Annotated in this window: 51 protein-coding genes, 1 tRNA gene and 1 pseudogene (2 of these 53 only partly in view); 36 read left to right on the top strand and 17 right to left on the bottom strand. The window is 61.3% G+C overall.

The genetic code is table 11. The features are described from left to right. Positions 1–239 (top strand): annotated as a pseudogene (locus EFB14_RS08335) (TadA family conjugal transfer-associated ATPase); it begins 1,073 nt to the left of the window's first position. An 85-nt stretch (positions 240–324) separates the two neighbouring features. Here EFB14_RS08335 and EFB14_RS08330 read toward each other — a convergent pair. From EFB14_RS08330 to EFB14_RS08325, 3 genes are all read right to left on the bottom strand, one after another. Beyond that, on the bottom strand, positions 325–1,731 hold the full coding sequence (locus tag EFB14_RS08330; RefSeq protein WP_126823591.1) for an RtcB family protein: 1,407 nt from the start codon (positions 1,729–1,731) through the stop codon (positions 325–327). Between the two features lie 654 nt (positions 1,732–2,385). Further along, positions 2,386–2,511, bottom strand: a tRNA-OTHER gene (locus tag EFB14_RS32825). A gap of 129 nt (positions 2,512–2,640) precedes the next feature. Beyond that, positions 2,641–4,197: an RNA-binding protein gene (locus EFB14_RS08325; RefSeq protein WP_126823588.1), complete on the bottom strand. Its 1,557-nt coding sequence runs from the start codon at positions 4,195–4,197 to the stop codon at positions 2,641–2,643. 210 nt (positions 4,198–4,407) lie between these two features. On the opposite strand from EFB14_RS08325, the gene rtcR reads away from it, so the two are divergent. Then, positions 4,408–6,015, top strand: a complete 1,608-nt coding sequence (rtcR, locus tag EFB14_RS08320) for an RNA repair transcriptional activator RtcR (RefSeq protein ID WP_126823586.1) — start codon at positions 4,408–4,410, stop codon at positions 6,013–6,015. Positions 6,016–6,198: 183 nt separating this feature from the next. Beyond that, a complete protein-coding gene (locus EFB14_RS08315) occupies positions 6,199–6,816 on the top strand; it encodes a DUF4304 domain-containing protein (protein ID WP_126823584.1) in 618 nt (205 codons plus the stop codon). Between the two features lie 120 nt (positions 6,817–6,936). Here EFB14_RS08315 and EFB14_RS08310 read toward each other — a convergent pair whose 3' ends face one another. Genes EFB14_RS08310 through EFB14_RS08295 form a run of 4 tightly spaced genes read right to left on the bottom strand, consistent with a single transcriptional unit; the run spans position 6,937 to position 11,970 of the window. Next, complete coding sequence (locus EFB14_RS08310) at positions 6,937–7,482, bottom strand: sarcosine oxidase subunit gamma family protein (protein ID WP_126823582.1); 546 nt, start codon at positions 7,480–7,482, stop codon at positions 6,937–6,939. Next, positions 7,475–10,429, bottom strand: coding sequence for a sarcosine oxidase subunit alpha family protein (locus tag EFB14_RS08305; protein WP_126823580.1), 2,955 nt, complete (start codon positions 10,427–10,429; stop codon positions 7,475–7,477). The genes EFB14_RS08310 and EFB14_RS08305 overlap by 8 nt, the downstream gene beginning before the upstream one ends. Continuing rightward, complete coding sequence (locus EFB14_RS08300) at positions 10,426–10,707, bottom strand: sarcosine oxidase subunit delta (RefSeq protein ID WP_126823578.1); 282 nt, start codon at positions 10,705–10,707, stop codon at positions 10,426–10,428. Before EFB14_RS08300 ends, EFB14_RS08305 begins: the two co-directional genes overlap by 4 nt. A gap of 12 nt (positions 10,708–10,719) precedes the next feature. Continuing rightward, complete coding sequence (locus EFB14_RS08295; RefSeq protein WP_126823576.1) at positions 10,720–11,970, bottom strand: sarcosine oxidase subunit beta family protein; 1,251 nt, start codon at positions 11,968–11,970, stop codon at positions 10,720–10,722. A gap of 86 nt (positions 11,971–12,056) precedes the next feature. Between EFB14_RS08295 and EFB14_RS08290 the strand changes: the two genes are divergently transcribed. The 17 genes from EFB14_RS08290 to minE all read left to right on the top strand — a co-directional run bounded on the left by EFB14_RS08290 (position 12,057) and on the right by minE (position 28,186). Next, positions 12,057–13,016, top strand: a complete 960-nt coding sequence (locus tag EFB14_RS08290) for a GlxA family transcriptional regulator (RefSeq protein ID WP_126823574.1) — start codon at positions 12,057–12,059, stop codon at positions 13,014–13,016. Positions 13,017–13,092: 76 nt separating this feature from the next. Further along, positions 13,093–13,776, top strand: a complete 684-nt coding sequence (locus EFB14_RS08285; RefSeq protein WP_126823572.1) for a helix-turn-helix domain-containing protein — start codon at positions 13,093–13,095, stop codon at positions 13,774–13,776. Positions 13,777–13,863: 87 nt separating this feature from the next. After that, the gene (locus tag EFB14_RS08280; protein WP_126823570.1) at positions 13,864–14,769 is read left to right on the top strand and encodes a class II glutamine amidotransferase; all 906 of its coding nucleotides are present in this window, start codon (positions 13,864–13,866) and stop codon (positions 14,767–14,769) included. A gap of 55 nt (positions 14,770–14,824) precedes the next feature. Beyond that, positions 14,825–15,511: a GltB/FmdC/FwdC-like GXGXG domain-containing protein gene (locus EFB14_RS08275; RefSeq protein ID WP_126823568.1), complete on the top strand. Its 687-nt coding sequence runs from the start codon at positions 14,825–14,827 to the stop codon at positions 15,509–15,511. Positions 15,512–15,525: 14 nt separating this feature from the next. Further along, positions 15,526–16,854, top strand: coding sequence for an FMN-binding glutamate synthase family protein (locus EFB14_RS08270; protein ID WP_088683612.1), 1,329 nt, complete (start codon positions 15,526–15,528; stop codon positions 16,852–16,854). 80 nt (positions 16,855–16,934) lie between these two features. Continuing rightward, a complete protein-coding gene (gene glnT / locus EFB14_RS08265) occupies positions 16,935–18,242 on the top strand; it encodes a type III glutamate--ammonia ligase (protein WP_126823566.1) in 1,308 nt (435 codons plus the stop codon). A 101-nt stretch (positions 18,243–18,343) separates the two neighbouring features. Continuing rightward, a complete protein-coding gene (gene purU, locus EFB14_RS08260; RefSeq protein ID WP_126824423.1) occupies positions 18,344–19,228 on the top strand; it encodes a formyltetrahydrofolate deformylase in 885 nt (294 codons plus the stop codon). Between the two features lie 3 nt (positions 19,229–19,231). Then, complete coding sequence (gene folD / locus EFB14_RS08255) at positions 19,232–20,131, top strand: bifunctional methylenetetrahydrofolate dehydrogenase/methenyltetrahydrofolate cyclohydrolase FolD (protein ID WP_126824420.1); 900 nt, start codon at positions 19,232–19,234, stop codon at positions 20,129–20,131. A gap of 91 nt (positions 20,132–20,222) precedes the next feature. Beyond that, a complete protein-coding gene (locus tag EFB14_RS08250) occupies positions 20,223–21,356 on the top strand; it encodes an aminomethyl transferase family protein (RefSeq protein WP_126824416.1) in 1,134 nt (377 codons plus the stop codon). Between the two features lie 11 nt (positions 21,357–21,367). Further along, positions 21,368–21,973: a dimethylamine monooxygenase subunit DmmA family protein gene (locus EFB14_RS08245; RefSeq protein WP_126824413.1), complete on the top strand. Its 606-nt coding sequence runs from the start codon at positions 21,368–21,370 to the stop codon at positions 21,971–21,973. Continuing rightward, the gene (locus EFB14_RS08240) at positions 21,970–22,935 is read left to right on the top strand and encodes a PDR/VanB family oxidoreductase (protein WP_126824410.1); all 966 of its coding nucleotides are present in this window, start codon (positions 21,970–21,972) and stop codon (positions 22,933–22,935) included. Before EFB14_RS08245 ends, EFB14_RS08240 begins: the two co-directional genes overlap by 4 nt. Before the next feature lie 20 nt (positions 22,936–22,955). Then, entirely contained in the window at positions 22,956–23,996 is a 1,041-nt protein-coding gene (locus EFB14_RS08235; RefSeq protein WP_126824407.1) for a heme-dependent oxidative N-demethylase family protein, read from the top strand. 50 nt (positions 23,997–24,046) lie between these two features. Further along, complete coding sequence (locus EFB14_RS08230; RefSeq protein ID WP_126824404.1) at positions 24,047–25,384, top strand: NAD(P)-binding domain-containing protein; 1,338 nt, start codon at positions 24,047–24,049, stop codon at positions 25,382–25,384. Positions 25,385–25,498: 114 nt separating this feature from the next. Beyond that, positions 25,499–26,101: a methyl-accepting chemotaxis protein gene (locus EFB14_RS08225; protein WP_126824400.1), complete on the top strand. Its 603-nt coding sequence runs from the start codon at positions 25,499–25,501 to the stop codon at positions 26,099–26,101. Positions 26,102–26,310: 209 nt separating this feature from the next. Beyond that, positions 26,311–27,030 carry a septum site-determining protein MinC gene (gene minC, locus EFB14_RS08220; protein ID WP_125845525.1) on the top strand — a complete coding sequence of 240 codons (720 nt, stop codon included), beginning with the start codon at positions 26,311–26,313 and terminating at the stop codon, positions 27,028–27,030. A gap of 83 nt (positions 27,031–27,113) precedes the next feature. Next, positions 27,114–27,929 (top strand): septum site-determining protein MinD, encoded by an 816-nt coding sequence (gene minD, locus EFB14_RS08215; protein WP_125845526.1) that lies wholly within the window; start codon positions 27,114–27,116, stop codon positions 27,927–27,929. Continuing rightward, positions 27,926–28,186, top strand: a complete 261-nt coding sequence (gene minE, locus EFB14_RS08210) for a cell division topological specificity factor MinE (RefSeq protein ID WP_003574994.1) — start codon at positions 27,926–27,928, stop codon at positions 28,184–28,186. Before minD ends, minE begins: the two co-directional genes overlap by 4 nt. A gap of 41 nt (positions 28,187–28,227) precedes the next feature. Here minE and EFB14_RS08205 read toward each other — a convergent pair whose 3' ends face one another. The 4 genes from EFB14_RS08205 to EFB14_RS08190 form a co-directional block, all read right to left on the bottom strand. Continuing rightward, the gene (locus tag EFB14_RS08205) at positions 28,228–28,608 is read right to left on the bottom strand and encodes a DUF6481 family protein (RefSeq protein ID WP_126824397.1); all 381 of its coding nucleotides are present in this window, start codon (positions 28,606–28,608) and stop codon (positions 28,228–28,230) included. Between the two features lie 32 nt (positions 28,609–28,640). After that, positions 28,641–28,865, bottom strand: a complete 225-nt coding sequence (locus EFB14_RS08200) for a hypothetical protein (protein ID WP_125845528.1) — start codon at positions 28,863–28,865, stop codon at positions 28,641–28,643. A gap of 126 nt (positions 28,866–28,991) precedes the next feature. Next, a complete protein-coding gene (locus tag EFB14_RS08195; RefSeq protein ID WP_125845529.1) occupies positions 28,992–29,201 on the bottom strand; it encodes a cold-shock protein in 210 nt (69 codons plus the stop codon). Between the two features lie 281 nt (positions 29,202–29,482). Further along, positions 29,483–31,852, bottom strand: coding sequence for a trimethylamine N-oxide demethylase (locus EFB14_RS08190; protein WP_126824394.1), 2,370 nt, complete (start codon positions 31,850–31,852; stop codon positions 29,483–29,485). A gap of 249 nt (positions 31,853–32,101) precedes the next feature. On the opposite strand from EFB14_RS08190, the gene EFB14_RS08185 reads away from it, so the two are divergent. Continuing rightward, entirely contained in the window at positions 32,102–33,886 is a 1,785-nt protein-coding gene (locus EFB14_RS08185) for a trimethylamine N-oxide permease (RefSeq protein ID WP_126824391.1), read from the top strand. A gap of 105 nt (positions 33,887–33,991) precedes the next feature. Here the strand turns inward: EFB14_RS08185 and EFB14_RS08180 are convergent, their stop codons facing one another. The 4 genes from EFB14_RS08180 to EFB14_RS08165 form a co-directional block, all read right to left on the bottom strand. After that, on the bottom strand, positions 33,992–35,023 hold the full coding sequence (locus EFB14_RS08180) for an aldo/keto reductase (RefSeq protein ID WP_126824388.1): 1,032 nt from the start codon (positions 35,021–35,023) through the stop codon (positions 33,992–33,994). A 226-nt stretch (positions 35,024–35,249) separates the two neighbouring features. Further along, positions 35,250–36,515: a flavin monoamine oxidase family protein gene (locus EFB14_RS08175; RefSeq protein WP_126824386.1), complete on the bottom strand. Its 1,266-nt coding sequence runs from the start codon at positions 36,513–36,515 to the stop codon at positions 35,250–35,252. Positions 36,516–36,554: 39 nt separating this feature from the next. Next, positions 36,555–37,526: a glycosyltransferase family 92 protein gene (locus EFB14_RS08170; protein ID WP_126824383.1), complete on the bottom strand. Its 972-nt coding sequence runs from the start codon at positions 37,524–37,526 to the stop codon at positions 36,555–36,557. Between the two features lie 145 nt (positions 37,527–37,671). Beyond that, a complete protein-coding gene (locus EFB14_RS08165) occupies positions 37,672–38,184 on the bottom strand; it encodes a MarR family winged helix-turn-helix transcriptional regulator (protein ID WP_126824379.1) in 513 nt (170 codons plus the stop codon). On the opposite strand from EFB14_RS08165, the gene EFB14_RS08160 reads away from it, so the two are divergent. From EFB14_RS08160 to EFB14_RS08115, 10 genes are all read left to right on the top strand, one after another. Beyond that, a complete protein-coding gene (locus EFB14_RS08160) occupies positions 38,185–39,075 on the top strand; it encodes a haloalkane dehalogenase (RefSeq protein ID WP_126824377.1) in 891 nt (296 codons plus the stop codon). 85 nt (positions 39,076–39,160) lie between these two features. Beyond that, positions 39,161–39,760 carry a class I SAM-dependent methyltransferase gene (locus EFB14_RS08155; protein ID WP_126824374.1) on the top strand — a complete coding sequence of 200 codons (600 nt, stop codon included), beginning with the start codon at positions 39,161–39,163 and terminating at the stop codon, positions 39,758–39,760. Further along, entirely contained in the window at positions 39,757–40,359 is a 603-nt protein-coding gene (locus EFB14_RS08150; protein ID WP_126824371.1) for a DedA family protein, read from the top strand. The genes EFB14_RS08155 and EFB14_RS08150 overlap by 4 nt, the downstream gene beginning before the upstream one ends. A gap of 61 nt (positions 40,360–40,420) precedes the next feature. Then, positions 40,421–41,095 (top strand): response regulator transcription factor, encoded by a 675-nt coding sequence (locus tag EFB14_RS08145; RefSeq protein ID WP_126824368.1) that lies wholly within the window; start codon positions 40,421–40,423, stop codon positions 41,093–41,095. Beyond that, positions 41,092–42,480 (top strand): sensor histidine kinase, encoded by a 1,389-nt coding sequence (locus EFB14_RS08140; RefSeq protein WP_126824364.1) that lies wholly within the window; start codon positions 41,092–41,094, stop codon positions 42,478–42,480. The genes EFB14_RS08145 and EFB14_RS08140 overlap by 4 nt, the downstream gene beginning before the upstream one ends. Positions 42,481–42,507: 27 nt before the next feature. Next, positions 42,508–43,485 (top strand): 3'-5' exonuclease, encoded by a 978-nt coding sequence (locus tag EFB14_RS08135; RefSeq protein ID WP_126824361.1) that lies wholly within the window; start codon positions 42,508–42,510, stop codon positions 43,483–43,485. A gap of 154 nt (positions 43,486–43,639) precedes the next feature. Continuing rightward, the gene (locus tag EFB14_RS08130; protein WP_125845548.1) at positions 43,640–43,786 is read left to right on the top strand and encodes a DUF1127 domain-containing protein; all 147 of its coding nucleotides are present in this window, start codon (positions 43,640–43,642) and stop codon (positions 43,784–43,786) included. Positions 43,787–44,409: 623 nt separating this feature from the next. Beyond that, positions 44,410–45,246, top strand: coding sequence for a 5-dehydro-4-deoxy-D-glucuronate isomerase (kduI, locus tag EFB14_RS08125; RefSeq protein ID WP_126824358.1), 837 nt, complete (start codon positions 44,410–44,412; stop codon positions 45,244–45,246). Continuing rightward, the gene (kduD, locus tag EFB14_RS08120) at positions 45,243–46,007 is read left to right on the top strand and encodes a 2-dehydro-3-deoxy-D-gluconate 5-dehydrogenase KduD (protein WP_281015388.1); all 765 of its coding nucleotides are present in this window, start codon (positions 45,243–45,245) and stop codon (positions 46,005–46,007) included. The genes kduI and kduD overlap by 4 nt, the downstream gene beginning before the upstream one ends. 127 nt (positions 46,008–46,134) lie before the next feature. After that, complete coding sequence (locus EFB14_RS08115) at positions 46,135–46,881, top strand: FadR/GntR family transcriptional regulator (protein WP_126824355.1); 747 nt, start codon at positions 46,135–46,137, stop codon at positions 46,879–46,881. Between the two features lie 12 nt (positions 46,882–46,893). Here the strand turns inward: EFB14_RS08115 and EFB14_RS08110 are convergent, their stop codons facing one another. Beyond that, the gene (locus EFB14_RS08110) at positions 46,894–50,172 is read right to left on the bottom strand and encodes a GH36-type glycosyl hydrolase domain-containing protein (protein WP_126824352.1); all 3,279 of its coding nucleotides are present in this window, start codon (positions 50,170–50,172) and stop codon (positions 46,894–46,896) included. 459 nt (positions 50,173–50,631) lie between these two features. Between EFB14_RS08110 and EFB14_RS08105 the strand changes: the two genes are divergently transcribed. Then, the gene (locus EFB14_RS08105) at positions 50,632–51,042 is read left to right on the top strand and encodes a hypothetical protein (protein ID WP_125845607.1); all 411 of its coding nucleotides are present in this window, start codon (positions 50,632–50,634) and stop codon (positions 51,040–51,042) included. Between the two features lie 197 nt (positions 51,043–51,239). On the opposite strand, the gene EFB14_RS08100 is transcribed toward EFB14_RS08105, so the two are convergent. After that, positions 51,240–52,781 (bottom strand): DHA2 family efflux MFS transporter permease subunit, encoded by a 1,542-nt coding sequence (locus EFB14_RS08100; protein WP_126824348.1) that lies wholly within the window; start codon positions 52,779–52,781, stop codon positions 51,240–51,242. A gap of 315 nt (positions 52,782–53,096) precedes the next feature. On the opposite strand from EFB14_RS08100, the gene EFB14_RS08095 reads away from it, so the two are divergent. The 4 genes in view from EFB14_RS08095 to EFB14_RS08080 are tightly spaced (at most 19 nt apart) and all read left to right on the top strand, a layout consistent with a single transcriptional unit that may run on beyond the window. Continuing rightward, complete coding sequence (locus EFB14_RS08095) at positions 53,097–54,788, top strand: ABC transporter substrate-binding protein (protein WP_126824345.1); 1,692 nt, start codon at positions 53,097–53,099, stop codon at positions 54,786–54,788. A gap of 19 nt (positions 54,789–54,807) precedes the next feature. Continuing rightward, the gene (locus EFB14_RS08090) at positions 54,808–55,788 is read left to right on the top strand and encodes an ABC transporter permease (protein WP_126824342.1); all 981 of its coding nucleotides are present in this window, start codon (positions 54,808–54,810) and stop codon (positions 55,786–55,788) included. Further along, entirely contained in the window at positions 55,788–56,690 is a 903-nt protein-coding gene (locus tag EFB14_RS08085; RefSeq protein ID WP_126824339.1) for an ABC transporter permease, read from the top strand. The genes EFB14_RS08090 and EFB14_RS08085 overlap by 1 nt, the downstream gene beginning before the upstream one ends. Next, on the top strand, positions 56,687–57,347 hold the 5' portion of the coding sequence (locus EFB14_RS08080; RefSeq protein ID WP_126824336.1) for an ABC transporter ATP-binding protein. The gene runs 155 nt beyond the window's last position; only the first 661 of its 816 coding nucleotides appear in the window; the start codon lies at positions 56,687–56,689; the stop codon falls past the right edge of the window. The genes EFB14_RS08085 and EFB14_RS08080 overlap by 4 nt, the downstream gene beginning before the upstream one ends.

Here is a 57,347-nt window from a genome sequence, read left to right as displayed (position 1 = left end):
AGCGCACCGGCCGGCGCCGGGTGATCGAGATTTCCGAGATCAAGGGCCTGAACAACGACGGCCAGTACATCGTCGAAAGCATCTACCGGCTGGAAGGCGACGGCCATTCCAATTCCGATGGCGCACTGCTCTGGACGGGCGTCGTCCCGAGCTTCGCCACCGATGCGATGGAAGAACTGCAAGGCGCCGAGCGCGCGGAGTGGATGAAGGCGGAAACCGGCGTGCAGGCAACGGCTTGAAACCTGTTGGCGAACGCTAGCTGGGGACTATCTGCCCCGCATGGTGCATTCGAGGGAAGGCAAGCCTAGTTGCCTTCCCCGGTGTTTACTGGCGCTTCTTGCGCCAGGGCGCGCTCTTCTGCCAGTCGCCTGCCATGATGCTCCCGTAGGGGATCACCTCGTCGACCACTTCGGCGAGACCGTAGTGCTCGATCTGCGCCCGCACGTTCGCAGCGCTCTTGTAGGCACTCGGCAGTTCCGACACATCGGCGAAACCAGAGAAGAACCGCGCGTCGAGACCGCTTATTTCCTTCTCCAGAATAGCTGCGATGTTGTTCGGGCTCAGACCTCGCGAATCCGCTCCATAGTCCGCAGACAGCTGCCTCATATGCGCGCTGCGCGAAAAGTTGCGGCCAGCGCCATGCGGCGAGAAGCCGAGGCCATGGGCAGCGTTCGAGCCACGAACGATCAGGATCGGTTCCGCCATATTGAGCGGAATGATGGTCAGATCGGTCGCGTCATGCGCCCAGTTGTCGAAGGCAGGGGTGGCACCCTTTCCGTGGTAGAACAGCCCGTCAGACTTCCGGAAGACGAAATTATGCTCGTTCCAGAAGCGGTCCGCGACCTTGGCCGAGAGTTTTTCCGCCGCCATGTCGTGAAGGACATAGTGGTTTTCCCTGGTCCACTGCCGGATCGTCTGCAGCGCCGACCAGTAGACGTCACCTTCCTCGGTATCCGCCGGAATCCAGGCATTTTCCCTATGCGTCTCAGGCGAGATGCGTTCCCGAAACTGGTTGGCGACCTTCATACCCTTGTCGTAGAGCCGCGCCCCCGGTGCCCGCGATCCATGATGGGTCACAAGCGCGGTTTCGCCGGTCGACTTCATCGTCCCGACATAGGCGAAATGATTGCCGTCGCCCTGGGTCGCGAAGTGCTCGATGCCAGCGCTCAACGCACCGTCGCGCAGATAAGGGTTCTGCTCGAAGGCCGAAAGCGTCGCCACGGAAGGCTTCAACTGCGCGCCGCGCGGACGACCGCCGGGACCGAAATGCGTTACGGCATGCACGGCATCCAGAAGCGACTTCGGATCCACGCCAGGAAAGATCGAGATCGCCATCGAGCAGCAGATATCGGCCGAATGCATACCGGGATGAATCGCTTCGGACGCCACTACGCCGCCGACCGGGATCGTTCCCACAGGACCCGCCGGGCAAGCGTCAGGCATGATCGCCGCGGAGCGAACAACCGGCGTACGCACCAGCGCCCGCATCGTCGCGTTGACCTTCTCGACATTGTCCTGCTCGAAGGCGTTCTCGGCACGGATGTTGGAATAGATCTCGATATCGTTATCGGCCCTCAAGGCAAGCGTCGGACCCGGCTGGAAGCGCCTTGCCGCCTCCAGGGCATCCGCCACCGAGCCACCCTTGCTCAAAACCGCATTGGCCGCGTCGAGAGCCGGGCGAAACCACTTCCCCTGGCTCATGCCGGCATCGATCAAATCCTGTCCGCTCATTACCGCTATCATTGTCTTTTCTGCGTCTGCAGTCCTTCTTGTTCAGTTGCTTTTCTTCACACCACCTGAGCGACGAGCATTGCCGGAGATCTATCTCACCGCACGCATTCCATGGTCATGGCGCTATGCGGCCCCTGTAGTCACCGGCGGCATTCGCCCAGGGCCTTACCATCGTCCCGGCGACGAGATTTGGCAGGACAGTTTACTGAGCTACGCGCTCCTTTCGGAAGCGCGGGATGATTTGAACACCCGACCTGCCCGCCGGAAATCCGATGGGCCGCTCTACCTGTAGTCGTGCCGGCATTCGCCGAGTTATTCCGCCCCTGTGGAACAGGGATAGTGCATGCCATGCAGCGGCGACGAGGGTGGACGAAACCGGATGGCCCCGCTCGTGCCAGAGAGCGTATGCCCAGGAGGAGTCGAACCTGCCAGACCATCCAACGTTGGCGGCTGTAGTTCCATCCGGCATTCGCCGCTGCATTTGGCTATGGCGACAAGTGTTTAAGAAACTTCCCGCTACCAAGGGGACGTTTAATCCCTCGCAGGGTTCGAACCTGCCGCGGCAATGTAGTTCCTTTTGCATTCGCCGTTCATTTCAGCCATGGCGACAAGTGTCCGGGAAACAGCTTGCTCTACCAACTGAGCTACAGGACCAGGCCCTGGCGAGAATCGAACTCGCGACACAGATGTAGTTCCCCATGCATTCGCCATGTCATTCCATTCGTCCGTGACGACGAGGTGTGGTGAAACATCCTGCTCTATCCGCTGAGCTACGGGTCCATAAACTGGAAGACCCGACGGGATTCGAACCCGCGACCTGGAGGGTAACAGCCTGTAGTTTCATCCGGCATTCGTCACGGCCCTCGCGCCGTTCACGACGGCGCGAGGGGATTGCCTCCTGTGAGCCCGTCAGAGCTCGATCGCCTCGATGGCGTTCACCCAGCCATCCGCTCCTTTGCTATTGGCCGCGAAAGCCGTGATCACTCCATAGACGGCATCCGAGAAGCCACCGATGTTGAGCACGTCTTCACGCGTCGGCGCCTGTGTCGTGGCATGGGGCTGGATGTCGAGGCAGACCAGCTTCGCAGCCGGGTTGACCCGCTTGATCCTTGCCCATTCCGTCATCACCGCCGTCGGCTGGCCGCTCCCGCGCACATCCACCCAGGACTCATTGTCCGAGATGAACACCACGAGATCGACTTTGGCCTTCTCGTTTGCCAGCCTCTTCAGCGGCGCGGAGCAGTTGGTTCCACCGCCGCCGATTTTCGCCAGCTTACCGGCATTGGTCATCACCGAATCCCGCTTGTTGAGGCTGACGTGCACCACGTCATTCTCGAACGGCAGCACCCGCGCCTTCGGATTGCGCCGCAGGAACGCCGCGGTCATCAGACCGGCAACGTCGATGCAACGAACCGAGGACGTTGCGCCCTTCCGGTAACCGGTCACGGGCGAACCCATGGAACCCGACACGTCGGGGCAGAGCACAACATTGCCCATCAGGGACGGCACGTTGGCGATGGCGATATCCATCGCGTCCTGAAGCGCATCCCGAACGACATCCGGAACCTGGCCATCGACCATCTTCCACGCCATCATCAGCTGATAGGGGAAGACCTTTGCCTTGCGGATTTCCTCCGGATCGGCAAGCCGCGCCGCCAGCGCCTCGGCAAAACCCTCGACCTCGAACACGCCATTGCGTGCAAAGGTGTTAAGGTTCTGCCGCACCATCTGCCAGCCGCCCTTGCGGGCGATCTCGACCCAATGCTCCCGCGTCAGCGGCAGCGAGGTCAGCATCTGGAACGGGACGTCCGGCACCGGTGCCGTCTGGTCGCGTCGGAACGCTTCCAATGCCTTGATGAGCTCAGGCAGTGCCGCGTAGTCGTGCGGCTTGCCGATCGCCCAGGCATAAAGCGCCTTGCGCTCCTCCGTAGCCGGCTTCGGATGCACCATGCGGATGACGTCGGCGAGCGAAGGATCGTTTCCGACCATCGCCCGCAGGATCTGCGCGGTGCTGGCCCGTTCGAGCCACGCCTGCACCGCCTTCTTCGGACGTGTACCGAGCGACTTGCGACCCGTGGCGCCAGAGCGCATGACCTGCACGAAGCCGCGCAGCATCTTGCCACTCTTAATCACCCGCGGGAATGCACGGGCGAAGGCATCACTCTGAAGGCTGGAGAGCATGGCGAGCAACGTCACCGGCATATCCTTCATGTGACCCTTTTCAGCGGCGTAAACAGCCACCTTCGCGAGAAATTCCGGCTCGACCTGAAGGGCAAGCGTCTTTACCGCTTCGAGCTGCTCGGCCCCATCCGCATAGAAGGTGCCGTTGAACGTGCCTGTGACGGCATATTGCGCGAGCGCCTCGCGCGGCGTCAGCTGATAGGCCGGGGCGGCTTCATGATTTTTTGTGTCCGTTCCCGGAAGCAGTTTCCCGAGGTAGGTTTTGAAGATTGCCTTGTTGACCATGACAGCACCTCTTGGTTGGTTCGTGCCAGATACATTTCAAGACGCGTGCCAGTTTGGAGAAAAGTGCCCACCCCGTGTGTGTTTTTCTCTTATCTATATGTTTTTAAATATGAAATTTTTCCGCGCCTTCACGGGCAATCATGAATTGCGAAAATCCGCATCCCGATTATATTATCGCAGATTATAGTGCCTTATAATTTTGGATAAGACATGAAGCGCCGCGTCGCCATCAGCATATTGGGAACCACCCTGGATGCAGGGAAATGGGAAAATCGCTGGAGCCGCTGGCGGCCCAATGTTGCGCTCTGCCAGCAACCGGGCCTATTTATCGACCGGCTGGAACTGATCCACGACAACCACTCGCAAGCTCTCTGTCACCGCATCGTTGCCGACATCGAGACCGTGGCGCCGGCAACGGAGGTGCGGAGCAATGTCATCAACTTTCGAGATCCCTGGGATTTTTCGGAGGTCTATACGAGCCTCAGGGACTTTGCCCGCAACTACAACTTCGACCCCGACACGGAAGACTATCTCGTCAACATCACGACCGGCACTCATGTGGCACAGATCTGCTGGTTCTTGCTGACCGAAGCCCGCATCATTCCCGGCCAATTGTTGCAGCTCTCGCCGCCGCGCGACCGGGAACCGGAGCAGGATTTCGCCGGCACGCATCGGATTATCGACCTCGACCTTTCCCGCTATGACGAGATCGCCAAGCGCTTCGCCTCCGAGCGTGAAGACGCCGCTTCCTTCCTGAAGTCGGGGATTTCGACCCGCAGCGCCACCTTCAACAGAATGATCGGCGAGATCGAGAGGGTGGTGATCCGCTCAACGGCGCCTGTTCTCCTGACCGGGCCGACCGGTGCCGGCAAATCGCAACTCGCCCGCAGGATCTACGAGTTGAAGAAGAGCCAACGCAAGGTCAGTGGTCCGTTCATCGAGGTCAACTGCGCGACCCTGCGCGGCGACCAGGCCATGTCCACCCTGTTCGGCCATGTGAAAGGAGCCTTTACCGGTGCTGCCGGCGAGCGTGCCGGCTTGCTCAAGTCCGCCGACAAAGGCGTGCTGTTCCTCGACGAGATTGGCGAACTCGGCCTTGACGAACAGGCCATGTGCCTGCGCGCGATCGAGGAAAAGAAGTTCCTGCCCGTGGGCGCTGATCGGGAGGCGTCCGCGGACTTTCAGCTGCTTGCAGGCACCAATCGCGATCTTGGCGAGGATGTCCGAAAAGGAAGGTTCCGCGAGGATCTCTATGCCCGCCTGAACCTCTGGACTTTCCAGCTGCCGGCCCTGCGCGAGCGCAAGGAGGACATAGAGCCCAATCTCGACTTTGAGTTCAGGCGCTATCTCGAACGCGAAGGCGAAAATGTTACGTTCAACAAGGAAGCACGCGAACGCTATCTTACTTTCGCAACTGGTCCGCAAGCCGTCTGGAGCGCCAACTTTCGCGACCTGTCGGCTTCGGTTACCCGCATGGCAACCCTCGCGCCGCATGGGCGCATCACGACCGACGTCGTTGATGATGAAGTCCGACGGCTGAATGCATTTTGGCGCAGCTCGAGTGACGACGGCAGGGTAGATCTGATCATCGAAGAAATGCTGGGTGCAGAGACTGCTGCTAGCCTCGATCGCTTTGACGCAGCGCAGCTTGCCACTGTTCTTCATACCTGCCGTCAACATGCCACGGCAAGCGCGGCAGGCAGAGCCTTGTTTGCGATCTCGCGACTAGGGAAAAAGAGCAGCAACGACGCCGATCGCCTGAGTAAATATCTGGCGCGCTTCAGTCTCAGATTCGAAGACATCAAGAGACCCGGATAGGTGGTGGGAAATGGTTCACAAGCCGACCTAGATAGTCTTACAATGCCGACGCGAACATTCCAGTCGCGAAGAGACCGTTGCCTCGTTGGCCCGGCAGCAAAAGCAAGTTCCGCAATAAGGTAGTTGACATAATGAAATCGGCATTTTTCATATCTGGAAAAGTGTCTTCGGGAACCATTTTTAATGAATAAGAGTGCATTTTTAAAGCTTCTGGCCACGCATCTGTATCCGGTTCTACGTGCAGAGGGGTTCAAAGGAAGCGGCCAGACGCTGCGGCGAATTCAAGCGCCAGTCGTTCACGTCTTCAATGTGCAAAGCTCGCGCGATGGTAGTCACTGCTATCTAAATCTTGGAGCACATTTGACATTTTTGCCATGGGAAGGTGGGAGTTCTGGCGAACCCAACTTGATCTCTGAGGCGCATTGCGTGTTCAGGGATAGAATGCAACCTCCTCCTGGGCCAGGCCATGGCTGGTCTTATTGCTCGTCGCCGCAAGAAGCAGAAGAAAATGTCAGGTTCATAGTCAGTGAGTGGGAAAGAACCGGGCGGGCGTTTTTTCAACGCTATACCCACTATCCGGACTGCTTTAAACGATTGCTAGAGTCTGAATCTCCAGAAAGGATCAGTCCTCGCGCTGCACTTCATCTGGCTCGCATTGCAGTCGAGCTCTCGGATCAAGATCGAGCACGCACCTTTATCAAAAGTGGCCTTGCACAGGCCTCCGAACGTGCCACCATTCTGAAAAGCGAATTGATGTCTCTTGCTCAGAAAATGAGCTTGGATTTGGGAAGGCAAAACTGACCGCTTTTGGACAGGAGAGATGGGGCTGGGTCACATACTAGGTCATCGGTTATTTTGACGAGGGAGCGCGGTCATTCCGTCCCGTTACCGTCGTTCCCGATGTTGCCAGTACGGTCGCCTTTATGCGCCGTCCTTTTCGGCGCTCGCCGCCATATGGGCGAGATCGTCCCAGAGACTTTCGGCGAAGCTGCGCAGAACGGTGAGCTCGAAGCTGTCATCGCCTGTGCGGACGATCTGCACGGAGAGATGACCGACCATCGTCATGGCCGAATGGCCTTCCGGGAAGACGGACGGATCGAGATCGACGGCGGTGCCTTTCGAGAGAAGCACCCGCGAGGATCGGCCGGAAACGCCGATGCGCACACGCCCGTGGCTCTGGTCCATGACGTAGGCCTTTCCCGCCAGCGCCGCTGCGAGAGCGTCGAGGCTGGCCGGGACGAGCCGCTCGTCGCCGGCGACGAACCATTGGCGGAAGCCCGCCTTGCGGATCGAGCTCTTCGCAAAGCCTGCCTTTGCCAATTCCGCAGCGAGCGCGGATGGCTCGATCGCGCCGAGCACATGCAGGAGATGGCCCTCCGGCAGGGCTTCCAGCCGGATGCCTGCCTCCGAGATGCCGGTATATCTAGTCCCGGCCAGAACCGGCTTGTGTTGCGGAAGATCACGCATGGAGCTTCTCGTTTTCAGGATCGATGAAGACGGGATGGCAGAGCACCGCATCGGTGAATTCGTTGCGCAGGCCGTTCCAGACCGTCACCTTTTCGCCGATACGCTCCGGCCCGCGCCTGACAAGCGCCAAGCCGATCGTATGGCCGAGCCCCGGCGAAAAGGCGCTTGATGTCACGTAGCCCTGGTCGTTTTCGAGCGTCGCGGCAACGCCGTCGGCAAGAATATGCGAGCCGGTGCGGAAGCCTCTTGCCGGATCGAGCGGTTTGACGCCGACGAGACGCGGGCGTTCGGAATCCTGCAGGCCTTCACGGGCGAGCATTGCCTTGCCGATGAAATCCGGCTTGATTGATGAAACCATGCGGCCGAAACCGAGATCGCCTGGTGTCACCGTGCCGTTGATTTCGGCGTGGGTGACATGGCCCTTCTCGATGCGCATGACGCCGAGCGCTTCGGCGCCATAGGCGCAGATGCCATGTTTTTCGCCCGCCGCCATGATGGCGTCGGCAACGCCTTCGCCGTAGCCGGCCGGCACAGCCAGCTCGTAGGCGAGTTCGCCGGAGAAGGAGATGCGGAAGAGCCGGCCTTCGAGCCTGCCGCCGAAGAGAGAGACCTTGCGGGCGCTCATAAAGGGGAAGGCGGCATCCGATATATCTTCATCAACGATCTCAGAGAGGATGGCGCGCGATTTCGGCCCCGCAACGGCCATCTGGGCCCATTGATCGGTCGAGGAGGCGAAGCAGACATCGAGTTCAGGCCAGAGCGTCTGGGCGCAGAATTCGAGATGGGTGAGCACGCCGGCGGCGAGTGCTGTCGTCGTCGTCATGAAGAAATGATCGTCACTGAACCGGCTGGTGGTGCCGTCATCATAGATGAAGCCGTCCTCACGCAGCATGATGCCGTAACGCGCCTTGCCGACTGCAAGCTTGGCGAACCCATTGCAATAGATGCGATCGAGGAAGGTCGCGGCATCCCTGCCGAAGATTTCGATCTTGCCGAGCGTCGAGACATCGCAGAGGCCGGCATTCTTCCGGATGTTCAGCACCTCGCGGTCGACACTTTCGCGCCATGTCGTCTCGCCGGCGCGCGGGAACCAGGAGGAGCGGTACCAGAGGCCGGTTTCGACGAAGACCGCGCCGTTCTTCTGAGCCCAGCCATGCAGCGGCGATTTGCGTGCCGGCTGGAAATGTTTGCCGCGCGATGCCCCGGACAAAGCGCCGAAGGAAACCGGCGTATAGAAGGGCCGGAAGGTCGTCGTTCCCACTTCGGCGGGCGACACGCCGCGCGCTTCTGCGAGAATGCCGATAGCGTTGATGTTGGAAAGTTTGCCTTGGTCAGTCGCCATGCCGGATGTGGTGTAACGCTTGGCGAGTTCGACATGGCCGTAGCCTTCGCGTACGGCAAGGCCCAGATCCTTGAGGTGCACATCGTTCTGATAATCGACGAAAGCCTTGCCCTTCGAGCCCTTGACGGACCAGAGCGGCTTTGCGCGCTGAGCCGTCTCGACGGCAGATGCAAAGGCTGGTTCCGCTGCGAAGCCGATCGCCTTCAATGCGGCTGATGCCTTTGCGGCACCATCGCCGAGGCAAGCGTCGGCTTGTGCAAGGCCAGCAGCCGAGCCGGCAACGATAAGGCCTTCCTGCTGGACGGGCGCCAGAAATGCCGAGGCCTCGTCCGACCATTGCGGCTTCGCGCCACGATGGCAGGCAAGATGAATGATCGGGCTCCAGCCGCCCGACATGGCAAGCGCATCCGCCTCGATCCGACGGGTGCCGCCTGCGATTTCCACGCTGATGCCGCGCAGGCGCTTGCCGCCAAGCGCATCGATAATGCGGGCGCCCTTCAGCACTTCGGCGCGGCCCTGCCAGCTCCCAGCCGCATCCGCGCGGCTGTCGACGATCGCAGCGACTTCGAGGCCTGCGGCTTCGAGATCGGCGGCGGTGCGGTAACCGGCATCGTTGGTGGTGAAGACCACCGTGCGAGCGCCGGGCGCGACCGCTTGCCGGTTGAGATAGCTGCGCATGGCGCCTGCCATCATCACGCCGGGAACATCGTTGCCGCCGAAGACGAGCGGCCGCTCTTCGGCGCCCGTCGCAAGGATCGCCTGGCGGGCGACGATGCGCCACAGCCGTTCGACCGGGCGATCGGGATCGGGCATCGCCACATGCTTCTGCACGCGTTCGACCGCGCCTAAGACATTGTCGTCGTACCAGCCGAACACCGTCATACGCGGCAGGCGACGCACATTCTCCAACCCCTCCAGCCCGGCAAGCAGCTCGCTGAGAAGAGCGCTCGCTGGTTTGCCGTCGATAGTGCCGGTCTCGGACAGCAGGCTACCGCCGAGTTCGGGGCCTTCATCGGCGAGGATGACGCGGGCGCCGGCGCGGCCGGCGGTCAGCGCTGCTGCCAGACCGGCAGGGCCGGCGCCGATGACAAGCAGATCGCAATGCGCCCAGCACTTCTCATAGGTATCGGGATCAGCCTCATAGGAGGCCCTGCCGAGGCCCGCCGCCTTGCGGATGATCGGCTCATAGAGTTTTTCCCAGAGGCCGGCCGGCCACATGAAAGTCTTGTAGTAGAAGCCTGCGCTGAGGAAGGGCGAAAGTAACCCGTTGACCGCACCGACATCGAAGCCTAGCGAGGGCCAGCGGTTCTGGCTTTTTGCCGTCAGCCCCTGGTAAAGCTCGATCATCGTCGCGCGTGTGTTCGGTTCGGTGCGCCCGCCACTGCCCGTCGTCACCAGCGCATTCGGTTCGGCAGCGCCTGCCGTCAGGATGCCGCGCGGACGGTGATATTTGAAGCTGCGGCCGACGAGCTGGACGCCGTTGGCAAGCAGCGCCGAAGCGAGTGTGTCGCCCGGATGGCCTTCGAGCGCCCTGCCGTCAAAGGTAAAGCCGAGCATCGTGGCACGGTCGATGCGGCCGCCGGAGGAAAGACGGAAGCTCGTCATGCCGGTTCTCCGCCGAGCTTGGAAAGGGCGGCATCCCTGACGCCATGGATTGCATGGGTGACGGTGTCGCGTTCGACGATCAGCCAGCGACGGCATCCCGAGGAGTGGTGCCAGTATTCTCTATGCCGACCGCGCGGATTGTCGCGCAGATAGACATAATCGAACCAGGCATCCGCACCGGCATCCGGCGCCGGCCGGGTAAGACTCGCATCACCGCGGATCGAGAATTCTTCTTTGGGCCGGGCGCCGCAATGGGGACATGAAATCAGGCTTGCCATCGATAAATGTCCTCAGTGCAGATTGGGCTGGGCGCCGACGCCCTTTTCGTCGATCGGATAGCCGCGCGCGAAGCGGTCGAGCCGGAAGGCGCGGGCAGTCTGATGCGGCGTGTTGCGGGCGATCAGATGGGCGTAGCAGAAGCCGGAGGCAGGCGTCGCCTTGAAGCCGCCGTAGCACCAGCCAGTATTAAGATAGAGATTGTCGATATGGGTTCGGTCGATGATCGGCGAGCCGTCCATGCTCATGTCCATGACGCCGCCCCAGGAGCGCAGATAACGAACGCGCGACAATGATGGGATCATCGCGAGCCCGGCTTCGGCCACATGCTCGACCGAGGCGAGATTGCCGCGCTGGGCATAGGAATTGTAGCCATCGATATCGCCGCCAAAGACGAGGCCGCCCTTGTCCGACTGGGACACGTAGAAATGCCCGGCGCCGAAAGTGACGACCGTGTCGATGAACGGCTTCAGCCCTTCGGAGACGAAGGCCTGCAGCACATGGCTTTCGATCGGCAGCCGCAGGCCGGCCATATCGGCGACGACGGTGGAGTTGCCGGCCGCCGCAAGCGCCAGTTTGCCGCAGCCGATGAAGCCCCTGCTGGTCTCGACCCCGGTGACCTCGCCGTTTTCGGTGCGGATGCCGGTGACTTCGCAATTGGTGATGATATCGACGCCGCGGCTGTCTGCGCCGCGGGCATATCCCCAGGCGACCGCATCGTGGCGCACCGTGCCGCCGCGCGGGTGGAGCAGGCCGCCCATCACGGGGAAACGGGCATTGTCGAAATCGAGGAAGGGCAATTTCCGGCGCACCGCCTGCCGATCGAGAAGCTCGGCATCAACGCCGTGCAGCCGCATGGCGTTGCCGCGGCGCGTATAGGCGTCACGTTGCGCGTCGGAATGGAAGAGGTTGAGCACGCCGCGCTGCGAGACCATGGCGTTGAAATTGAAATCCTGCTCCAGCCCCTCCCAGAGCTTCATCGACAGCTCGTAGAAGGGATTGTTGCCAGGCAGCAGGTAATTCGAGCGGATGATCGTCGTGTTCCGGCCGATATTGCCGGAACCGAGATAACCCTTTTCGAGGACGGCGACATTGGTGATGCCGAATTCCTTGGCAAGATAATAGGCCGTGGCAAGACCGTGACCGCCGCCGCCGACAATGATGACGTCGTAGTGTGGCTTCGGCGCCGGATCGCGCCAGGCAGGCGCCCAATCTTTATTGCCGCGAAGGCCGTTCAAAAAAATCGAAAGAGCGGAATAGCGCATGGGTCACCCGGAATGAACAGGGCCATGATGCCAGAATGACGCGAGCGGACTTGCACAACAGGGACTAAAATAGCTAAGAAAGAGACATGTCATCGATTGACAGCAAAAATGTGCAGACGATCGGCTTCATCCTTATCCCGGGATTTGCGCTGATGTCCTATGCCTCGGCGACGGAGCCGCTGCGGGCTGCAAATCTTCTGGCCGGCCGCGAGATCTATCGGCTGCAGATCTTCTCGCCGGATGGCGCGCCGGCGCTCTCCTCCTCGGGCGTCAGCGTCCCCGCCGAACCTCTCCCCGTCAGGGGCTCAGGGCTCGGAACGGCGTTCGTCTGCGCCGGCGGTTCACCGCGCGACTGGCGATATCCCGGCGTGCTCGCCTGCTTGCGGCAGCTGTCGCGCGAAGGTGTCAGGATCGGCGGCATCTCGGGCGGTCCCTATCTGATGGCCGCCGCCGGACTGCTTGGCGGCCGCGACTTCACCATCCACTGGGAACATGCGGCGACCCTTCTCGAAGCCTTTCCAGAGCTCACGCCGCGCCAGGCGCGCTTCATGATCGATGGCAACCGGATCACCTGCGGCGGCGGCATCGCCCCGCTCGACATGATGCATGTGCTGATCGCCGAGCGCCTGGGACCGGACTTCGCCCGCCGGGTCAGCGATTGGTACCTTCATACCGAGGTCAACGAGCCTGCAGCGCCGCAGCGCGCCTCGCTGGCCGAGCGTTATGGCGTCCACCATCCCGGCCTGCTCAACGTTCTCGAACGCATGGAGGAAACGATCGAGATGCCGCTCGAGCGCGCCGCCATGGCGCGCATCGCGGGCGTCACCACCCGGCATCTCGACCGGCTCTTCTCGGTGCATCTCGGTACCACCTATCTCGATCAGTACCGCAGGATCAGGCTGCAGCACGCCCATCGCCTGCTGAAGCAGAGCCCGCTTTCCGTCTCGGAAATCTCGGTCGCTACCGGTTTTTCCAGCCTCAGCCACTTTTCCCGCATGTTCCGCAGCATCTACGGCATCGCTCCGCGTGACGCGCGGCGGGATTAGGTTTTCTTCACGGTTGAGGAAATTTCACTATCACGATAGGATTGCCGCTGGGCAAGACAAGGCGGCAGGGGAATCGATGAAATCAAAGCTTCAAGCGGCAGAGCAAGCCGAACAGCCACATGGCGGACGCTCGCCCTTTTCCCAGGATCCGCACGCCGTCCGGGAGCCGAAGGAAAACAACCTCGAAATGGCGATCGGCCATGAGGTGCGCGCCTACCGGAAGAAGCTCGGCATCACGGTGACCGATCTGGCGGCCGCGACCGGCATTTCGCTCGGCATGCTGTCGAAGATCGAGAACGGCAATATTTCGCCGTCGCTGACGACGCTGCAATCGCTGTCGCGGGCGCTCGGCGTGCCGCTGACGGCCTTCTTCCGCCGCTTTGAGGAAGCGCGCAATGCCGTCTTCGTCAAGGCGGGGCAGGGGGTCGAACTCGAACGGCGCGGCACGCGCGCCGGCCATCAATATAATCTGCTCGGTCATATCGACAACAATACCAGCGGCGTCATCGTCGAGCCCTATCTCATCACGCTGACGGCCGATTCCGACATCTTCCCCACCTTCCAGCACGAGGGAATGGAGTTTCTCTACATGCTCGAGGGCGAGGTTATTTACCGCCACGGCGACCAGCTTTTCCAGATGCAGCCCGGCGACAGCCTGTTCTTCGACGCCGATGCGCCACATGGGCCGGAGCAGCTGATGAAGCTGCCGAGCAAGTACCTCTCGATCATCAGTTATCCCCAGCAGAGCTCCAAGGGCTGACTTGCCTTAGAAGAAAAGTTTATTCCTCCCAGTTGATGTCGACAAACAGACCTGCTAGTCCTTTCTCAACACGAAAGGAGCGCGGCTATGTGCGGCATTGTTGGACTGTTCCTCAAGGACAAGAGCCTTGAGCCCCAGCTGGGAAACCTGCTCTCGGATATGCTGATAACCATGACGGATCGCGGACCGGACTCGGCCGGCATCGCAATCTATGGGGGGTCTGCCGAGGGCAAGGCAAAGATCACTATCCAGTCCGCCAATCCGGGCGTGGATTTCGAAGGCCTCGCGGCTGACCTCGAGAAGGCCGGCATCAGAGCCCACGTATGGGCCAAGAGCACGCACGCGGTCATCGAGCTGGAAGCCTCCAAGCTTGAAAATGTGCGCAAGGCGCTCGAAGAGATCCGTCCGGCAGTCCGCCTGATGGGATCGGGCGAAAGCGTCGAAATCTACAAGGAAATCGGCCTTCCAAAGGATGTCGTGGCACGGTTCGGCGTCCGCTCGATGAGCGGCACCCACGGCATCGGCCATACCCGCATGGCAACCGAATCCGCCGTCACCACGCTCGGCGCCCACCCGTTTTCGACCGGCGCCGACCAGTGCCTCGTGCACAATGGCTCGCTGTCCAACCACAACAACCTGCGCCGCGAGCTGATACGCGAAGGCATGACCTTCGAAACGCAGAACGATTCCGAAGTCGCGGCCGCCTATCTCACGGCCGAAATGGCCAAAGGCAAGGATCTCGGCCAGGCGCTGACGGGCGCCCTCGACGATCTCGACGGTTTCTTCACCTTCGTTGTCGGTACCAAGTCCGGCTTCGGGGTGGTGCGCGACCCGATCGCTTGCAAGCCTGCCGTCATGGCCGAGACGGACCAGTATGTCGCCTTCGGTTCGGAATACCGCGCGCTGGTCAACCTTCCCGGCATCGAGAATGCCCGCGTCTGGGAGCCGGAGCCGGCGACCGTCTACTTCTGGGATCACGACAAGGCCGCCTGAGCGATGCCGGAAAAGCAGGAGGCGGCTCAGCCGTCTCCCGACCAACGAGGATTAAATGCCCACATTCGATCTTTCCAACACCCCTCTTCGCGAACTGAACAGCGCGCTGCATGCCCTTTCCAAAGGCGCCAACGACACTGAATTCGAAGTCATCAACCCGCGCGGCAGCCATGCCGTTGCCGTTGGTATCAACAGCCCCGTTACGGTCGCCGTCAGAGGATCGGTCGGCTATTACTGCGCCGGCATGAATGACGGCGGCAGGGTGACGGTTCATGGTTCGGCCGGTCCGGGTGTTGCCGAAAACATGATGTCCGGTACCGTCGTCATCGAGGGCGACGCCAGCCAGTATGCCGGCGCCACCGGCCGAGGCGGCCTGCTCGTCATCAAGGGCAATGCGGCGTCGCGCTGCGGCATTTCGATGAAGGGCATCGACATCGTCGTTCATGGCAGCATCGGCCACATGTCGGCCTTCATGGGCCAGTCCGGCCATCTCGTCGTGCTGGGTGACGCTGGCGATGCGCTGGGGGATTCGCTCTACGAGGCCAAGCTGTTCGTCCGCGGCGAGGTGAAGAGCCTCGGCTCCGACTGCATCGAGAAAGAGATGCGGCCGGAACATCTGGACAAGCTTGCCGAGCTGCTCGAGCGCGCTGGGGTCACGGGCGTCAGGCCCGAAGAGTTCAAGCGTTACGGCTCTGCTCGCAAGCTCTACAATTTCAACATCGACAACGCCGACGCGTATTGAGGCGAGGGACACCCATGAGCTATCACAACCCTTACACCCCGCCACGCAAGTCCGCGACGTTCGATGACTATACGCTCGCCGAAATCCGCCGCGCGGCCGCGACCGGTATCTATGACATCCGCGGCGCCGGCACCAAGCGCAAGGTTCCGCATTTCGACGATCTGCTGTTTCTCGGCGCCTCGATCTCGCGTTATCCGCTCGAAGGCTACCGCGAGAAGTGCGACACGACAGTGGTGCTCGGCTCACGTTTTGCCAAGAAACCGATCACGCTGAAGACGCCGATCACCATCGCCGGCATGAGCTTCGGCGCGCTTTCCGGCAATGCCAAGGAAGCGCTCGGCCGGGGTGCGACGATCGCGGGCACGTCGACCACGACAGGCGATGGCGGCATGACGGATGAGGAACGCGGCCATTCGCAAACGCTGGTCTACCAATATCTGCCTTCCCGCTACGGCATGAATCCGAAAGACCTGCGCCGTGCCGATGCAATCGAAGTCGTGGTCGGCCAGGGCGCCAAGCCCGGCGGCGGCGGCATGCTGCTCGGCCAGAAGATCTCCGACCGCGTTGCCAATATGCGCAACCTGCCAAAGGGCATCGACCAACGCTCAGCCTGCCGCCATCCTGATTGGACCGGCCCCGACGATCTGGAAATCAAGATCATGGAACTGCGCGAGATCACCGACTGGGAAAAGCCGATCTACGTCAAGGTCGGCGGTGCGCGTCCATATTACGACACCGCTCTTGCGGTGAAAGCAGGTGCTGACGTCGTCGTTCTCGACGGCATGCAGGGCGGCACGGCGGCGACGCAGGACGTCTTCATCGAAAATGTCGGCATGCCGACGCTCGCCTGCATTCGTCCGGCCGTCCAGGCGCTGCAGGATCTCGGCATGCATCGAAAGGTGCAGCTCATCGTTTCGGGCGGCATCCGCTCGGGCGCCGACGTTGCCAAGGCGCTTGCGCTCGGCGCCGACGCGGTCGCGATCGGCACGGCGGCGCTCGTCGCGATCGGCGACAACGATCCGCACTGGGAAGAGGAATATCAGAAGCTCGGCACCACCGCCGGCGCTTATGACGATTGGCATGAAGGCAAGGATCCGGCCGGCATCACTACCCAGGATCCGGAGCTTGCAAAACGTCTTGATCCGGTTGCGGCCGGCCGCCGCCTCGCCAACTACCTCAAGGTCATGACGCTCGAGGCACAGACGATCGCGCGTGCCTGCGGCAAGAACCACCTGCACAACCTTGAGCCGGAAGACCTCGTCGCACTGACGATCGAGGCATCGGCCATGGCGCAGGTGCCGCTCGCCGGCACCAACTGGATTCCCGGCAAGGGAGGCTTCTGATTTCTACCGGCCGGGCAAAAGTCCCGGCCGTTTCATATCCATAACCAAAGTGTCTCCAAGAAATCCAAAGGGGAACGAAAATGACACTGGACCTTGCTGCTTTTGCCAGAGACAAAGGCATCAAATATTTCATGATCAGCTATACCGACCTGTTCGGCGGCCAACGCGCCAAGCTGGTCCCGGCAGAAGCCATCGCGGACATGCAGAAAGATGGCGCAGGCTTTGCGGGCTTCGCGACCTGGCTCGATCTGACGCCCGCCCATCCGGACCTGTTTGCGGTTCCCGATGCTTCCTCCGTCATCCAGCTACCCTGGAAGAAAGACGTCGCATGGGTCGCGGCCGACTGCGTCATGGACGACCGGCCTGTCGAACAGGCGCCGCGCGTGGTGCTGAAACGACTGGTCGCCGAAGCTGCGAAAGAAGGGCTGCGGGTAAAAACCGGCGTCGAGCCCGAGTTCTTTCTCATCTCTGCTGACGGTTCGGTGATTTCGGACCAGTTCGATACGGCCGAGAAGCCCTGCTACGATCAGCAGGCGGTGATGCGGCGGTACGACGTGATCGCCGAGATTTGCGACTACATGCTTGAGCTCGGCTGGAAGCCCTATCAGAACGACCATGAGGATGCGAACGGCCAGTTCGAGATGAACTGGGAATATGACGACGTTCTGAAGACGGCGGACAAGCACTCCTTCTTCAAATTCATGGTCAAGTCGGTCGCCGAAAAGCACGGCCTTCGCGCCACTTTCATGCCGAAGCCCTTCAAGGGCCTGACCGGAAACGGTTGCCATGCCCACATCTCGGTCTGGGACATCGAAGGCAAGGTAAACGCCTTCGCGGACAAGGAAATGCCCTTCGGGCTCTCCGCTCAGGGTAAGACCTTCCTCGGCGGCATCATGAAGCATGCCTCCGCGCTTGCCGCGATCACCAATCCGACGGTCAACTCCTACAAGCGCATCAACGCGCCGCGCACGACATCGGGCGCGACCTGGTCGCCGAACACCGTCACCTGGACGGGCAACAACCGCACCCACATGGTGCGTGTGCCGGGACCGGGCCGTTTCGAGCTGCGCCTGCCGGATGGTGCGGTCAACCCCTACCTGCTGCAGGCGATCATCATTGCGGCCGGCCTCGACGGCATCCACAGCCAGGCGGACCCCGGCCGGCACTACGATATCGACATGTATGCCGAGGGGCATCTGGTGAAGGATGCACCGCGCCTGCCGCTCAATCTGCTCGACGCGCTGCGCGCCTATGATGCCGACGAAGGCTTGAAAGAGGCGATCGGGGCTGAGTTTTCCGCCGCCTATCTCAAGCTCAAGCATCGGGAATGGAACGCCTACTGCTCGCATTTCACCCAATGGGAACGCGACAGCACGCTCGATATCTGAGCAGCCGGGCCGATGGCTTCGACAACAACCGACATGCCGGGGCGGAAAGCTCCCGGCGTGACCGGGTTTTCCACATCAGAATCGGCGAAAGAAGAGACAGCATGAAGAGCTTCGTACTGACCGTATCCTGCACATCGACGCGCGGCATCGTGGCGGCGATTTCGAGCTATCTGGCCGAGAAGGGCTGCAACATCATCGACAGCTCGCAGTTCGACGATCTCGATACCGGCAAGTTCTTCATGCGTGTCAGCTTCATTTCGGAAGAGGGGCTTTCGGGCGCCGAGATCGGCGCCGATTTTGCCGCCGTCGCCGCGCCCTTCGCGATGGAGTACGAATTCCACGACAGCGAGAAGCGCATGAAGGTGCTGCTGATGGTGTCGCGCTTCGGCCATTGCCTCAACGACCTGCTCTATCGCTGGAAGATCGGCGCCCTGCCGATCGATATCGTCGGCGTCGTCTCCAACCATTTCGACTACCAGAAGGTCGTCGTCAACCACGACATCCCCTTCCACCATATTCCCGTCACCAAGGCCAACAAGGTACAGGCCGAGGCCCGGATCATGGAGGTGGCCGAGCAGACCGGCACCGAGTTGATCGTGCTTGCCCGCTACATGCAGATCCTGTCGGACGAGATGTGCCAGAAAATGTCGGGCAAGATCATCAACATCCACCATTCCTTCCTGCCGAGCTTCAAGGGCGCCAATCCCTACAAGCAGGCCTACGGCCGCGGCGTGAAGCTGATCGGGGCGACGGCGCATTACGTCACCGCCGATCTCGACGAAGGCCCGATCATCGAGCAGGACACGGCGCGCATCACCCATGCGCAGTCGCCCGACGACTATGTCTCGATCGGCCGCGACGTCGAAAGCCAGGTGCTGGCTCGCGCCATCCACGCCCATATCCACCACCGCACCTTCATCAACGGCAATCGCACCGTCGTCTTTCCGGCAAGCCCGGGAAGCTACGCATCCGAACGCATGGGTTGAGAGATGGTTGAGGTCATCGACGGCAAGCTTGTTGCCGCATCCGTAATCGAGACGGTGAAGGCTGCGACGGCGGCACTGGAGAAAAGCAGCGGCGTCACCACCGGTCTTGCGGTCATCATCGTCGGCGATGATCCGGCAAGCCATGCCTATGTCGGCTCCAAGAGCCGGATGGCCAAGGAATGTGGCTTCAAATCGGTCCAGCACACGCTGCCGGCCGAGACGAAGCAGGAGGAACTGGCAGCCCTCGTCGCCAGCCTCAACGCCGATCCGTCGATCCACGGCATCCTGGTGCAGCTGCCGCTGCCGAAGCCGCTCGACAGCGAGCCGATCATCCAGTCGATCCTGCCGGAAAAGGATGTCGATGGCCTGAGCGTCGTCAATGCCGGCAAGCTTGCCACCGGCGATCTGAAGACCGGGCTGGTGTCCTGCACCCCGGCCGGCGCCATGGTCTTTGTCCGCCACACCCATGGCGAGGATCTCTCCGGGCTCAACGCCGTCGTCATCGGCCGCTCCAACCTGTTTGGCAAGCCGATGGCGCAGCTGCTGCTCAATGCCAATGCGACGGTGACAATCGCTCACTCCAGGACCAAGAACCTCGCCGAGGTCTGCCGCAATGCCGATATTCTGGTGGCTGCCGTCGGCCGGCCGGAGATGGTGAAAGCCGATTGGGTCAAGCCGGGTGCGACGGTCATTGATGTCGGCATCAACCGTGTGGCGGCACCCGAGCGGGGCGAGGGCAAGACCCGGCTGGTCGGCGACGTCGCCTTCGCCGAGGTCTCTGAGGTCGCCAGCACCATCACCCCGGTTCCCGGCGGTGTCGGGCCGATGACCATCGCCATGCTGATGGCCAACACCGTCATTGCCGCCCACCGCACCGCAGGTGAGGTGCCGCCGAAGTTTTGATTGGAATGCCGCCGGACGGGCTTGCCACGGCGCGAAAGACTTATATAGTCAGGAAATAAATATTCCGTAGAAGAAATAAGAGGGAACGGAAATGGCTCTATCATGGCGTTTCTCCGCCTTGGCGGATCGGCATCGCGCTCTGGGATCGAAGCTTGAGGACTGGAGCGGCATGGGAACCGCCTGGACCTACGACAAGGACATGTCGGAAGAACATGTCGCGGTCCGCACCAAGGCCGGCATCATGGATGTCTCGGGCCTGAAGAAGGTGCATCTGGTCGGCCCGCACGCCATTGCCGTGCTCGACTATATCACCACCCGCGACATGTCGAAGATCTATCCCGGCCGCTCGGTTTATGCGGCCATGTTGAACGATCGCGGCCACTTCACCGACGACTGCATCGTCTATCGCACAGGCCCGAACTCCTGGATGCTGGTACACGGCTCCGGCTCCGGCCACGAGGAACTCGTCAAGCAGGCGGCGGGCCGAAACTGCGCCGTGCTCTTCGACGACGACCTGCACGACCTGTCGCTGCAAGGCCCGATCGCGGTCGATTACCTCGCCAAATATGTGCCCGGCATCCGCGACCTCAAATATTTCCATCACATGCAGACGACGCTGTTCGGCGCGCCGGTGATGATCTCGCGCACCGGCTATACCGGCGAGCGCGGCTACGAAATCTTCGTGCGCGGCCAGGACGCCGCCATGGTCTGGGACCGGATCGTCTTGGAAGGCAAGGAGATGGGCATCATCCCCTGCTGCTTCTCCGTTCTCGACATGCTGCGCGTCGAAAGCTACCTGCTGTTCTATCCCTACGACAATTCGCAGATGTACCCCTTCGCCGACCAGCCGCCCGGCGACAGCCTCTGGGAACTCGGCCTCGACTTCACCGTCAGCCCGGGCAAGACGGGTTTCCGTGGCGCCGAAGAGCATGCCCGCCTGAAGGGCAAGGAACGCTTCAAGATCTTCGGCATGCTGATCGATGCCGACGGCCCGACCGATCTCGGCGATGAGGTCTTTGCCAACGGCAAGAAAGTCGGTGTCATCACCTGCCCGAGCTATTCGTCGCTGACGAAGAAATCCATGGCGATCGCCCGTCTCGATGTTGACAAGGCGGTGCACGGGGCGAAACTCGAAGTGCGCGGCAAGACCGTCAAGGCGACCGCCACCGCCCATACGCTCCCGTTCGACGATCCGGAGAAGAAGAAGAGGACTGCCGTAGGTTAAGGAGCACGCGAATGCTCGTTGCAGGCATCAAGAGCCGACCAGTCTACAAGGGCCTGACCATCCAGCCGCACGCCCGGCGGCACATTTTCGCGCTCGAAGGGGAGGGCGCCAAGGCTCTCCTCGACCAGCGGGCAGCACTTGACGAGGCAGCCCTTTCCCGCAGCGAGATCCTCTATGTCGCTCGCGGCTCCCAAGGGTCCGGCCTGGACGAGGCGCTGCGCCATCTCGGTGCCGACATGTTCTTCACGGCCCCGACGATCGCAACGCTGCTCTTTCGATTGAAGGGGGCGCTCGCCACCGCCCATATGGGCACGCGGCTTTATATATCCGGCACGGAAGGCTTCATCGGTCAGGCGATGCTCGTGGCGCTCGAATACGGCATGGACCACGCCTCCATCATCACCGAGCATCGCGGCTCGCTGGCCAGGCGCGTGCAATGTGTCCATTGCAAGGGCATCACCGACGACGTCACCGCCAGCCCCTTTGCCTGCAGCCATTGCGGGCTGACGCTTCTCGTGCGTGACCATTATTCGCGCCGGCTCGCCGCCTTCCAGGGCGTCAATATCGATGCGGAAGAGCCTGGCAGCGCGCCCAATCCGGAGGAGTTGTTCCTTTGAGCGGTGGTACAGAAATTCCCGTCCGCGTGGCGCGGATCACCCCGATCGCCGAGCGTGTCAAGCGCTTCCGCTTCGAGCGGCTGGACGGCAAGCCGATGCCTTATTTCTCCGGCGGCGCCCATGTCATCGTCTCGATGAACGATGGCGGCCATATGCGCCGCAACGCCTATTCGCTGATGTCGCCGCCGCATGATTGCGCCGCCTATGAGATCAGCGTGCTGCACGTCGAGGATTCGCGCGGCGGCTCCACCTTCATGCATGAGAAGGTCAGCGAAGGCGACGAGCTGAAGGTCAGCTATCCCGTCAACCTGTTCCAACCGGACTGGCGCGGACGCAAACATCTTCTGATTGCCGGCGGCATCGGCATTACGCCCTTCATTGCGATGATGGAGCAGTTTTCCCGCGAAGGCGCCAATTTCGAACTGCATTACGCCATCCGCACGCGGGACCGCGGCGCCTACTGGCGGGAACTGCTGGAGCGCTACGGTCCGCATCGCATCAAGATCTATTGTGACTCCGAAGGCGGCGCCATTCCTCTGACACGGCTGCTCGACAGCCAGCCGCTCGGCACGCATCTTTATGTCTGCGGCCCCACAGGCATGATCGACGGCGTGCTGAAGACGGGGCTGAATGCCGGCTGGCCGGAGCAGAACCTGCATTCGGAACGGTTCCTGTCGTCGCTGCCCGGCAAACCCTTCGCGATCGAGCTGCTACGGTCCGGCAAGACCGTGAAGGTCGGCCATCACGAAAGCATGCTCGAGGCGATCGAGGCGGCGGGTGTCGACGCCCCCTTCCTCTGTCGTGGCGGGGCCTGCGGTCAATGCGAGACCGGGGTCGTCACCTGCGACGGCAAGCTGCTGCACAATGACGTCTATCTGACCAGCGAAGAAAAAGCATCCGGCCGCAAGGTGATGATATGCGTTTCCCGTTTCGAGGGAAACACGCTGCATCTCGATCTTTGACGGTAAAAAGGAGACCGGACATGGCAATCGCCTTCAAGCAGGAAACGTTCCGGGACGATTTCAGCTATCGGAACAGCCCCGGGAACATCCGTCGCTTCCCGTTTCCCTTCGACCGCGACGAATACATGTATTCCGTCAACATGGAGCCGCATGTGCGCGGCCGGGCGGACACCGTTTACGAAAACCTGATCGATGTCGACGAGCACTATGTCGCCGAGATGCGCGATCGCGCGCTGGTGTTGAAGGAAGACCCGCTGCGCTATCAGGCTCTGCCGCACATGATGAGCGCGCAATGGGATACGCTCGAACTGCTGATGGAAGAGCAGGCGGCGGGTTACCCCGACCACTTCACACTGATCCGCAGCGGCGACCAGTGGCGCTGGATCAACCGCCCGCTCGGCATCGACGACAGCTTCACCTTCGGCGACGCCTCGACGCTGCCCTGCGAGCCCTTCGAATATATCACCCGCCAGGCCCAGGGCGATTTCTGCATCGTCGACCAGCGTGACGGCAATCTCTGGATGGATGCCGGCATGGTGACAACGCAGGCGGACTGGTCGCTCGATTTCGATATCGGCATGAACTTCATGGAATGGCACGGGCCGGTGCCGCTCGCCCACCAGATCGGCGTCTTCGACCGGGCTTTGAAATTCCTTCTGAACCTGCAGCAGGGCAAGCCGACACGGCGCTTCAACTGGACGATGACGATCAATCCGCGGCTCGACACCAGCCCTGAGAATTATCACAAATGGGGTCCCGACCGCACGACGGTGACGCCTGACAATGTCGGCGAGAAGGTGCATCTGCGCGTCGAGCTGCAAAGCCTCTGGCGCCTGCCGCGCTCCAACGCCATCCTCTTCGTCATCCGCTGCTATTTGATGAACATGGAAGAACTCGCCACCGTGCCGAAATGGGCGCGGCGCTTCCCACGCGTGCTGAAGACGCTGCCGCCGGAGCTTATCGACTACAAGGGCCTCACCCGCTTCCGCGAGACGACGATCGACTGGTTTTCCAAATATGACGATGGGGCGCCAACCAGCCCCGGTATCTATCCGGACTGAGGCGCAGCGATGTGCCAGAGTAAGCGATATCATCAAGAGGGGAATGCTTCATGACTAGAGTAGCCGTCATCGGTGCCGGTCCTTCCGGGCTGGCGCAGCTGCGCGCCTTTCAATCGGCCGCCCAGAAGGGCGCTGAAATCCCGGAGATCGTCTGCTTCGAAAAGCAGTCGGACTGGGGCGGGCTCTGGAACTATACCTGGCGCACCGGGCTCGACGAATATGGCGAGCCGGTCCATGGCAGCATGTATCGTTACCTCTGGTCGAACGGCCCGAAGGAATGCCTCGAATTTGCCGATTATTCCTTCGAGGAGCATTTCGGCAAGCCGATCGCCTCCTATCCGCCGCGCGCCGTGCTCTGGGACTACATCAAGGGCCGCGTCGAGAAGGCGAATGTCCGCCAGTGGGTGCGCTTCAGCACGCCGGTGCGCATGGTCCGCTTCGACGATCAGACGAAGAAATTCACGGTGACAGCGCACAACCGCGTCGAGGACCGGATGTATGACGAGGAGTTCGACTATGTGGTCGTGGCATCAGGTCACTTCTCGACGCCGAATGTGCCTTACTTCGAGGGCGTGAAGACCTTCAACGGCCGCGTGCTGCATGCCCACGACTTCCGCGACGCGCTTGAGTTCAAGGGCAAGGACATCCTGCTCGTCGGCCGCAGCTATTCGGCCGAAGACATCGGCTCGCAATGCTGGAAATACGGCGCGAAATCGGTGACGACGAGCTATCGCTCCAAGCCGATGGGCTTCAAGTGGCCTGATAATTTCGAGGAACGGCCGCTGCTGACCAAGCTCGAAAACCGCACGGCGCATTTCCTCGACGGCTCGACCAAGGAGGTCGATGCCGTGATCCTCTGCACCGGATACCAGCACCACTTCCCCTTCCTGCCGGACGATCTCCGGCTGAAGACGGCCAACCGCCTCTGGGCCGACAGCCTCTATAAGGGCGTGATCTTCGACAAGAACCCGCAGCTCTTCTATATCGGCATGCAGGACCAGTTCTACACCTTCAACATGTTCGACGTTCAGGCCTGGTGGGCGCGCGACGTGATGATGGGCCGCATCACCCTGCCGCCGGAAGAGGAGCTGAAGGCCAATTTCGACATGTGGCGCGCCCGCGAGGAGACGCTCGAAGATGCCGAGCAGATGATCTGGTACCAGGGCGACTACGTGAAGGAACTGCTCGCCGAGACCGATTATCCCTCCTTCGACATCGAGGGCACCAACAAGACCTTCATGGAGTGGGAACACCACAAGGCCCACAACATCATGGGCTTCCGCGACCATGCCTACCGCTCGCTGATGACCGGCAACATGTCGCCGACGCACCACACACCCTGGGTCGAGGCGCTCGATGATTCCATGGAGGAATATCTGCGGAACTGACAACGCGGGTCCCGCACCACCGGAAGAGGGGCACTCGCAGCCTCCCTTCCGGCAGTTGGGGCTTTCGACGCTAAATGAATCCATCTGCAACTCTTCTCTTCGGATGTGGCCTTCATGGATTTTCAAACGAGCATTCTCGGGCGCATGAACGGTTTTCTCTATCGCTGCCGCGCCGATGAAAACTACACGATGCTGGAGATGACCAACGGCATCGAGCGCATCTTCGGTTATCCCGTCGACGAAATCATCGGCAACAAGACGCGGACCTTCACCTCGATCATGTATGAGGAAGACGTGCCTCAGATGGACGAGATCGTCGGACAGGCGCTCGAGAAGCGCACGGACTGGACGATGGAATATCGTATCCGCCACGCCATGGGCCACCTGATCTGGGTGACCGAGACGGGCGGCGGCATCTGGGACGAGAAGGGTGAGCTTCTCTATCTCGAAGGCAGCATCATCAATATCGAATCACTCTACCAGCGAATCGATGAACAGACCGCCGATATGCGTGTCACCGCCTCGAAGACCAACGAGATCCTGCAATCGCTGCGCTACCTCAAGCTGCTCGCCGTCAATGCCGGCATCGAGGCCGCTCGCGCCGGCACGGCCGGATCGGGCTTTGCCGTGCTTGCCGCCGAGATGCGCACGCTCGCCAACTCTTCCGAAGAGGCCGCACGCGCCATTTCCAATGCGCAACGCAAGGCGGAAGGCTGAGCGTTACCCATGCGGCCGCTGATTTGCGGCTCAGAGCGAAAGCCGCACTATTAACCGTGCGGCGCATCTTTTAATTATGTTGTATTTTCAACGACTTGAAGCGATAGCGCTCGTGAAAAACCTGATGCCGTTATAGGTAATATTAGAGCCGCGTTAACCTTTTGTTAACCATGCCGGCGGTAGACATGGTCAACGATTTCTTCACATAGATGACCAAAGTGCTAACAGACGCTCGCTCTATCCGCATCAAGGGCCGCTCTTTCCTCGCGGTCATGTTATCCCCGGATCTTCCGATCGATGATTGGTTGATCAGGCTGGACGATCTGGCTGCGCGTTCGGCCGGGTTCTTCCTCGGACGGCCTGTCGTGCTCGATCTGACGGACCTGCAAATCGACCGGCCGCAGCTGAAGGACCTGATTGCCGAACTTGCCAAGCGCAATGTCAGCATCATGGGCATCGAAGGCGCGCGTCCGTCGATCCTCGGCTCCGGCATGCCGCCGGCACTCAAAGGCGGCCGGTCGACCTCCGATATCGAGGTTCAGGCAAAGGAGCCTGTCGATCCGCCCGGCAAATCGATCGTGACGGAGACCCGTCCGGCAATGCAATCGATCGTCATCAGGGAACCCGTGCGCTCGGGGCAATCGGTGATCTTCCCGGAAGGCGACGTCACCGTCATCGGATCGGTCGCCTCGGGAGCCGAGGTCATCGCCGGAGGGTCCGTCCACATCTATGGCGCCTTGCGCGGCCGAGCCATGGCGGGATCCATCGGAAACGCATCGGCGCGGATCTTTTGCCGCAAGCTCGAGGCCGAGCTGGTTGCAATCGACGGCATCTACAAGATGGCAGAAGACATGGCCTCCAATCTTCGCGGACAGGCTGTTCAGCTCTGGCTCGAAGACGACGCGATCATGGCGGAAAAACTGATCTGACGACAGCACCGCGCGTCTCTTCAGACGCGCTAGGGATGCTGCAACACTTTGAATTACTGCGGGCCACGGCAAAGGAGAGAAACATGGGGAAAGTGATCGTCGTCACGTCAGGCAAGGGCGGGGTTGGCAAGACCACCTCGACCGCCGCATTGGGAGCGGCGCTGGCGCAACGCAATGAAAAGGTCGTCGTCGTCGACTTCGATGTCGGCCTGCGCAATCTCGACCTCGTGATGGGCGCCGAACGCAGGGTGGTCTACGACCTGATCAATGTCATCCAGGGCGACGCCAAGCTTACCCAGGCGCTGATCCGCGACAAGCGGCTGGAGACGCTGTTCCTGCTGCCGGCCTCGCAAACCCGCGACAAGGACAATCTGACGGCCGAAGGCGTCGAGCGCGTCATCAACGACCTGAAGCGCTATTTCGACTGGATCATCTGCGACAGCCCCGCCGGTATCGAACGCGGCGCAACGCTTGCCATGCGCCACGCCGACGTTGCGGTCGTCGTCACCAATCCTGAGGTCTCCTCGGTACGCGATTCCGACCGCATTATCGGCCTGCTGGATTCCAAGACCGCCAAGGCCGAACGCGGCGAGCGGATGGAAAAGCACCTGCTGCTCACCCGCTACGACGCCAACCGCGCCGAACGCGGCGACATGCTGAAGGTCGACGACGTCCTCGAGATCCTGTCCATCCCGCTGCTAGGCATCGTGCCGGAAAGCATGGATGTGCTGCGCGCATCCAACATCGGCGCGCCGGTCACGCTGGCAGAGAGCCGCAGCGCGGCTGCGATGGCCTATTTCGATGCCGCTCGCCGGCTCGCCGGCGAGACTCTGCCGGTCGTAATCCCCGAGGAAAAGCGGAACATCTTCGGCAAGATCTTCGGAAGGAGGGCAGCATGAATATTTTTCGTCTTTTCAACAAGCAGCGAACGGCACCGGCCGCCCGCGAACGCCTGCAGGTGCTCCTTGCCCATGAGCGCTCCTCTGCCGGATCGGACCTGGTCTCCCTACTGCGCGAGGAGATCCTTGCGGTGATCGCAAAACACGTACAGCTCGACCACGACAAGGTGCAGGTGACGATCGATCGGAACGAATATGTTTCGACGCTCGAGATCGACGTCGAAATCCCGTTGAACGCAGCCGTGCAGGCCGCTTGAAAGACAGCGCTGCCTGTCGTGACGACAGGCAGCGCTGACAGTCAGGACTTTCTGGCTTTGCGATTGGCGTAACGCAGGTCGCGTTCGGCCTTTCGGGCGGCTTCATCGGCAATTACCCGGGCGATCCGGTCTCTGTCAGCCGCTTCGCGTGCGTCTGCATCGGCGCGTGCTGCGGCCTCGGCGGCAGCCTGACGCTCGGCTTGCTCGGCCTGAGCCCGCTCCAGTTCCTCAAGCTTTACCCGTTCACGCGCCGCACGCCGCTCTTCCCTGGCTGCGGCAATGGCTTGGCGCTCCGCCTGCTTTGCGAGCCGGGTGGGTTCGGCCGTATCCTTGGCGGTGCGATACGCATTGAGGAGCGCAGCCTTGGCTTCGGCAGCGGCGCTGCGGCGATCGGCAAGCTCGTTGTTTCTGGCGTTTTTCAAATCTGTTTCCTGACCGTTCGACGACCTGAAGGTCAGTCCTTGTGTTTTTGCTTTGCGGCAAGAGCGTTAGCCGCCGTCAAGCGATCCTGCAACTCTTTGGCCTCACGGGCTTCACGTAGCCGCAAGGTTTTCTCCTCGCGGGCCCGCACGGTCTGATCGACCTCTTCAACCGCACGGCTCCGCGCCAGGAATTGCGATTGCACGTTTCCGAAGGCAATCTCCGCCTGCTTGCGTGATTTGCTATGTGACTCTGTCATATCCGTCCTGGATTCATGCGCCGCTCAGCGACGCAACAAAAAGGCCAGGCAAATTGCCTGACCTCGATAGTATCATGCTTTCGACAGTGCCGGTACATCCGCGGTCAAAGGAAAGCAGATTTCAGTTCAGGCAGCCTGGAGATTGCAAGCGGACATTTTGCCCGACTTGCTGTCACGCTCAAGGTCGTAGCCGATCTTCTGGCCTTCGACGATTTCGCGCATGCCGGCGCGCTCGACGGCAGAGATGTGAACGAAGGCGTCAGCGCTGCCGTCATCCGGCTGAATGAAGCCGAAGCCCTTGGTGGAATTGAACCATTTAACTGTGCCAGTGGTCATAACAAACCCTTTCATAGCAATTGAGGGCCGCACGTGCGGAAGCACGACGGATGATAGTCTCGATTTTGAAGAGGGAAGTTCGTCCAGGGCACGTTGCCAGCGCGCGATAACAAAAGTCAAACAAGCAATATCGACAACCGGGATATAGTCATCGAACCCGCAATTGTCAACTTTTAGTTTTTTCCAGCCGTCACTTCTCTATTTGGTTGCACCTCGGCGGCCGTGCGCGTCATCGACAAGATCGAGAGCCGATCGCCGTCCCCCGATCTCGAAAGCATGTGCTACGAGCGCGGCCGTGTCTTCTGCGGGTCGTAATGCGAAAGCGGCACGATCGTCGCCGGCAGGCGCTTCTGATGACCGTCGAGCTTGCCGATTTCAACTTCGGTGCCGGGAGCCGCATGCATCACGTCGATGCGGGCGAGCGCGATCGTCTTGCCGAGGATCGGCGAGCGCGTGGCACTGGTGACGACGCCGACCTGGGCGCGGCCGATATGGACGCAGTCGCCATGGCCGACCGCCTCGTTCGCTTTGATGTCGAGGCCGACGAGCAGATGGCGCGGATGCTCCTTGCGCCGGATCAGCGCCTCGCGGCCGATGAAATCGTCCTGCTTGGATTTCAGCGGTACGGTGAAGCCGATGCCGGCCTCGAACGGGTCTGTCTGGTCGGTGAATTCGTGATGGGCAAAGATCAGGCCCGCCTCGATGCGGACCATGTCGAGCGCCTCCAGCCCCATCGGCTTCAACCCATGCGGCTGCCCCGCCTCCCAGACGGCATCGAATACCGTCAGCGCATCTTTCGGATGGCAGAAGATCTCATAGCCGAGCTCGCCGGTGTAGCCGGTGCGCGAGACGACGACAGGCGCGCCCTCGAAGCCGCCGATGCGGCCGACGGTGAAGCGGAACCATTCGAGCTCGCCAATCGTCGGCTGGCGCGGCGCCGTCCAGATAATGTCCTTCAGGATATCGCGGCTCTTCGGCCCCTGCAGGGCGATATTGTACATCTGGTCGGTCGAGGAGCGCACCCAGGCCTTGAAGCCCTTCTTCTCGGCCTGCTGACGCAGCCATACGCCGCTGAAATCATCGCCGCCGATCCAGCGGAAGTTCTTGTCGCCAAGCCGGAAGAGCGTGCCGTCATCGATCATGCCGCCGTTCTCGTAGCACATGGCGGAATAGACGACCTGACCGGTCGACAGCTTGCGCACGTCGCGCGTCAGGCAATATTGCAGAAGTTCTTCGGCATCCGGCCCCGTCACCTCGAACTTCCGCAAAGGCGAGAGATCGATGACGGCGGCGCGCTCGCGGCAGGCCCAGTATTCCTCGACCGGCCCTTCGCTGGAAAAGCGGTTCGGCAGCCAGTAGCCGCGATATTCGGTGTAATCTCGCGTCAGCGCCGAGAGGCGGGGATGAAAGGCTGTTTCGCGCGTCATTTCGGCTTCGGCATCTGGGGTCATGCGATAGGCTACCGCTCGTGAGAATTTCTCTTTTCCGGAAAAGGTGCGGACGTGGATATCCGTCGGATCCCAGCCGTTCGCCGCATCGATATCGTCAGGGCAGGACGAGGAAACGCAGACGAGATCGGTCAGCGCCCGCATCAGCACGTAATCGCCGGGACGCGACCAGGGCTCGTCGAGATAGAGCTGGTTGTTGTGGTCGATATTGGTGTTGTAGAAATAGTTCAGCGCTTCCCAGCCCTTGCGGCCGGCAATACCGTAAGGCGCCAGCGCGGCGTTGAAATTATCCGTGCAGTTGACATGGCCGGGATAACCCATGTCGTCGTAATAGCGGGAATTGCAGGCGGTCGCGAAAGCGTCGTGACGGCCGACCGTATCCTGGACGATCTCGACCAGCGGCTCGAAGTCACGGTCGAAGGCCTTGGAGGGCAGACCCGGGGTGGGATAACTGCGGCCAAGCAGCGTGCGGGTGACCGTCGAATCGAGCGCGAGATCGAGTCCCTTGTCGACCTTGCGGGCGGCGAAGGCCTGGAAATCGGTGCACTGGCGCCCATAGACGTCGATGATCTGGATGAATTCGCCGGCGCGCACGAAATATGCTGCGGCAGTCGCCGCCCGGATGCGGATATCCTCGATCGGATCAGCGACCGGCTCCGGCAGCGCGGAGGCGTAATCGCGGATCAGCAGGCTGCGTTTGATCCTGACCTCGATCGGCGTCGCCGTATCCTGCGCCTCCGGCGACATGGCGGCAGCGGGTGCCGCGACGATCAGCAGGCCCTTCATGGAAATCGTGAAATCCGCCTGGCTGCCCGGCGTCGAGCCCGCGCCGAAAATGCTGAGCGCGCCCGCCAGTGACAGATCGGCGCCGCGCCGCTGAAGCGCTGCAAGCGTGCGGGCAGCACTTTCGTCCTCGGCTTGAAGAATGGCCTTCAGGCCTTCGGCAGAATTGCTGAAAGCAGTACCCAGCCCAGCCGCCAGAAAGCGGCCCTTTTCATCAAGAAAAGAAATTTCGCAGACCTGCCCACCCTCGCTGTCAATGACGCTCACGCTGTCGCCCGCCTCGACACGCACAACGACCGATCCGCCGCCCTTTGCCCGGTAGCGCTCGGTTCCCTCCGGCAGGGTGGGAATGCCGGGATAATATACGAGGCTCGGAGCGACCGTCCGCAGGCCCGTCACAGCAGGATGTAGTTCTCGCATTCTACCCTCATGGGGGATCGGCGCGCCCTCCGGCACACACCCATACAGGTTACAAAATGCCTCGGGAAAGTAAAGGCATGTTGACTAAAAAGAAAATATCTTCACTATGCATAAAGAGTTGAGACTCGGGGAATCCGTCGGAACACGGATCGCCACAATCATCCGAGCGAGCTTGAGACTGTCAGGGAGACACGTTCAGGGAGACGTACAAAGATACGTCCGGAACAAATAGAATGGGGAATTTCATCGATGACAGACGTAGTGGAGGCCGGAATTGCATCCGGCACCGAAGGTAAGCTTATACGGGCGCTCGACTGGAAGGGCGCATTCTGGGTGGCTGCGGGCGTGCCGCCGCTCGTCCTCTTCTCCATTGGCGGTATCGCAGGCACGACGGGCAAGCTCGCCTTCGTCGTCTGGATCATCTCGATGGTGATGGGTTTCCTGCAATCCTTCACCTATGCCGAGATCGCCGGCATGTTCGGCAATAAATCCGGCGGCGCCTCGGTCTATGGCGCCACCGCCTGGCTGCGCTACTCGAAATTCATCGCGCCGCTGTCTGTATGGTGCAACTGGTTTGCCTGGTCGCCCGTGCTTTCGCTCGGCTGCGCCATCGCCGCCGGTTATATCCTCAACGCATTCTACCCGATTCCGGCAGCAGATTCGCAGATGGTCCTCGACTGGATCTCAGCGCACGCCGCTTCCGTCACGGCCGATAGCCCCCGCGTCGCCGAATATATTGCAGCCCATGCCGGCACGACGCCGGAAGATGCCGTCAAGGCGTTGCTCGGCACCGATGGCGTCGCCGCCTTGACGCCGGCGATCCGTAGCTGGTCGCTTGTCAGCTTCAGCATTCCCTTCCTCGCCACCGCCAACATCAATGCCACTTTCTTCATCGGCGGCATCCTGATGCTGATCATCTTCGCGATCCAGCATCGCGGCATCTCGGAAACGGCAAGCGTGCAGAAATGGCTGGCGATCATCGTGCTGGTGCCGCTGCTCATCATCGGCCTTTACCCGATCGTCAGCGGCCATATCGTTGCGGCCAACGTCACCGGCCTCGTGCCGCCGACAGCCGGCTATTCCGGCGCCGACGGCACCTGGAGCAACGGCGGGTGGACGCTCTTCCTCGGCGGCCTCTATATCGCCGCCTGGTCGACCTACGGCTTCGAGACGGCGGTCTGCTACACCAGCGAACTCAGGAACCCGAAGACCGACACCTTCAAGGCGATCTTCTATTCAGGCCTTGCCTGCTGCCTGTTCTTCTTCCTCGTGCCCTTCGCCTTCCAGGGCGTACTCGGCCATGCCGGCATGCTGGCTCCCGGCATCGTCGACGGCACTGGCGTCGGCGAAGCGCTCGGCGGCCTGATCGGCGCCGGCCGGGTCATTACCCAGCTACTCGTCGTGCTGATGATCATGGCGCTCTTCCTCGCCATCATGACTGCGATGGCCGGCTCGTCGCGCACGCTTTATCAGGGCGCGAAAGACGGCTGGCTGCCGAAATATCTCGACCATGCCAACGAGAACGGTGCGCCGACGCGGGCGATGTGGACCGATTTCGCCTTCAATCTCTTCCTTCTGGCGATCGCATCGGATACCGGCGGCTACTTCTTCGTGCTCGCCGTCTCGAATGTCGGCTACATCATCTTCAACTTCCTGAACCTCAATTCCGGCTGGATCCACCGGATGGATTCCGGCCATATCGAACGCCCCTGGAAGGCGCCGACCTGGCTGATCGGCCTCAACACGGTGCTCGCCTTCGTCAACGCGCTCTTCCTCGGCGCCGGCGCCAAGGTCTGGGGCTATTCCAATGCGCTCTGGGTCGGCTTCATCTTCGCAGCTCTTATCCTGCCGGTCTTCGCCTATCGCCACTATGTGCGCGACGGCGGCAAGTTCCCCGCAGGCGCGATGGAGGATCTTGGCCTCATCGGCCAGGATCTAGGCGTCAAGAAAGCCGGCATGCTGCCCTATCTGGCACTCGTCGGCGGCCTCGCGATCGTCCTGATCGCCAACTGGTTCTTCCAGCTTCCGGCTTAAATCTCCTCCCAAGCAGAAAAGCCGCCAAGCCGCCATGGAAACATGGCGGCTTTTTCGTGGGCGTTACAGACCGGGAGACAGGACTCGTCCGGTTATAGAGGAAGCTCAGCGGCCGCCCTCGATCTTGCGGTGGCGCTGGTTGATGCCGCCCTTGCCGTAGGGGTAGTCGAACGGCTGGGGGGCGCTCACATCGTTGAGTCTCGCCATGTCACTATCGGAGAGCTTGACCTTCATGGCGCCGAGATTGTCGGCAAGTTGCTCCGGCGTGCGGGCGCCGAGGATGACCGACGTGATCGCCGGCTGCGCCGCCGTCCAGGCGAGCGCCACCTGGGCCATGCTGATGCCATGCGCCTTGGCAATCTCCTCGACAACAGCGATGATCGCCCAGGTTCGCTCCATCGCATTGCGCGGCGCATAGGATTCACCGCCGCGATTGGGGTTTTCGCCGAGGCGGGTGGCGCCGGTCGGCATCTCGTCGCGCTTATATTTGCCGGTCAGCCAGCCGCCGCCGAGCGGCGACCACGGCAACAGGCCCATGCCGGCATCCTGGCAGGCCGCGACGATTTCGAGCTCGATGTCGCGCACCAGCAGGTTATATTGCGGCTGCAGCGTCACCGGGCGCGTATAGCCGCGCGCCTTGGCGATCTCCGAAGCCTTGGCGATATGCCAGCCGACATAGTTGGAGAAGCCGTAATAGCCGATCTTGCCTGACGAAACCGCGTCGTCGAGAAAGCGCAGTGTTTCCTCGATCGGCGTCAGCGCGTCCCAGGCATGCATCTGGTAGAGGTCGATCTGCTCGAGGCCGAGGCGGCGCAGCGAATCGTCGAGAGCCTGGCCGAGATGGCGGCGCGACAGGCCGATATCGTTCGGGCCGTCGCCCATCGGAAACCGTCCCTTGGTGGCGACGATCGCTTGGCGGGCCTCGGTCGGCCGCGCCTTCAGCCAGCGTCCGATGATCTCTTCCGACTTGCCGGCGCTGTAGACATCGGCGGTATCGATGAAATTGCCGCCCCAGGCGAAATAATCGTCGAGCAGCTTGTGAGATGCTGCCTCGTCGGCTTCCGCGCCGAAAGTCATGGTGCCGAGGCAATAAGCGGTGACGACGGCCCCGCTGGGACCGAGCTTGCGATAGTCCATTTCTTCCTCCTGATGCGGATGCCCGCAGCCGGCGGCAAAACCGTCGGGGTAGAAGCCGGGGCTCCTGCAATCGATGACAATATCGTGCTTGAGGCGGTCGCTTGCCGCCGGATGACGTTCAGCGCTCTGCGCTCTCAGCGCAGGGGCCGAGAGGGAAGATAACCAATCCGGCCCGCGCGACAAGTGAGAAAAAAATATTCCCACCTGCCGACGCACCCGGCGATGGTTACCGGCCTTGCGAAAACGAGCCGGCGATCAGCTCGGCTGCGGCGACACCGGTCTCGTAGGCGCCGTGCGCCGTCGAATAACGCGAGCGCGAACAGGCTTCGCCGGCAAAGAAGATCCGCCCGTCATGCGGCGCGGCGAGACGGGCGCGCAGATCGGAGGCGCCGGGTTCGGCGTAGGAATAAGAGCCGCCGATATGGGGCATCGCGGCCCAGGCCGATATCGCTGCCACAGACAGTTGCTTGCGAATGTCAGCGCCGAAATGCGCCGCCAGTTCATCAGCGGCGAAGGAAAAGGCGATCTCTTTTCCCTCACGCTCGAGATCATGTGCCAGGTCGCCGGCAAAATAAGCCTCGACGACGGGGGCGCCGAACGGGCGGAGCTGATAGGTGCCGGTCGCACCGCGGCTGGTGGAGCCGAGCATATGCGTATCCGCGGGCAGCGCCTCCGGATGCGCGAGGCTCAGGAAGAGCTTGTCCGCGAGCCCGAGCGGCAGACGGGCTGCCGCCTCGGTCTTCTCGGGTAGGGGAGGGTCGAAGGCGATCCGGCCGGCGGCAAGCACGTTCGTTGAAACGGTGATGAGCACCGCGCGAGCGCTGAGCATCCCCTGGTTCGTCTCGATGCCGACGCGGCCGGCGTGGTGATGGTCGATGCGCCGGACTTCGGCGCCGAGCCTTGCCGGAACCGGCTTGCCATACAGGGAGACCAAGGTCCCGTAGCCCTCGCGCACCCGCCAATCGGGACCGGGACCCGGATCATATCTCTTGTAGTCGACGACCGAAGAGCGCTCCAGTTCGGCGCCGGTGATATAGGTGCCGATCGCCCGGATCTGGCCGTTCGAGGGATTACCGGGCTCTAGCATCCCGGCCATGTCGGTATCCCTACCCTCATGGTTTTCGAGCCGTTCGAAATAGGCGCCGATCGCCTCCTGCGCGGCACGGACGTCCGCCTCATCCCGCTGAAGCTGACGCCCACCGTTCCACGGCGCGGGCGTACGGTCGACCGTCAGCCCGACGTCTCCTGCGATCGCCGTCCACGCATTGGTCCGCGCGCCGTGCAGCCAGCCGCAGCCGAGATCGAGCCCGACACCATCAGCCTCCAGCCCGACCGTCCAGGCCCTGCCGCCGAGCCGGTCGCCGGCTTCGAGCAGGAGGATGGAAAGATCCGGTCGGAGTGCCTGCAGGCGGCGGGCAGCGGCAATGCCGGCGGCACCGGCGCCGATGATGACGACGTCCTTATCGGCGACCTTGCTGGTATCACCTGGCATGCATTCTCCTTCGGCCGCCCGTTCGCTTGGCTCGAGATGCTACGCTGAAGCCTTCTCCTTCCGCCAGGCGGAAAGCCTGTCCTTCAAATCCGGAAGGAATCTTTGAATGGTATCGTCCGGCCGGCTGAATTCCTCGATCTGCCGGAACAGTGCCCAGCGTTGTTCGGCATCGGCCGGGAGCTGCGGTCCGCGCGCATTGGATCCGTTGACCTTCGCGGAAAACTCCTCACGCGAGCGCGTATAATAATGATTGAATCGCAGGGTGTCGGCCTTGAGCTTCAGGGGATCTTCCCTGGGGAAACGCGGCAGCGGCTCGCCATCCTCATTCACGCCAATCTTGTTCGTGCCTTTGAGGTTGAACCAGTGGACGCTCTCGATCGATCTGATGTGAGCCGGCTGAACGATCGACTTGACGTTCAGAAGCTTCGGATGTTGGCGCTGGAGCTCCATGGGAACCGCCTGCCGGTAATTCTCCGCGACCAGACCCTCGGGCCTGACGGCGTGGCCGTTCGTTCCAAAATTGATACCGGTCACACAGATCGCCTGTTCCTGCTCTCGCGCCTGCAAAAGCTCCGTCAAGGAAGCGGCGTGCACCGGAAACATGAATTCATCAAGATCAAAGAAGGCCATCCATCGGCTGCCCGGCCCAAAATTACTGACGGCGTGGGCATAGGCCATATTCTGGGTATTCGCCCAAACGCTGAAGGGACGCCAAGGCACGACGGTCACGATACCGGCCTTCTCATAGGCGCTCAGTACCGAGAGGGACTGATCCGTCGATCCGTTGTCATAAATATAAAAATGCGAAATGCCGACCAGCAGATGAAACTGAATCCATTCATCGAGATAGGCGCCCTCGTTCTTGGCAATGGCAACACAGGACAAATAATGATCGGGCTGTGTTGTCGCTGTGAATTGCGGGACAACGATCGGCTCCTTTACGAGAATCTTCTCGTTACGGGCCTGGCGGCGTTTTTTAAGCACGGCTCTAAGCCCATGCCACATATGCATTTTTTTCTCCTGGCACAGGGCAGTTTCCGCAGGCGGATGCGGCCTGTAATCAAACAGCTAAGCTGCGTATCCCTGAAAGGCAAGAGGCGGGTGACCTGCAGTTCCGCAGCGATCATCGAGGCATGCCGACACGGCCTTCTGCCGGCTATTGCAGCTGTTCCAGCAGCCGCCTGAGCGCCGTGCGCAGATCGTCCATCTGCTGCTGGCCGGTCAATGCCGTCCAGCTTTCATCGACGCGCCGGCCGGCCGCCATCGCGACAGGCCGCACGCCCTGGCCCTTTTCGGTCAGAAACACCAGCCGGGCGCGTCGATCGTTCGGATCGGGCCGTCGTTCGACATAGCCAAGACGTTCGAGTTCCTCGACCGCCTGAGTCATCGTCTGTTTGCGGACACGGGCAAGCTTGGTGAGCTCGCTCACCTGGATTCCCTCGGGACGGGCGAAGGTGAAGACGTTGGCGTGCGGCGGGCGGATGTCGCCGTAGCCGGCTTCTTCGAGCGCCGCCTCGACAGCCTGCGTCCAATGCTGATGGACCAGACGCAACAATAGGCCAAGCGAAGACGACGACATGGAACCCCATACGATAATATAGACAGTCACCTGTCCATATGTTAAATAGACAGTTACCTGCCTATATAGGAAAAAACCGTGGAGTTCCATATGCCGACCATCAATATCCTCACCTCGTTCGTCGCTTACGAGGAACAGGGGGAGGGCGATCCAATCGTCTTCCTTCACGGCAATCCCACCTCATCGCATCTCTGGCGCAACATCATGCCTCGCGTCGGGCCGGGGCGCTGCCTGGCGCCCGATCTGATCGGCATGGGACGCTCCGGCAAGCCCGATATCGGTTACCGCTACGGCGACCACATCGCTTACATCGATGCGTGGTTCGATGCGCTCGACCTCGACAACGTCGTCCTTGTCGGCCACGACTGGGGCGGTGCGCTGGCATTCGACTGGGCCTCGCGCCATCCCGAGCGGGTGCGCGGCATCGCCTTCATGGAAACCATCCTGCGTCCGATGACGTGGGCGGACCTGCCGGGCGGCGGAAAGGCGCGTTACGAGCTGTTGCGGGGCGCCGGAACCGGCGAAGCCAAAGTCCTCGACGAAAATTTCTTCATCGAGCAGGCTCTGCGCGTGACCACGTTGAAAGGGCTCAGCGACGCCGACTGGGCGATTTACAGCGCACCCTATCCGGACCGCGACAGCAGGCGTCCTCTGCTGGAATGGCCGCGCGCCATGCCGATCAACGGCGAACCAGCCGACGTGGTTGCCAGGATAGAAGCCTATGACCATTGGCTTTCCTCCAGTCCCGAAATTCCCAAGCTGTTGTTGACCTTCGAAGGCCCCGCCGAAACGTTGCTCATCGGCAACGAGATGATTTCGTGGTGCCGCGACAACATCGCCGGCCTGGAGATCAAGGGATGCGGCCCGGCTCGTCACATCTCCCCCGAGGATCAGCCGGAGGCGATTGCCGCCGAAATCGAAAGCTGGATCGACCGGAACGGGCTGAGGACAACGCATGAGAGAGCGTCATTGCGTGCATGAGAATGCATGCCGGCGGCGATATGACAGACTGTTGCAATGTTGGGTTGGTTCATAGGCGGGATCAAAACGCCAAAGTGAAGGTCCCATGCCACGCTTCGATCGACGCCGCTTTCTTCTTGCCTGGCTTCGCGCGCCCCTGCGCATCGCCTCGATCACACCATCAAGCCCGCGCCTTGCGGGCTTGATGACCCAGGAAATTTCCGCCGCGACCGGGCCGGTTCTCGAACTCGGCCCTGGTACCGGTGTTTTCACCGCGGCCCTGCTTAAGCGGGGAATTGCCCAAAGCGACCTGACGCTTGTGGAATACGAACGGGATTTCGCCGCGCTGCTACAAGACCGCTTTCCCGGCACCAGGGTTCTGCAAGTCGACGTCCGGGAGATGTGGAAAACGGCGCTTTCTGGAAGCTTCTTCGGGAGTGTCGTCAGCGGGCTTCCGCTTCTTGCCATGCAGCCGGACGATGTACACGAGCTGCTTGAAGGCTGCTTTTCCAACCTCAAGCCGTACGGTGCCTTCTACCAATTCACCTACGGGCCGAAATGCCCGGTGCCTTCAGAAATCCTCGACTCTCTCGACCTTGTCTCCAAAAGGATCGGCTGGACGTTGCGCAATATCCCGCCCGCTGCGGTCTATCGCATCAGCCGAAGACACCAGCCAATGGCATTGATCGAACAGCGCCGTGCATGATGGCTGATACGATCTACACACCGCTGCTCTACGGCGGATTTCTCTCCATCGTCGCCCTGGCGCTTGCCGAAAAGCTCGTACCCGTCATACCGTCCTATGCGCTTCTGGTCTTTCTCGGCATGACCCATGCATCCGATACGAAAGGCTTCATCTCGACGGTTGCCGCCTCGGCTCTGGGATCAATGCTTGGAACACTCGTCTGGTACGGGGTTGGCCGGCTGGCGGGCAGGAACCTGATCGAAGTTTGGATCGACAAGGGCGGCCGTTACGTCTTTCTGCCGTTGGCGCGATATCGAGCGCTGGCGGAACTCTATGAAAGGCATACGTTCTGGATCACGCTCACCGCACAGACGATCCCGACCGTCCGCATCTTCCTGGCGATGCCGGCCGGCATGCTCGGATTGAACTTGCGGCTGTTCATCCCCGCCAGCATGCTCGGCATCGTCATATGGAACACATCGCTGATCGGGATTGGCGCCATGGTCGGCAACTCTCGTTACGATCCCCTCTATTCCGGGTTGCTTGTCGTCGCCGCGATCCTTTGCTTCGAGGCCGCAATATGGCATTCCATGCGATACAGGCGCCGCAGGCCTGCCTGAGGATGATATGGTTTCCATCTATGGGCAGACGGTCCCAATAGGCCCCCGATAGGAATGTGTGATGCGCATATTACTGATCGAGGATGAACCTCAAATGGCCGCAGCACTCCGGGGCGCGCTGACCAGGCACGACATGGTGATGGACCATGTCTCGACCTTATACGACGCCGAGATGGTGATCGGCGATAGCACCTACGACGCCGTGCTCCTCGACCGGCAACTCCCTGACGGCGACGGCCTGGAACTTGTTGCCAAGATCCGAAAAAAGGGGATTACCCTTCCCATCATCGTCATCACAGCCAAGGGGGAGGTTCCGGACAAGATCACCGGCCTCGAGACAGGCGCCGACGATTACCTCGCCAAGCCCTTCGTCTTCGACGAGCTTCTGGCGCGGTTGCGCGCCGTCATGCGCCGCTCCGAAACGTTGCGCCCGGCGCTGATCTCGATCGGCCGGCTTTCCTTTGATCCGACCTATTGCGATGTCAGCGTCTCGGGCCAGCGTCTGGAGATGCCGCGCCGCGAGGCGTTGGTGCTCGAGTGCCTCGTACGCCGCGCCGGCCGCATGGTGCCGCGGCCGGCCTTGATGGAGGCGGTCTTCGGCCTCGATGACGAAATCCAGCCGAACGCGCTCGATTCCCACATATCGCGGCTGCGGCGCAAGCTGGCAGCGTCGCAGGCGGGCGTCGTCATCAACGTTATAAGGGGCGTGGGTTACCTCCTGCGGGAGGCATCGTGACCAAACGATACCCCTATTCGCTGCGCAAGCGCCTGTTCTGGCGGCTTCTCGCCGTACAGTCGGTCGTGCTCATCCTGGTGGTGATCGTGCTGATCTCTGTCGGGCAGATGTTCGATTACAGGTCGACGGAGGGCACGATCGAGATCCTGCGCCGGGCCGTGTTCCGCCAGCCCACAGGAGAATTGAGCCTGCGGGAGACCGAGGATCTCAGACAGCTCCGGAAAGATGCGCCCGATCTCTGGTACACCATTCGAGACACCCAGGGACATGTTTTGACCGACGGCCGGATTCCGGACGAATATGCCAGCATCGGCAGTGCGCTCGATCATGTCGGCCAAGCGAGGTTAGGCTGGAATCTTGGCGACCAGGACCGTCCAGCCGCCGCCCGGATGAAGTGGATTGCCATGGACTGGGGGCAGGCGCAGTTCTTGACCGGGACCGACGGCCCCAATTCGATCACGTTCATCCTGTTCGGCGTCTCGCTGACCCTTGCGAAATTCGTCGTTCCCATCGTCGCCGTGATGGCGTTGGGCGCTCTGATCGCAACGCCGATGGTCGTGCAAAGGTCGCTGGTCGGGATCAACCAGGCGGCACTCCAGGCCGATACGATCGATGTCGATCAGCGCGGCGGCCGGCTGTCTGCAAACGATATCCCCGAGGAGGTCGCGCCGCTGATGCGTGCCGTCAACCGCGCGCTCGGCCGGCTCGACGAGGGCTACGAGCGGCAGGAACGGTTTCTGACCGACGCGGCCCACGAGTTGCGCACGCCGATCGCCATTCTGAACACCAGAATAGGCTCCCTGCCGCACAGCGCGGTGAAGACCGATCTTTTGGAAGACGCCGCCAGGCTTGCCGTTCTGACCGAGCAGATGCTCGATCTTCAGCGCCTCAAACAGGGCAAGGTGCAATTCACCAACATCAATCTCGGCCAGCTCGCAAGGAAGGTCATCATCGAGATGGCGCCGCTGGCCTTTGCCGCCGGCTATACGGTGCAGTTCGAGGTCGACGGCGCCGGAGAGATCGAGGGTGATCCGCTGGCACTTCAGCGCGCCCTGATGAACATCCTGCAGAACGCCATCAACCATGGCGGCCGGAAAGGCATCATCTCCCTGACATCGGGCTGCAACTGGATCGAGGTCAGCGACGAGGGTCCTGGCATTCCCGCCGATTTGCAGGAGCGCATTTTCGAACCCTTCTTCAAGCGCCACCACGACGGGCGCGGCGCCGGCCTCGGCCTCAATCTGGTTCGCGACATCATGCGCCTGCACCGCGGCGAGGTGACCTTCGACAATTGTAGTCCTGGCGCCATCTGCCGGCTCAGCTTCCCCTCGGGCGGGACCGCGGACGACAAGACTGTGTCCCATCTTGCGCGAGCGATGGATTAAACCAGCTCTCCGTGACATACAGATTCCATGAGCGTGCACAGAGATTCGCAACTCGACATGTTTGCCAAGGCATCGCCCGCGGTGGTCAAGGTGCGCGGCCCATCGCGCCGGCCTCCGTCACAACCGACCGCCCGCTCCGATGAAGACATGGCGCGGACGCTCGAAGAGAGCGGCAATTATCGTATTCTCAGAAAACTCGTTGCCCGCCCGATTGCGACAGTCAGACGGCCTGGATTTCCGCAGCTCGGCGTCATTCTCGATACGGAGACGACAGGCCTTAGCCATCGCAGCGACGAGATCATCGAAATCGGCGCGGTCGCGTTCACGTTCAGTGATGACGGCGCAATCGGGGATATCGTCGGCATCTATGGCGGCCTGCAGCAGCCGTCCCGGCCGATCCCGCCCGAGATTACCCGGCTGACAGGCATTACCGACGCCATGGTCGAAGGGCAGGTCATCGATATTCAGATGCTCAACGCCCTGATCGAACCGGCGGATCTGATCGTCGCCCACAATGCCGGTTTCGACCGGCCGTTCTGCGAGGCCTTCTCCAGGATCTTCGCCGGCAAGGCCTGGGCGTGCTCGGTTTCGGAGGTCGACTGGAGCGCCCGCGGCTTCGAGGGCACCAAGCTCGGCTATCTCGTCGGCCAGGCCGGCTATTTTCACGAGGGTCATCGCGCCGTGGATGATTGCCATGCGCTGCTCGAAATTCTCGATCGGGAACAGGGTGGCGGCGAAAGCCCGTTCGCGGAGCTTTACCGCGCCAGCCAGCGCTCCCGCATCCGCATCTTTGCGGAACACAGCCCGTTCGAGATGAAAGACCATCTGAAGGCGAGGGGCTATCGTTGGTCTGATGGAAGCGACGGCCGTCTGAAATCCTGGTGGATCGAGATCGACGAAGAAAGCCTCGACGACGAGCTCTCCTATCTGCGCGCGGAAATCTACCGCTGGGAGGCCGAGCCGCCGATCCTGCGGCTGACTGCCTTCGATCGCTTCAGGATCTAACCCTCTGCGGCAACCCATGCAGAGGCCGCATAGGTGCAGTGATGCATTGGCGCTGCAACAATCAGCGGTCCCATATTATATACAGCTCATCGAAGCGAACGAAGCGCCAAGGACTGGCAGCTAAGCTTCGAAAGCCCACGGAAAGGGGATCATCATGAACGTAGCACGCTCTTTCAACAACTGGCGCAAGTACCGTCAGACGGTCGCTGAACTGGGCCGTATGTCCTCGCGCGAACTGGACGATCTCGGCATCGGCCGCGATGAAATCCGCACCATCGCCCGCGCAGCCATCGCCCGCTAACGGCCACTAAGACCAGACATCTTCGAGACTTGGCCAGCGCCTGCTTCCTCCCGAGCGGGCGCTTTGCTTTTGTACTCCCGGCCAATGGATCTGCGTGACGGAGCCGCCCGCTTTTCGCATAACGCATAGCTGCCCTGCAAAGAAATGCCTATCCACTGAGCAGGAAATAAGTATGATTATTTCCATTGAAGCGATGCACCTCCTCCCGCATCCCTTCGATGTACAGGCGCTCCATCCTCCTCCCAGGATCGCCTGTCGGAACGACAGCACTCCTCCTCCCAGCTGTCGTTCGATTTTTTCGAAAGCCTGCCGCACCTCCTCCCGCGGCAGGCTTTTTTCGTTTTGGCCGACGGAATGCCCGGCGCACGCCGGGAGCGGCCGCTTGTGATCACCGCCTGGTCGTGAGCAGCTCCGGCAATTTCTCCCGATTATTCTCAAATTTGCCTCCATGCTTTTACGAGCCTCGCGTCTCCTCAAGGGAGCACGGGACAAATCTGTTGACACCAAACTTGTCGTACAACTATGTAACCAGACGGATACCACCGCAGCGGAAGGCGAGAGGCAAGACCGGCTTCCGCGATAGCGATATGGCCGACGACAACGAAGCTGAAGGAAAAATTGACATGCAGATCGACGTGAGGCACGCCTCCCATCCCGAGGCCGTGCGTGATTTCGACACGGAGACGCTGCGGCGTCACTTTCTGGTGGAAACCATCTTCGAAGGCGGCGAGATCCGGCTCACCTATTCGCATTACGACCGCATGGTCATCGGCGGCGCGACGCCGCTCGGCACCGGGCTGACGCTCACGGCGCCGACGGCGATCGGGCAGGAAACCTTCCTTGCCGAACGTGAACTTGGCGCGCTGAACACCGGCGGCGCCGGCCGCATCATCGTCGACGGCATGAGCTACGATCTTGCCAAATATGATTGCCTCTATGTCGGCAAGGGTGCGCGGGACATCCGCTTCGAAAGCAACGACGCTGCCGATCCCGCAAAGTTCTATCTCGTCTCGACTCCAGCGCATGCCACGCACCCGACCGTGCTGCTCACCCGCGACAAGGCAAGGCATCTGAGCCCCGGCGACCCGGCGACCTCCAACAAGCGCTCGATCTTCCAGTATATTCATCCTGAGATCTGCCAGTCCTGCCAGCTCACCATGGGCCTCACCATGCTGGAGACCGGCAGTGTCTGGAACACCATGCCGGCCCACACGCATGACCGGCGCATGGAAGCCTATCTCTATTTCGATCTCGAGGCTGACCAGCGCGTCTTCCACTTCATGGGCGAACCGCAGCAGACCCGCCATATGGTCGTGGCCAGCGAGCAGGCGGTCATCTCGCCGCCCTGGTCGATCCATTCGGGCGCCGGCACCCGCAACTACAGCTTCATCTGGGCGATGGCCGGCGACAACAAGAGCTTTACCGATATGGACCATATCGCTGTTGCGGATCTGAGGTGAGCACCGTGGCAAATCCCTTCGACCTTTCCGGCCGGACGGCTGTGGTCACCGGCGCCAATACCGGTATCGGTCAGGCCATCGCTGCCGCATTGGCCGGCGCCGGCGCGTCCATCGTCGCCGTCGGGCGCTCGTCGATGGACGAGACCGAGGCACTTGTGAAGGAGGCGGGAAGCCGCTTCCATGTCATCAAGGCCGATCTTTCCACCATCGAACCGGTCAGGGGGATCGTCGACGAGACGATCCGCACCTTCGGTGGCCTCGACATTCTCGTCAACAACGCCGGCATCATCCGCCGCGCCGACGCGCTCGACTTCACCGAAGAAGACTGGGACGCGGTGATCGACGTCAACCTGAAGACCGCCTTCTTCCTCTCGCAGGCAGCCGGCCGCCACATGGTGGAGAAGGGCAGGGGCAAGATCATCAACATCGCCTCGCTTCTCTCGTTCCAGGGCGGCATCCGCATCCCGTCCTACACCGCTTCGAAAAGCGGGCTTGCCGGACTGACCAAGCTGCTTGCCTGCGAATGGGCCGGCAAGGGGGTCAACGTCAACGCCATTGCGCCAGGTTATTTCGTCACCAACAACACTACGGCGCTGCGCGAGGATCCTGACCGGAATGCAGCCATCCTTGCCCGTATTCCGGCCGGGCGCTGGGGGACGCCTGATGAACTCGGAGGCGCTGCGGTATTCCTGGCATCATCGGCATCCGACTACGTGCATGGAACGGTACTGCCCGTCGACGGCGGCTGGCTGGCGCGGTGATCCGGCTGCCCGACTGACCAGGCACGAAGTTGCCGCAGCTCACACCGTTTTGCCTTTCCCGCCGGCATGCGCTAGCACAGGATAACGGCCGGCGCAGCCGCATCGACACGCAGGACTTCGACACGGGATGACGGACAAGGACAACGCGGTCTTCAACACCACTCGCCAGCCACCGAACCTGCGCAGCGGCCTTGCGGATACGTTGACGGCCCAGATCGAGTCCGGCGACCTGAAGCCCGGCCAGCGCCTGCCGACCGAACAGGCAATCATGGCGGCAACCGGCGTCAGCCGGACGATCGTGCGTGAGGCGCTCGCCACGCTGCGCGCGAAGGGGCTGATCACCACCCACCAGGGCCTCGGGGCTTTCGTCTCGAACGATCCGACGCCAAGATCCTTCTCCATCATTCCGAACGACCTGCAGTCGATCGACGAGGTTCTGCGCGTGCTGGAGTTGCGCATGGGGATCGAATACGAAGCCGCCGGCCTTGCGGCGCTGCGGCGCACGGGGGAAGACATAGACCGAATGCAGGATCGCCTCGACGCCCTCGACAAGGCGCTCGAGGAAGGCGGATATGGCGCGCAGGAGGATTACGCGTTCCACCGGTCCATCCTGGTCGCGACGCAGAATTCCTACTACAGCCGCCTCTTCGATACGTTCGGCAATATCATGGTGCCGCGGCAATGGGCGCGCCTGGACAAGATGACCTCAGCCGAGCGCAAGCGTCATGCCGCGCGCATGCGCAGGGAACACCACGCCATATTCGCGGCAATCCGCGACGGCAACGAGTCCGCCGCACGCCGCGCCATCCGAACCCACCTGTCGAAAAGCACCGCGCGTTTCGAAGAGCTGCGCGACGCCAGCGCCTCGTCTTGAACCCCTTCTCTTCTACGGCTTCATCATCCGCCGCCAAGCGGCGTGATCCGTTTGCAGATCGACGGAAGCATGAGCCGCGGGAAGAAGCGGTTTGTGCTTGCGCCGTCCGAAGCGCCGTTTGAAGCCCAGGATATTTTCGACGACGCTTCGGGTATAGAGCCCCGGGCCGCTCGAATAGATGCGCCATCCGCCGTCGACGGCGATCTTTCCCGCCTTGACCCGCTCCCATTCGGCCGCTGCCTGATACCGGTCGTGGACAGCCGCATCGCTGCTGCTGAAATAGGTGTTGCGCTGGCGCAGCGATGCGTGCGGCAGCGCTGATGTGACGGCGATCGGGTTGACGACGGCAATTGCCTTCCAGAGCTCCTCCGCCTCGGCTTCCAGGGCAAGCGTCTCGCAATAGCGCAGATGCGCATGCACATACATCAGCCCGATCTCGCGGCCGAAGAAGGAGGAGGATTCAGCCCTGCGAAACAGCGTCTCAGGCCCGCCGGCATAGGTCGCGGGCTTCTCCATCAGCCGCACGCCGTCGGGAAAGAGCAGATGCTCTTCGATCAGCTTCATATGATCGTGCCTCTGAACCGGCGTGAAGAGGCCACCGAGTATCGCTTGCGTCATTGAGATCAGCGAGAAATGCAAGCCAGTGCGCTTGTCGCTCGGATGCAGCAGCAATTCGACGCCGTCATGTTCGGGATCGAAGATGCCGTAGCCGGCAACGATGCCGTCACGGATGAGATGACGGTTGAAATCCCGACGCATCGCCGTGGCGATCTTCCTGAGCGCCTTGCCCTTTTCATCGTGCCCGAGGCGGCGCATGATCGCGGAATACCGGACGACCTGCTCATAGAGCAGGGCAACGGTCCAGCTGCTAACCATCCAGTCGCGCAGATGCGGATCGGCCGGCTGCAGGGAATCGTTCCAGTCTCCCTCGCCATAGCGGATCAGATGCGTTCCCGGAATGAACTGCCCGCGCACGGTATCGAGCAGCTTCTCGACATGGATCGCGATGGTATCGGCCTCCGGCGCCTTCTGCATGGTCTTTTCATCGCGCCACGAGACCTTTTCGTCGAGGATGGCGAGATCGCCGGTGGCTTCGATATAGTCGCAAAGCGCCTTCAGCGGCCAGACGACGATATCGCCATGGCTTTCGCCTGCACGGATGTTGGAATAGGGCTCGAGCATGAACCATTGCGGCCAGTCGCCTTTTTCCAGGTACTGCTCGCTGAAAACGGTCTTCAGCACCTCCTTGGCCTCACCATCATGCTCATAGGCGAGCAGGAATTCGATCGGGCCCTGGCAGGCATCGCGTGTGCCCCAGGCAGCACCGGTATATTGCTCGAGGCCGTGCGGCACGCTCAGATGAACGATGGCGTCATGCGCGAGCCAGGGCAGAAGGGTCGCCTGTGCGGCAAGATCGGGCGACGCGCTGTCGATCGTCAAGCCGCGTATGGCGTTCCGCCAGAATTTTGATGCCGGGGTCAGCATGGCCTCATCGGTGACGCCTGCCTCATAACGCTCTGCCAGGCGCTCGGCTGCGGCCGCATCGGTCATCGAGCCGACGACCGCGAAGCAAAGCGTTTGCGTTGACCGGGATCGCAGCGCGACGAAAGCACCGTTGCGCGCAACCCCATCGCTATAGAGCAGTTCGTCGCCGCCGATTTCCTCGATGGCATCGGGGGTCGCACTCACCATCCAATAGCTGGCGTCGGGATATCGCTCGCCCCAGAGCCATGCGGGATCCGGCAGGAAGCGGATACGTTTGCCCGCCGTATCGAATTCGATCTGCCCACCCGCATCATATTCGCGCTCGCCGAGGACGACATGGCCGAACACCAGGAATCGACACGGACTGCCCTCGACGGAGACGGTCCATTGCATCGCCGCATCCTCACCGGAGACGGTCGCCGCAACGGTGATCGTGCGGTCGTCGGCACAACGATAGATCCAGCGGCAATCGCTCAGCCCCATTTCGAAAGCCGAGGGCACTGCCAGAAGCTGCCAGCCCGCGCCGACATCGGCCATGATACGCAGCCCGCTGGCGCGCGTCAGATTGTAGGGGTCACGGGATACGGAAAAGAGCTTGTGAAAGGAGGTATTGCCGATCGTCAGCTGCGCGGCGAAGATGCCCTGCATCCAGCAGGTCGCGGCAAGGGTGGAATCGTCGAGCAGCATGTTCTGGCCGCTGCGCACGATCGCGCCGTGCCGGCGGCTCACCAGGAGTTCCTTTTCGCGCAGGACGACATGGCGATTCAAAACGCCGTCCGGCACGAAAAACGAAAGAAGTTTTCCGCCAGCGCGCTCCTCCAGGCTCCGTTCCGGATAAAGCCGGGCAATCGCCTTTTTGTCGAATGGCTCGGCCTGCAGCAGGGCAGCATCCTGCAACAGGCTGCGAACCGGCGCTGCTTCCTCGATATCAGCGGCTGCACTTTCCGTGGCCGCAAGCCCATCGAGCCGTAAAAGGTCGGCATCGCTCGACGCCTCTGGATGATCGGCGGCAAACAGCGCAAAGAAGGTCGCGCTGGCACCGCTTGCCGGAACGGAGAATGATTTCGATTGAATGGCGGGACATGCCGTCTCCTGTTGCCGCCGTTCGCTGGGCAGGCTGACGCCAAAAGGACCGACCAGCAGGTCGCCGAGGCGGTCTTTCGCCTGCACCAGCTGGATCGCATCCGTGGCATAGGCGACCGCGCCCTCGAGGCAGCCCTGCACGAGCCAGGGATTGCGGGCGCCCGACTGCTTGAGATTTTGCCGGTTCATCAAAACAGGACCATATGTCTCGTGATCGGCGATGTGGTGATCGACATATTGCGAGGCATAGGCTTCGCTGTTCATAAGGAAGCCGCGGTCCCCGAGGCCGACATCCTGGACCAGCACCAGGTCCGCCGGCAGCGTCCCCTTCTTCAGATGCCGGATCGAGGCGCGCCAGAACCACGCCGTTTCGGAAGGATGAAGCTCAAGGCGGACGGTGTAGCCGATATCGTCTGTTTTGCCGCTCCAGGAGAAGCTCGTCGCATCCTGTCCGAAGCTGCCATTGGCGCGAGGCCCGACGATTTCGACCACGCGAGACGCAGCACCGCCGACACGGAGATAAAGGCGGCCAACCCCGCCGAAGAGCGGCGAGCCCTGGATCTGATTGATCTGCACCGATCCCTTGTCGTCGGCATATTCGATGGCAAACAGCGTGCCGTTCGGCAAGGCCGATATCGACAGGCCGGAGCCGTTGCTGATCGTGAACAGACCAAGCTCTTCGCGTCTCGGCATTTGCAAACTGCGCTTCGGGTCCGGGGACATCGGGGCTCTCGTCGATTGGCATCAGAAGGGAATCGAAGGATGACGCAAAATGATTGTAGGAAATCTTACCGGCGATCCGGCGATCGGCAATCTATCACAGGTGACGAACTCACATTAGAGCGAAACAAACACTGGTCTAAAGCGAGGCAGATAGGCAACGGGAGTTCCGTCTGCCACCCCCATCAAGCGCACGATAAACGTGTTTCAGCTGTCGCACATGCCCGTGTGAAACAGAGCGGTTCACTGCGTATACACCGCTGTGTTCTGCTTCGGTATTTGGAGCATGCCTCCAGGCAATCGCGCACTGGTCTGGCTCGTGTTGGCGAAGGTCGAGTGTAGCCGTACATCCCTTCGAACGGTGCAATACAAGCCGCTTCCATGGGCGTTTCCAACAAGACGCTTTTTGCTTGGCGAATTGGCGTGACTCTAGGTAAGACCCTCTCATTGAGAGAGGGCAACATGCGAAAATTATTATCGATTCTATTCAGCTCAGTTATTTTGGCAGGAACAGCGCACGCTCAAGCGAGAGTCCAGGCCACCCACAGCAACCGCTTGATCGAGAGCTATCGCGCCTATATTGGCGACGCTGATCTTTACAATTCAAATGGGGTTAGACTTACCCAACCGTGGCAGATCATCCGACAAGACCGGGCGAATTTCCATCAGTACCATGTGCGCGATTCTGACGATCAATCAGACTCATTCTTTGCCGATCCGGTAAATCGGCAAGCTCTGGAGCAGATGCTGCGGAACGGAACGATGACGCGAGAGGCCGCCAATATGATCGTACGTGGCAACGTGTGGATTGACGTTGATATCTACGGTGGCCAAGGGACCGGTCGATGGATCGACGTTTCTGTATCTGATTGATATTTCCCGTAGCCGGTAGCCGGGTCGACGCATGGCCATATTTTGCAGCAGCTTGCTGCAAAATATGGATCGTTGCCTCGTGCACCACGGATATCATTGTTAGAGCTGACCTGATCGCCTGCGTCTAATGACACAACTATCGTGAAATCAATTGGTTAGGTGATTTTGTTTAAGCCGGGCTCGTTACGTCAGGGGTCTCATGCCGGAGCCGGGCGCCTGGCGAAGGGCACTGAGAGCAGGGCGCAGCCGGTCAGGACCGCGACGACCATCCAGGCCTCATTGATGGCCTGAACGCTCGCCGCCGTCTGGACCAGGGGATCGAGCATCGCCGTCGTATCCGCATCGAAGCCGCCGCTATGTCCCGATATGGCCTGAACAGGCGCACCGACGAATGCCGCCGCCGCAGCGTCGCCGGCCTGGAGACGAGCCCAGAGGCCTTGCCCCAGCGGTTCCGAGCGGGTGTAGATGATGGTGTCGATGAGGGCGATGCCGATTGCACCGCCGAGATTGCGCATCAGGTTGAAAAGACCGCTGGCATCGGGAATGCGATCCGGCGGAAGCGTGCCGAGCGCCAGCCGCGTCGGCGGCAGCAGGCAGAACATGATGGCGACGCCGCGCACGATCTGCGGCCAGAACATCGCATCGTAATCAGTACTGGGATCCTGAAACGCGCTCATTCCGACGCCGATCGCAAAGAGGGTGAAACCGGCAGCCGACAGTAGCCGCGCATCCATGCGCTTCTCCAGCGCCACGGCGATCGGCGCCGTAATCAACTGCGCGATGCCGGTGACCAGCATCGTCATGCCGATTTCAAGGGCGTCGTGCCCTCTGATGAAAGCGAGAAAGACCGGCATGAGATAGACCGAACCGAAGAGGCCTATGCCGAGGACGAAGCTCAGAACCGAGCCGACGAGGAAATTGCGGTCGCCGAAATTGCCGAGATCGACGATCGGCCTGTCTCTGCGCAGCGTTCGCCAGACGAAAATGCTTCCCGATGCAAGGCACGCTGCCAACAGGCTCAGGACATAGGCCGAGATCCAGCCACTCGTCGGCGCCTCCTTCAGGCTAAGTTCCAGGGTCGTCAACGCGGTCGCCATCAGCAGGAGCGACGGGCCGTCGAGATGCCCGAGTTCGGACGGATCTGGCGCCTGCCGCGGCAGGAAGCGTGCCGCGACGATTGCCGAGACGATGCCGGGGATGACGTTGATCAGGAACAGCCAGTGCCAGGAATAGGTCTGCGTCAGCCATCCGCCGATGATCGGCCCGACGGTCGGCGCCAGCACCGCGAGAACGCCGGCAATCGTCGTGGCAAGCGCCTGCCGCTCGTTCGGGAAGAGGATGAACACGGCTGAAAATACCGAGGGGATCAGGGTTCCGCCGGAAAAGCCCTGAAGCACACGCCAGGCCACCAGCTCGCCGAAGCTGCCGCTCGCCGCACAGCCGGCGGAGGCTACGACAAACAGGCTGATGGCGACGACGAACAGCCATCGCATGGTCAAGAGCCGCGTCAGCAGGCCGGTCAGCGGGATCGCCACCACTTCGGCGATGAGATAGGCCGTCTGTATCCAGCTCATCTGATCCGGACCGATATCGAGAGCGGACTGGATGGTCGGCAGCGACGTCGCCACCACCTGGACGTCGAGGATCGCCATGAACATGCCGACGCACATGGCCATGAAGCCAAGCCAGACAATGGCGGGCGCTTTGTCAGGACGGGGAGGCTCCGGTCGTTCCAGCATGCGATGATCCCGCGAGCGCGGTATTCTCCGCCCCGATGCGAATATTCAAGGTCGATCGGCATGCCGGAGACACTGGGCAGACCGCGATCTCGTCGATGCCGACACCATAGTTCGGATGAGGACGGAAGCGATAGGGACCTGCCAACAGAAATCCGTAACCCCGGCCAAAACCATGCAGGTTGAATTCTGCCGAGAACCGTCCACCCAGGCGCTGCAGAAATTTGAGATCAGCAATTGACGGGTCGGCTGGAAACTGACTATCAATATTAAATCAATTTGATTGACTTCAAAAATAATAACGAGGGGAACGTCGAAATGAGATCGAGCAAGCGCGTATTCCGGGACATTTTCGTGCATGCAGGCTGGGCGACGGCAACGGCCCTGACGACGCTCGTCGCCTTCGGAGCGGGCAAAGCGGCCGCAGAGTCGGTGCTGACGATGCATATCGAGGAGCAGACCAGCTGGGTGCAGAACTTCAATCCATTCGACCTTGCCGGCCGCCGGCAAAGCACGATGGATTTCATCTACGAGCCACTCGTCATCTTCAATGCGGAGGATGGCGGCAAGCCGGTTTTTCGTCTGGCGACCGACTATAAATTCTCTGAGGACATGAAATCGGTCACCTACACGCTACGGTCAGGCGTGAAATGGTCTGACGGGCAGCCGCTGACATCGGCCGACGTGAAATACACGATCGATCTCATGCTGAAGAACCCGGCGCTTGACACCGTCGGCGTCGGCGAGACCGTTGCATCAGTCGAGACGCCGTCGGCAACCGAGGTCAAGATCAATCTCAAGGCCGTAAACTCCGATTTCCCGGAAACGCTTGCAGACCTCGCGGTCGTTCCCGAACATATCTGGAAGGATGTCTCCGATCCTGTTGCCTTCAAGAACGAGAAGCCTGTGGGGTCCGGTCCGATGACGGAGCTGCGCCGTTTCACGCCGCAGGTCTATGAGCAGTGCCGCAATCCGAACTATTGGGATGCAGCCTCGCTGCATGTCGATTGCCTCAGGCTGCCGCAGATCTCGGGCAACGACCAGATGCTTGCCATTCTCCCCGAAGGCAACATGGACTGGATCGGATCCTTCATCCCGCAGATCGACAAGACCTTCGTCGCGCTTGATGCCGATCATAACGGCTACTGGCAGCCGCCGGCCGAGACCGTCGCCTTCCAGATGAATTTCAAGAGCGGCAATGAAGGCAATCTCCAAGCCTATAAGGACCTGAACTTCCGCCATGCCTTCAGCCTCGCCATGGACCGCGCCTCCATGGTCGATATCGCAGGCTTCGGCTATCCCGTCGTCAACGAGCATGCGACCGGCCTGCCGCCGCGTTTCGAGACCTGGCGCAACAAAAGTGCGGAAGGCGACAAGGATGCCTTCATGGGTTTCGATACCGAGAAGGCCAGCAAGATTCTGGACGATGCCGGCTACAAGAAGGGCGCTGATGGCTTCCGCTCGACTCCGAGCGGCAAACCTATCGCCTTCCCGATCATCGTTCCGAACGGCTGGACGGACTGGATCGATGCGGTGCAGATCGCGGTTGAAGGCCTGCGCGCCGCCGGCATCAACGCTTCCGTCGCCACACCCGAATATGAGCAATGGCGCAAGCAGATCATCGACGGCAGCTTCGAGGTCGTCATGAATTCCCGCGCCGACGGAGCAACGCCTTTCCGTGGCTACTACCAGAGCCTTTCGACCGCCTATGGCGGGCGCATCACCGGCGCGCCGTCGCGCTATTCGAACCCGAAGCTCGACGCTCTTTTCGATCAATATCTGAAGGCGACGTCGGATGACGATCACAAGAAGATCTTCAACGACATCCAGATGCTGATCGCCGACGATTTCCCCGTCGTGCCCGTCTTCAACGGACCGACCTGGTACCAGTTCTCCAGCAAGCGCTTCATCGGTTGGGTTACCGACAAGGACCCCATCATGAATCCGGAGGATCATGACAACAACCGCATGCGCCTGATGCATCTGCTGCGCCTCAAACCGGTCAGCTGAGTCTGACGAGGGAGCGGAAATGCGCATTTCGAGCCGGCGCCTCGGCGTCTATGCGGTCGCCCTGGCGTTCGCCATCGTGGTGAACTTCATTCTTCCCCGGCTGATGCCGGGGAGCCCGGTCGACGCCATGGTCGCCCAACTCGGTCCGCGGGCAACACCTGCCGCGGTCGAGGCGATCAAGGCGCGCTTCGGCGCGGTCGACCAGCCGATGCTTTGGCAGTTCGGCGATTACCTCAAGGGGCTTGCGACCTTCGATCTCGGCGTCTCGGTCAAATATTATCCCCAGACCGTCGTCCAGGTTCTCGGCCGTTCGACGCTCTGGACGGTCTTCCTCGTGACGACCGCGATCGTCTTCTCACTTTGCGTCGGCGTCGTGCTGGGCGCAGTTTCGGCCTGGCGCCGCGGCGGGCGTTTCGACACGATCGTTTCGCCGCTCTCGGTGATCATGATTTCGGTGCCGCCCGTCATCGTGGCGCTGACGACGCTTTTCGTATTCGCAGTGTCGTTGCGCTGGTTTCCGGTGGGCTACGCTTACGATCCGAACCTCGATCCCTCATTCAATTTCACATTCGTTGGCAGCGTGTTCATCCATGCGATCCTGCCGGTCCTGACGCTTTCACCGTTCCTGATCGGCGAATTCCAGACGACGATGCGCTCGTCGATGATCTCGGTGCTCGGCGAGGACTATGTAACCATGGGCCGTGCCAAGGGGCTCAGCCACCTTACGGTCATGTTCGGCTACGGCGCACGCAACGCCATGCTTCCCGTGCTGACCAACCTGGCGCTGATGCTCGGCGCCGTCTTCGGTGGCTCGATCGTCACCGAGATCGTCTTCAACTATCCCGGCTTGGGATTGACCCTCTATACCGCAAGCATCGCCCGCGATTATCCCGTCATCCAGGGACAGTTGCTGCTGATGACACTCGCGACCCTCGGCGCCAATTTCCTCGTCGACATCATCTATGGGCTCGTCGATCCCAGATTGCGGGAGGCCGTGTAATGAGCTTCACGCCGTGGCCTATCCTCAAGCAGAAGAAGGCGCTCGCCGGACTCATCATCATTGCCGTCCTGTGGCTGATGGCGCTGTTTGCGCCGGTGATTGCGCCCGGCGAACCCGGCGCGCGTGTCGGCCGCTCGCATCAGCCTCCGTCGATCGAACACGTCATGGGCACCACGAAGATGGGGCGCGATGTCTATCGCCAGTTCGTCTGGGGCGCGCGCAGCTCGCTCTCCGTCGGCTTTGCCACGGGCATTGCCATCACCGTTCTCGGCACGGCGATCGGCCTCGTCGCCGGCTATGCCGGAGGCAGGACGGATGCCGTGCTCGATCTTGCGACGAATGCCGTGCTCGTCGTCCCGAACATGCCGCTTCTGATTTTGCTCGCCTCCTTTGCCGGTACGGTGGGGCCGATGACGATCATGACGATCATCGCGCTGACCTCCTGGCCCTGGGGCGCCCGCATGACGCGTTCGCAGACAATGGCGTTGCGCAATCGCGATTTCGTCACGGCCTCCAAGATGATCGGAGAGCCGGCCTGGCGCATCATCTTCGTCGAAATCCTGCCGAACCTGACGACGCTGATCGGGATCAATCTCGTCGGCAGCATCATCTACGCAATCGTCGCCCAGACGACGCTCGAATATCTCGGCTTCGGCGATCCGCTGAAGGTCTCCTGGGGCACCATGCTCTACAATGCACAGAATTCCTCGGCGATCATGGTGGGCGCATGGTGGGATATCGGGGTACCGGCGCTCGGTATCGCGCTCACCGGCCTCGGCCTGGCGCTCCTGAATTTCACCTTCGACGAGATCGCCAACCCGCAGCTTCGCTCCGGTCCGGCGCTGACGCGCTGGTTCCGCCTCACCCGCGCCCGCAACAGGGAACTGGAGCTCGGCCGATGAGCGACAATCTTCTTGAGATCGAAAAGCTCAATGTCAACTATCTCGTCGACAAGGGAGAGTTCCGCGCCGTCAAGGACGTCTCCTTCCATATCGGCCGCGGCGAGATCTTCGGGCTTGCCGGTGAATCCGGCTGCGGCAAGAGCACGATCGCTTATGCCATCACGCGTCTTTCCAAGGCGCCCGCCTGGATCAGCGGCGGCAGCATCCGGCTTACCGGACAGGATCTCCTGAGACTGCCGGAACGCGAGTTGCAGAAAATCCGCTGGAAGCGCATCGGCATGGTCTTCCAGAGCGCGATGAATTCGCTCAATCCGCTGATGCGGGTCGAGGCGCAGTTCCATGACGTTCTGCGCCGGCACACCGGTTGTTCGCATGAGGAATCCAGAGCCCGGGCCGAGGAGATGTTCCGCCTCGTCGGCATTCCCACGCATCGCATCGGCGATTATCCGCACCAATTCTCCGGCGGCATGCGCCAGCGCATCGTCATCGCGATCTGCCTGGCGCTAAGTCCCGAACTCATCATCATGGACGAGCCGACGACGGCGCTCGACGTCGTCGTGCAGCGGGAGATCCTCGAACAGGTCGTCGATCTGCAGCGGAGCTATGGTTTCTCAGTGCTCTTCATCACCCATGACCTGCATCTGATGGCGCAGCTCT

It is taken from the genome of Rhizobium fabae, from assembly GCF_003985135.1.
Lineage (GTDB): Bacteria > Pseudomonadota > Alphaproteobacteria > Rhizobiales > Rhizobiaceae > Rhizobium > Rhizobium pisi.
The sequence above is the reverse complement of the archived record's forward strand: the minus strand, read 5'-3'. Positions and strand labels throughout refer to the sequence as shown.

What these genes read in the sequence shown, in the direction of transcription:
- EFB14_RS08330 (WP_126823591.1), bottom strand. Translation starts at nt 1,731, where the DNA reads ATGAGCGGACAGGATTTGATCGATGCCGGCATGAGCCAGGGGAAGTGG.
- EFB14_RS08325 (WP_126823588.1), bottom strand. Translation starts at nt 4,197, where the DNA reads ATGGTCAACAAGGCAATCTTCAAAACCTACCTCGGGAAACTGCTTCCG.
- rtcR (WP_126823586.1), top strand. Translation starts at nt 4,408, where the DNA reads ATGAAGCGCCGCGTCGCCATCAGCATATTGGGAACCACCCTGGATGCA.
- EFB14_RS08315 (WP_126823584.1), top strand. Translation starts at nt 6,199, where the DNA reads ATGAATAAGAGTGCATTTTTAAAGCTTCTGGCCACGCATCTGTATCCG.
- EFB14_RS08310 (WP_126823582.1), bottom strand. Translation starts at nt 7,482, where the DNA reads ATGCGTGATCTTCCGCAACACAAGCCGGTTCTGGCCGGGACTAGATAT.
- EFB14_RS08305 (WP_126823580.1), bottom strand. Translation starts at nt 10,429, where the DNA reads ATGACGAGCTTCCGTCTTTCCTCCGGCGGCCGCATCGACCGTGCCACG.
- EFB14_RS08300 (WP_126823578.1), bottom strand. Translation starts at nt 10,707, where the DNA reads ATGGCAAGCCTGATTTCATGTCCCCATTGCGGCGCCCGGCCCAAAGAA.
- EFB14_RS08295 (WP_126823576.1), bottom strand. Translation starts at nt 11,970, where the DNA reads ATGCGCTATTCCGCTCTTTCGATTTTTTTGAACGGCCTTCGCGGCAAT.
- EFB14_RS08290 (WP_126823574.1), top strand. Translation starts at nt 12,057, where the DNA reads ATGTCATCGATTGACAGCAAAAATGTGCAGACGATCGGCTTCATCCTT.
- EFB14_RS08285 (WP_126823572.1), top strand. Translation starts at nt 13,093, where the DNA reads ATGAAATCAAAGCTTCAAGCGGCAGAGCAAGCCGAACAGCCACATGGC.
- EFB14_RS08280 (WP_126823570.1), top strand. Translation starts at nt 13,864, where the DNA reads ATGTGCGGCATTGTTGGACTGTTCCTCAAGGACAAGAGCCTTGAGCCC.
- EFB14_RS08275 (WP_126823568.1), top strand. Translation starts at nt 14,825, where the DNA reads ATGCCCACATTCGATCTTTCCAACACCCCTCTTCGCGAACTGAACAGC.
- EFB14_RS08270 (WP_088683612.1), top strand. Translation starts at nt 15,526, where the DNA reads ATGAGCTATCACAACCCTTACACCCCGCCACGCAAGTCCGCGACGTTC.
- glnT (WP_126823566.1), top strand. Translation starts at nt 16,935, where the DNA reads ATGACACTGGACCTTGCTGCTTTTGCCAGAGACAAAGGCATCAAATAT.
- purU (WP_126824423.1), top strand. Translation starts at nt 18,344, where the DNA reads ATGAAGAGCTTCGTACTGACCGTATCCTGCACATCGACGCGCGGCATC.
- folD (WP_126824420.1), top strand. Translation starts at nt 19,232, where the DNA reads ATGGTTGAGGTCATCGACGGCAAGCTTGTTGCCGCATCCGTAATCGAG.
- EFB14_RS08250 (WP_126824416.1), top strand. Translation starts at nt 20,223, where the DNA reads ATGGCTCTATCATGGCGTTTCTCCGCCTTGGCGGATCGGCATCGCGCT.
- EFB14_RS08245 (WP_126824413.1), top strand. Translation starts at nt 21,368, where the DNA reads ATGCTCGTTGCAGGCATCAAGAGCCGACCAGTCTACAAGGGCCTGACC.
- EFB14_RS08235 (WP_126824407.1), top strand. Translation starts at nt 22,956, where the DNA reads ATGGCAATCGCCTTCAAGCAGGAAACGTTCCGGGACGATTTCAGCTAT.
- EFB14_RS08230 (WP_126824404.1), top strand. Translation starts at nt 24,047, where the DNA reads ATGACTAGAGTAGCCGTCATCGGTGCCGGTCCTTCCGGGCTGGCGCAG.
- EFB14_RS08225 (WP_126824400.1), top strand. Translation starts at nt 25,499, where the DNA reads ATGGATTTTCAAACGAGCATTCTCGGGCGCATGAACGGTTTTCTCTAT.
- minC (WP_125845525.1), top strand. Translation starts at nt 26,311, where the DNA reads ATGACCAAAGTGCTAACAGACGCTCGCTCTATCCGCATCAAGGGCCGC.
- minD (WP_125845526.1), top strand. Translation starts at nt 27,114, where the DNA reads ATGGGGAAAGTGATCGTCGTCACGTCAGGCAAGGGCGGGGTTGGCAAG.
- minE (WP_003574994.1), top strand. Translation starts at nt 27,926, where the DNA reads ATGAATATTTTTCGTCTTTTCAACAAGCAGCGAACGGCACCGGCCGCC.
- EFB14_RS08200 (WP_125845528.1), bottom strand. Translation starts at nt 28,865, where the DNA reads ATGACAGAGTCACATAGCAAATCACGCAAGCAGGCGGAGATTGCCTTC.
- EFB14_RS08195 (WP_125845529.1), bottom strand. Translation starts at nt 29,201, where the DNA reads ATGACCACTGGCACAGTTAAATGGTTCAATTCCACCAAGGGCTTCGGC.
- EFB14_RS08190 (WP_126824394.1), bottom strand. Translation starts at nt 31,852, where the DNA reads ATGCGAGAACTACATCCTGCTGTGACGGGCCTGCGGACGGTCGCTCCG.
- EFB14_RS08185 (WP_126824391.1), top strand. Translation starts at nt 32,102, where the DNA reads ATGACAGACGTAGTGGAGGCCGGAATTGCATCCGGCACCGAAGGTAAG.
- EFB14_RS08180 (WP_126824388.1), bottom strand. Translation starts at nt 35,023, where the DNA reads ATGGACTATCGCAAGCTCGGTCCCAGCGGGGCCGTCGTCACCGCTTAT.
- EFB14_RS08175 (WP_126824386.1), bottom strand. Translation starts at nt 36,515, where the DNA reads ATGCCAGGTGATACCAGCAAGGTCGCCGATAAGGACGTCGTCATCATC.
- EFB14_RS08170 (WP_126824383.1), bottom strand. Translation starts at nt 37,526, where the DNA reads ATGCATATGTGGCATGGGCTTAGAGCCGTGCTTAAAAAACGCCGCCAG.
- EFB14_RS08165 (WP_126824379.1), bottom strand. Translation starts at nt 38,184, where the DNA reads ATGGAACTCCACGGTTTTTTCCTATATAGGCAGGTAACTGTCTATTTA.
- EFB14_RS08160 (WP_126824377.1), top strand. Translation starts at nt 38,185, where the DNA reads ATGCCGACCATCAATATCCTCACCTCGTTCGTCGCTTACGAGGAACAG.
- EFB14_RS08155 (WP_126824374.1), top strand. Translation starts at nt 39,161, where the DNA reads ATGCCACGCTTCGATCGACGCCGCTTTCTTCTTGCCTGGCTTCGCGCG.
- EFB14_RS08150 (WP_126824371.1), top strand. Translation starts at nt 39,757, where the DNA reads ATGATGGCTGATACGATCTACACACCGCTGCTCTACGGCGGATTTCTC.
- EFB14_RS08145 (WP_126824368.1), top strand. Translation starts at nt 40,421, where the DNA reads ATGCGCATATTACTGATCGAGGATGAACCTCAAATGGCCGCAGCACTC.
- EFB14_RS08135 (WP_126824361.1), top strand. Translation starts at nt 42,508, where the DNA reads ATGAGCGTGCACAGAGATTCGCAACTCGACATGTTTGCCAAGGCATCG.
- EFB14_RS08130 (WP_125845548.1), top strand. Translation starts at nt 43,640, where the DNA reads ATGAACGTAGCACGCTCTTTCAACAACTGGCGCAAGTACCGTCAGACG.
- kduI (WP_126824358.1), top strand. Translation starts at nt 44,410, where the DNA reads ATGCAGATCGACGTGAGGCACGCCTCCCATCCCGAGGCCGTGCGTGAT.
- EFB14_RS08115 (WP_126824355.1), top strand. Translation starts at nt 46,135, where the DNA reads ATGACGGACAAGGACAACGCGGTCTTCAACACCACTCGCCAGCCACCG.
- EFB14_RS08110 (WP_126824352.1), bottom strand. Translation starts at nt 50,172, where the DNA reads ATGTCCCCGGACCCGAAGCGCAGTTTGCAAATGCCGAGACGCGAAGAG.
- EFB14_RS08105 (WP_125845607.1), top strand. Translation starts at nt 50,632, where the DNA reads ATGCGAAAATTATTATCGATTCTATTCAGCTCAGTTATTTTGGCAGGA.
- EFB14_RS08100 (WP_126824348.1), bottom strand. Translation starts at nt 52,781, where the DNA reads ATGCTGGAACGACCGGAGCCTCCCCGTCCTGACAAAGCGCCCGCCATT.
- EFB14_RS08095 (WP_126824345.1), top strand. Translation starts at nt 53,097, where the DNA reads ATGAGATCGAGCAAGCGCGTATTCCGGGACATTTTCGTGCATGCAGGC.
- EFB14_RS08090 (WP_126824342.1), top strand. Translation starts at nt 54,808, where the DNA reads ATGCGCATTTCGAGCCGGCGCCTCGGCGTCTATGCGGTCGCCCTGGCG.
- EFB14_RS08085 (WP_126824339.1), top strand. Translation starts at nt 55,788, where the DNA reads ATGAGCTTCACGCCGTGGCCTATCCTCAAGCAGAAGAAGGCGCTCGCC.